Origin of the sequence: Rhodococcus koreensis (genome assembly GCF_017068375.1) — a bacterium.
Lineage (GTDB): Bacteria > Actinomycetota > Actinomycetes > Mycobacteriales > Mycobacteriaceae > Rhodococcus_F > Rhodococcus_F koreensis.
The window spans coordinates 3,523,519-3,581,189 of the sequence record NZ_CP070609.1 but is presented as its reverse complement, the minus strand read 5'-3'; the positions used below and the strand labels follow the sequence as shown (position 1 = coordinate 3,581,189).

Genomic DNA, 57,671 nt, shown 5'->3' with positions numbered 1-57,671 from the left:
TTCGAAGCGGACCGCGTCGTCGCAGTCATCGGCAAGACCGAGGGCAACGGCGGCGTCAACGACTACACGCGCATCATCGCGGACCGGGCCTTCCGTGAGGTCCTCTCCGCCAAGGGCAGCCGAAGCGCGGACGAGGTGGCCGGGGTGCCCATCGTCTGGTCCGGCGGTACCGACGGTGTGATCAGCCCGCACGCAACGATCTTCGCAACCGTGCCGGCGGAGAAGGCGGTGAAGACCGAAGAGCCGCGACTGACCGTCGGTGTCGCGATGAGTGAGCAACTTCTCCCCGAAGACATCGGTCGCACGGCGATGATCACCAAGGTGGCAGCAGCGGTGAAGATGGCGATGGACAACGCCGGAATCACCGACCCCGCCGACGTGCACTACGTGCAGACGAAGACGCCGTTGCTGACGATCCACACCATCCGGGACGCCAAGAGCCGCGGCGAGACGGTGTGGACCGAGCAGACGCACGAGTCGATGGACCTGTCGAACGGTGGTACGGCACTGGGGATTGCCGTCGCCCTCGGCGAGATCGAGATGCCGGGCGATGCCGACGTCATGCACAGCCGGGACCTCTACTCGTCGGTCGCATCCTGCTCCTCGGGTGTCGAGTTGGACCGGGCTCAGATCGTGGTGGTGGGCAACGCGCGCGGTGTCGGCGGCCGCTACCGGATCGGGCACAGCGTGATGAAGGATCCGCTCGATCAGGACGGCATCTGGTCGGCGATCCGGGATGCGGGACTCGAGCTGCCCGAGCGGCCCCACACGAGCGACCTGGGCGGCCGGCTCGTCAATGTCTTCCTCAAGTGCGAGGCGAGTCAGGACGGGACGGTGCGCGGCCGCCGCAACGCGATGCTCGACGACTCGGACGTGCACTGGCACCGTCAGATCAAGTCGTGCGTAGGCGGTGTCGCGTCGTCGGTCACCGGTGACCCGGCGGTGTTCGTGTCCGTGTCGGCCGCACATCAGGGCCCGGAGGGTGGCGGCCCCGTCGCCGCCATCGTCGACCTCGGCCAGTAGTTCCTGGTCGCACCGTGAACGAGGGTGCGTGGCCGCCACCGGGCCGCTGCGCACCCTCGATCGCCGGCATTCGCTTCCGAAACCGTGGAGAGGTTCACAAGTGTCACACGTCATCGATCCCGTCGACGCGGGCGATTCGCCCCGGACTGACGTCGAACCCTTCGGCGGTCCAGGAGGATACGACGACCTCGTCATGTGCGACGCGCTGACGCTCAGCGGCTTGATCAAGAGCCGCGAGGTGTCGTGCGTCGACGTCATGACTGCCTATCTCGACCACATCGAACGGCACAATGGCAGTGTCAACGCCATCGTTGCCCTGCGGGGCCGGGACGAGTTGCTGGCCGAGGCGCGCGAACGGGACCATCAGCTCGCCGACGGGCACTACCTCGGCTGGATGCACGGGTTCCCGCACGCCGTCAAGGATCTCTCGGCGGCCAAGGGGCTTCCGTTCACGTCCGGATCACCCATTTTCGCCGACCGGATCGCCGACGCGGACGATCTGTTCGTCGCGCGGATCAAGGCGGCGGGTGCCATCGTCATCGGCAAGACGAACACCCCCGAATTCGGACTCGGGTCCCAGACGTACAACCCGGTATGGGGTACGACGGCGACACCGTACGACACGTCACGCACCGCAGGTGGAAGCAGCGGCGGTGCCGCCGCGGCCCTGGCATTGCGGATGGTCCCGGTTGCCGACGGCAGCGACTACATGGGGTCGCTGCGAAATCCGCCGGCCTTCAACAATGTTGTGGGATTTCGTCCTTCCTGGGGACGCATCCCCGAGGCAGGCTTCATCGCTCAGGGCGCGGTGGTCGGCCCGATGGGTCGGTCGGTTGCCGACGTGGCGCAACTCCTGTCGACGATGGCAGGGCCCGACGCAGGCGCCCCGCTCGGCATCGGCGAGGATCCCGAGGTCTTCACGCGGAACCTCGAGCGGGACTTCCGCGGAACGCGGATCGCATGGGTGGGCGACTGGGACGGGTACCTGGCGACGGAACCCGGAGTTCTCGAGCTGTGCGAGTCCTCGTTCGACGCATTCCGGAACATCGGCTGCCACGTCGAGGCGGCGCTTCCCGACTACAAGCCCGAAGACATCTGGCAGCTCTTTCTGAGATGGCGCTGGTGGGCACAGCTCGGCCTGGTCGACCTCTACGACGCCCCGCAGACACGCGAGCAGATGAAGCCCGAATTCGTGTGGGAGATGGAACACGGAATCGCACTGTCCGCGCTCGACGTCACCAAGGCCGCGGCGGCCCGCAACGATTGGCAGGCCGCACTCACGAAGATGTTCGAAACGTATGACTACATCCTCGCGCCCAGTGCTCAGGTGTTCCCCTTCGACAAGTCCACACACTGGCCCACCGAGATCGCCGGCCGGCCCATGGACACCTACCACCGGTGGATGGAGACCGTCGCACCGTGGACGATGACGAGCCTCCCGGTTGCCGCGATGCCGGTCGGTTTCGATGGCCGCGGGCTCTCGATGGGAATTCAGATAATCGGCCGACACGGCGCTGACCGAGCCGTCCTCCAACTCGCCCACGCGTACGAGCAGAAGACGAAGTGGACGCAGCGCGTGCTTCCGCCGGCACTCCTCTCGAACTGAGCTGCACCCGTGGACGCAGTCGATCTGCCGTCACCTGCCGGATACGCGTTGACGATTCGGGAGGTGCTGACCCTCCCCAGCTTGGCCGGCTCCACGCTCATCGCGGGGGCGGGCGGACTGGAGCAGACCGTTCAGCGGGTCAACGTCATCGAGGTGCCGGACATCCTGCCGTGGGTTAAACCCAACGAACTGTTGATCACCACGGGGTTCCCTCTGCGACATGCAGATTCGGGCGAGCCGTTCGACCCCCTCGCGCTGGTCGAACTCGTCGAGGGCCTCGCCCGGTGCGGCGCAGCCGCACTCGGTGTCAAGGAGGGCCGGTACCTCGGCGATCTCCCTGCCGCGATGCTCGAGGCATCGGACCGTCTCGAAATCCCGCTGTTTCTCATCCCACACGACATCGGTTTCGACGAGGTGATGTCCGAGGTGTTCACACACCTCGTCGATCGGCAGGCGTTCGCCCTCGACGTTGCCGATCGCATGCACCGTGCCTTGACGAAGATCGTCCTCGAAGGTGGCGACCTGCCGCAGATTGCGGACGAGGTCGCCGCGCTGTTCGACGCTGCGGTGCTGATCTGCACACCGGACGGGCGGGTCAACGCGTCAGCGGGTACGACGGCCAATCTGCAGGTGTTGGAGGGGCTGCCGCTGTTCGACCCGTCCGGCCGGCTTCGCACCGAGCGTCTGCGCCACGGCCTGCAGCCGGCGCCGGGCACGGAGGCCGGCCAGATCGCCGTCGCACCGGTTCACGCGGGCGGGACCGAACACGGCGTCATCGTCGCCTTCGTGGGCGACGGCGGATTGGGCTCCGTCGCCGTGCAAGCGCTGGAGCGAGCCGCAACCGTTGTCGCGCTGGCGGTGACCAAGCAACTCGCCGTGTCGGCGGTCGAGTCAAGGTTTCACGGCGACTTTCTGCGCGACGTACTCAACGGGAATGCCGGTACGGTTGCACAGATTACGGAGCACTGCGCGCAGCTCGAATGGGACGTGAACCGCGCCATGGTGGTCGTTGTCGCGGAGCTCGACCCGGACCCCGCTCGCTCGACCGTCGGCCCCGCGATACGGCCGCCGGGTGCCGGACGGATGCCGCAACAAAGACTCACTGCTGCCTGGAAACAAGTGGTCCGGCGCAGGGACCGGTACGCACCGGTGGTCGGGTTCAGCCACGAGGTGGTGGTGTTGATGCCGGTCGGTGACGAGGACTCGAGAATTGTCGTCGACGATCTGATTGCGGCCGTCACCGGTGACCGTGGAGGCGGCAGGCATTCGTTCTGCACCGGCGTGAGCCGGGTCATCGGTTCGGCTGCAGACATTCCGCAGGCGTACGACCAGGCACGTAAGGCAGTGACGGTGGGGCGGCGCATGCGCGGAAACGGTTCTGTCGCACACTTCGACAGCCTGGGCGTCCACAGACTGCTCTCCCTGGTCGACGACAGCGCCGAGCTCCGATCGTTCGCCACCGAGATCCTCGGGTCGCTGGCGGGCGACGCAGACGAGGCGATCGATCTCCGCCAGACGATGCAGGCACTCCTGGACACCAACTGCAACGTCGCCGAGACTGCACGCGTCCTGCATTTCCACTACAACACGCTGCGATACCGAATCGGCAAGTTGGAGAGCATCGTCGGCCCGTTCACGACGGATCCCATTCTGCGCCTGGACGTCGCGCTCGCATTGAGGGTAGTGGAGATGGAGGGCTTGTGACCGATCACCACGATATCCGGGCCCGGCGGCGAGAGCATCGGCGATATTTGCTCAACCGGTGGGAAATCTTGGTAAATGGCTACTATCCCCGCACCCGCGCATCGGTGGAAAGCTGAGCGCAGCGTGCAGAAACAGCGCCAATGCAAAAGTCCCGCGGATGAACTCGTCCTCTCCGTCCACCGCTCTGTGATAGGACAGCAATGAACGCTCTGCTCTACCCAGGCATTGTGCTTCTCATTGTCTCCAACGTGCTGATCCCCCCGTCCCTTCTGCGTGTCCACACCGGAACCAGTCAGCTTCTGAGCTGGAATGTCACCCTGTCAGTGACAGGTGCGGCGACGATGCTGGTGAGCGCGTTGACTTCCACGGATGCATCGATGGGGCAGCGTTGGGCCACAGCGCTTGCCGGACTTCTGTGCGGCGGCGTCCTGGCTGTGACAATCGCCGTGTTGCTCAGGCCTCGATCCACCTGATCGGGCCGCGGCCCGCTATTCGGCGCGCTCCGCGACGAGTGCGGCGAGGCCGTCGAAGATCCGGGCCAGGCCGAATTCGAGCGCGTCGTCCTGCCCGGACGAGGAGCGGGCGGAGGCGAAGGCGGCCGCCGCCTCGGGATAGCGTTCGGAGTTGTCGGTGAGGATTCCCGTCATGAGCGCGTTCAGGGCCTTCTCGGGTGTGTCGGTTTCGGCGCCGGGGGCCGTCGACTGCTGAGCGAGGCTGCGGACGTGGCCGGTGATCAGGACGACCGAATCCAGTCGTTCTCCGCCGGTGAGCCCGGTGCCGCTCAGTGCCGAGAGGCCGGTTTCGAGCCAGCCCAGTTCGTTCGGTCCCATCACGCGGGGGCCGACGGCGACGTCCACGACCCACGGATGCCGTCGCAGACCCGCCCACATGCGCAGTGCCCACTCGTGGAGCGCTGCGCGCCAGCCGCCGTCGATCTCGGACAGGTCGGGTGCGGGTCCGAGAGCGGCATCGAGCATGAGGGCGGTCAGCTCGGCCTTCCCCGGGGTGTAGCGGTAGAGGGACATCTTGGTGAACCCGAGGTCCTCCGCGAGGCGCTGCATCGACAGCGTGGCGAGGCCCTCCGCATCGGCCATCGAGATGGCGGTGGCGACGATCCGCTCGAGGCTCAGCGCCGGCTTGGGGCCGCGCTTCGGTCTGTCCGGTGATCCCCAGAGCAGCTCGGCGGTACGGGGCTGGGTGACCATCTTGCGCTCCTCCGGCCGACTCTTGATCCGTGAGTCTTTCGGCGCAAACCGGGTCCTTCAGGGCCGGGATGGCCGATCTGGATCTGTCGGACTGTGGGGCTAGTGTCTGGGTCATGGCGGGGAGGGTGGTGAAGCGGGCGTTCAAGTTTCGTTTCTATCCGACTGTGGTGCAGGCGGAACAGCTTGCCCGGACGTTCGGGTGCACCCGGTATGTCTACAACCGGGCGTTGGCCGAGCGGACGCGGGCATGGTCGCAGGAGCAGCGTCGGGTGACCTACAGCGACACGTCGAAGATGCTCACCGGATGGAAGCGGGACGCTGAGACGGAGTGGTTGGCGGAGCCGTCGAAGGGGCCGTTGCAGGAATCGCTGCGGCAGTTGCAGGGCGCGTTCGAGAGGTTCTGGCGCACGCAGGCCGGCTACCCGCAATTCAAGAGGAAGGGCCAGTCGAAGGAGTCGGCGACCTACTACTCGAACTGCTTCACCTACCGCGGCGGGCAACTCCGGTTGGCCAAGCAGTCCGAACCCCTGGATATTCGGTGGTCGAGGCCGTTGCCCGAGGGGGCGACGCCGTCGCAGGTGACGGTGTCGCGTAATGCTCGTGGTCAGTACCACATCTCGATCCTCGTCGAGGACACGATCACCGAACTCGGGTCGACGGGTCGGGTGGTCGGGCTCGATGCCGGGATCACCAGCCTGTACACGCTCTCGACGGGGGAGAAGATCACCAACCCGCGCCATGAGCGCACGGATCGTGAGCGGCTGGCGAAGGCGCAACGGATGCTGGCCAAGAAGCAGAAGGGATCCCGGAACCGGGCCAAGGCCCGACTGAAGGTCGCGAAGATTCATGGTCGGATCGCCGATCGGCGGCGCGATTATCTGCACACACTCTCCACTCGGCTGGTGCGCGAAAATCAAGTGATCGCCATCGAGGATCTGAGTGTGCGGAACATGGTCAAGAATCGGTCGTTGTCTCGGGCGATCTCGGATGCGGGGTGGTCCGAGTTCCGGTCGATGCTCGAGTACAAGGCCGACTGGTACGGGCGGCGGGTGGTGGTGATCGACCGGTTCTGTCCGTCGTCGAAGACCTGCTCGGTGTGCGGGGAGATCGCGTCGACGATGCCGCTGGATGTGCGGGTGTGGACGTGCCGGTGCGGCGTCGTCCACGATCGGGACGTGAACGCGGCGAGGAATATTTTGGCCGTCGGACTGACGGTGGCAGCCTGCGGAGACGGTGTGAGACCGCCCCGCACCTAACGTGCGGGGAGGCGACTGTCGGTGAAACAGGAACCTCGAGACGCGAGTCCCGAGGGGAATCTCGGTCGTTCACGGCCGAGAGGAAGTCAACCGGAATAGTGTCTACCAATGCCAGGCCGTCGACTTCGAAGGCGAGGTGCACCGGCGGGTGCTGGAGAGGATGGGGATTCTCGACGAGGTGCGCCGCAGGCAGACCGGAAAGACGGACCTCCGGATCGTGGACGAGCGCGACAAGCACCTGGCGACGATGCCCGGTGAGTTCATCGGCGGGGACGTCGAGATCCTGCGGGGGGACCTGACCGAGATCCTCTACGAACGGACCGCGGATTCGTGCGAGTACCTCTTCGGTGATTCCGTCACCGCGGTCACCGACACGGAGTCCGGTGTCGAGGTCATGTTCGAGAAATCGCACGCACGCCGTTTCGATCTGGTGTTCGGCGCCGACGGCATCCACTCGGCGGTGCGCAAACACGGGTTCGGGCCGGAGGAGGACTTCGTCCGATTCCTCGGGTACTACTACGCCGTCGTCGGCACCACGGCCGCGGTGACTGCGGCGTCGCCCGACCGGGAACGCGCGACGGGATGGATGTACAACGAACCCGGAAGGATGGCCGTCGTCGGTGGACCGAAGGCTCCCGAATTGTTCGTCTTCGCCTCCGACCCGATCGACTACGACCGTGGCGACATCACCGAGCAGAAGCGACTGCTGGCCGCCGCGTACGCAGGTGCAGGCTGGCGCGTGCCCGGGTTGCTCGCGCGCCTGGACGACGCGCCGGACTTCTATCTCGACTCGATCGCGAGGGTCGAGACCGACACCTACACCGCCGGACGCGTCGCCCTACTCGGCGATGCCGCGTACGGAAACACGCTGGGCGGCTTCGGGACCGGACTCGCCCTCGTCGGTGCGTATGTGCTCGCGGGCGAACTCGCCGCCACCGGTGGCGACCACCGCGTGGCGTTCGGACGCTACGACGAGCAGATGCACCGGTATGCGAAGGTCGCCCGCAAGGCCGGTGCCGGACCGTTTCTCGCGCCGAAGTCGCCGACTCGCATCAGGCTGCGGAATTGGACGTTCAAGTCCAAGGCCCTGTTCGGCCTGATGATGAAGCTGACCGACTCCTTCGCCACCGACATCGACCTGCAGGACTACCCGGCGCTGCGATCAGCTGGGCGTCCCGGCAATGTTGACCATCCATGAGATACCGAATTGGTCGGTACAGGCACCGAATTCGTCTCCCCACATCTGCTTTTCGAGGGGCACCGACACGGAGCCGGCATCCGAGAGCTTGGCCCAGTAACCGCGGAGCAGGTCGCCGTCGTCGCCGCTCAGGCTCACCGCGATGTTGGTGCCCGGGTTGTGTTCCATGCCGGGCGGCGTGTCTGCCCCCATGAGGGTGAACCCGTTGTCGGATTCGAGCATGGCGTGCATGATCTTGTCGGCTCCTTCGGCGTCCGGGGCGCCGAACTCACCGAATGTGCTCACCGCCAGAGTGCCACCGAAGACGTCCTTGTAGAACTCCATTGCCTGCCGAGCGTCGCCGTTGAAGCTGATGTAGGGGTTGAGACGAGAGGTCATGGGGCATGCTCCTTCTAGGTGCCGGAACCGACAGCAACGACGGTACAACGACCGACCGACACGATGTGGGGAACGCAAAGCTCGGTACTGCACCAGGTGTTTCAGAGCACCGCGACGGTCGCGAACGCCGTCCAGAGCACCGGTGAATGCTCGATCGACCGTTCGTCCCGCCAGGCGGCGACCCGGTCGCGCTGCCACGCGCAGAGCGCGCCGACCGCGTCGGGCAGTTCGTGTGCCGCGTCGATCGAACAGATGGCGTCCTGCAGCGGGCGCGCGTGCGGTGTGGCGCCGGCGATGCGCTGGAACGCGAGGTCGGTGGGAAGTGCCCAGCGGCTGGCGGTGACGAGTTCCGCCCCGCCGGCGATCATCGCGGAGACCAGTCCGAGGGCCTCGCTGAACCGCAGGTCGCCGCCGCTCTCGCAGGCGATGAGCGCAACCCGGCTCGGGATCGGCCACAGGTCGGCGCCGCGGATCGGTTCGTCGGTGAGTGTGTGCGTTCCCAGCAGGAGGTCTTTCGCGGACAACGGCCGGTGCGCGCGCGTCGGCTCCGCGAATCCGACGGCGTCGGCGGAGCAGGCGAGGTGCAGTTCGGCGTGCTCGCTCTGACCGGATTCGGGTACCGCCGCGGTGACGTGCCCGACGTACACCAGCCGGCCCGCGCCCTCGCGCAACGCCGCACCGAGCCATGCCCGGTCGACGTCTTCGCGGCGGAACACGTCCAGTGGTCCGTCCACGGCGGGAAGCAGCCGGCCCTCGTCGGCGTACGTCGCGATCCGCTGCGACAGCGGGCTGTCCGCGGCCATCCGCCCCAGGACGGAACCGAGAACCGAATCGGCGCGGAACCCCGGAACCCGGGGGTCGAGGACCGCGACGACGGGAAGCCGGCGGCCGTCCGTCCAGGTTCGGACCGGGCGACCGGGTGAGTGCACGATGCTGAGCGGGGCCAGCAGGCTGACGTCCGCGATGTCGACGAGACGAAGCCCGGCGTCGGGGGCGATCAGTTCCCACGGCACCTGCGCGACCCGGGGTGACGGCTGGATCCGGAGATGGGGGCGCACGCCGCGGGTGAACAGCTCGTGCAACTGCCGGGCGAGGCCGAACGGGAGAAACGTGCGCGAGAGGAGTTGAGCCAGATCGTGTTCGGACTCGTAGCCGGAGAACGCGCCCGTGGTCAGCGAACGGTGCAGCCCCTGCGGGTCCGTGAGGTCGGGCAGGGCCCGGGCCAGCGCGGCGACGGCCTCGTCCACCTGCGCGGCGGGGGCGACGCCGACACCGCCGGGGTGGGAGTCGTGGGTCCACCGCCACGACGTGTACAGGTCGCCGGCGTCGGCCATCCGCACGATCGCGGTGGGCTGCTCGTGCGAGGTCGGCGGGTGGGACAGGTGAGTCGGCACCGCCCCAGCATTCCCTACCCACCCGGGCGGTGGCGTGCGTGCCACGCACCCGGGTGGGTGACCGAACTAGCCGACGGTTGCGGCGGCGGAATCCTCGGCAGGCACACCCGTTCGGATGAGCCGATCGAATGCGCTCAGCGCTGCCGTCGCGCCGGCACCGGCGGCGATCACGATCTGCTTGTACGGCACGGTGGTGCAGTCGCCGGCGGCGAACACGCCGGGGACCGACGTCTGGCCGCGGTCGTCGATCGCGATCTCGCCGCGATCGGACAGCTCGATGCTCCCGGCCAGCCACTCGGTGTTGGGCAGGAGACCGATCTGGACGAATACCCCCTCGACGTCGAGCGTGTGAGCGGTATCGGTCGTGCGGTCCTGGTACGCCAGACCGGTGACCTTGTTGCCGTCCCCGACGACCTCCGTCGTGAGCGTGCTCAGGAGGATGTCCGCGTTGGGGAGGCTGCGCAGTTTGCGCTGCAGCACCTCGTCGGCGCGGAGCACGGAGTCGAACTCGATGAGCGTGACGTGCTCGACGAGTCCGGCGAGATCGATCGCGGCCTCCACTCCGGAGTTGCCGCCACCGATCACGGCGACGCGCTTGCCCTTGAACAGCGGTCCGTCGCAGTGCGGGCAGTAGGTGACGCCCTTGTTCCGGTACTGGTCCTCGCCGGGCACGTTCATCGAGCGCCACCGTGCACCCGTCGACAGGATGACGGTCCGTGCGAGAAGGGAGGCACCGCTTTCCAGTTCGATCTCGACGAGACCGTTCTCGGTGGCAGCGGGCACGAGCTTCGCGGCCTTCTGGGTGTTCATGATGTCGACGCCGTACTGGCGGACGTGATTCTCGAGCGCAGACCCGAACTGGGGGCCCTCCGTGTAGGGAACGGAGATGAAGTTCTCGATCGCCATGGTGTCGAGCACCTGGCCGCCGAAGCGCTCGGCGGCGATACCGGTGCGAATTCCCTTGCGCGCGGCGTACACCGCGGCCGCGGCACCGGACGGGCCACCGCCGACGACGAGCACGTCGAACGGGTCCTTCTGCGCGATCGCGGTGGCGGCGCGGTCGGCGGCACCGACGTCGAGCTTGCCGATGATCTCCTCGAGGCTCATCCGGCCGGAGCCGAAGAGCTCGCCGTTGACGAAGACCGTCGGCACGGCCATGATCTGGCGGCCGTCGACCTCGTCCTGGAACAGGGCGCCGTCGATCGCGACGTGGCTGATGCGCGGATTGAGCACGGACATCAGGTTCAGGGCCTGCACCACGTCCGGGCAGTTCTGGCAGGACAGCGAGAAGTAGGTCTCGAAGTAGAAGTCGCCGTCGAGGTTGCGGACCTGCTCGAGCAGTTCGGGGGACTCCTTCGACGGGTAACCGCCGACCTGGAGCAAAGCGAGTGCGAGCGAGGTGAATTCGTGGCCGAGCGGGATCCCGGCGAAGCGGACCTCGATGTCGGTGCCACTGCGGCGGACGGCGAAGGACGGGCGTCGCGCGTCGTCGTCGCGGCGTTCGTAGGTGACCTTGTCCGACATCGCCGCGATCTCGGTGAGCAGTTCGGCGAGTTCGGTGGACTTGGGGCCGTCATCGAGTGAGGAGACGAGCTCGATCGGCAGGGTCAGCCGTTCGAGCAGGGACTTCAATTGGCCGGCGAGCGAGGCTTCGAGCATGCGGATCTACTCCATCGATCGGGGAGGAAAGGGATCGGAAACCGGAAACCAGCTCTGGGCGGTCCGGAAAGTGTTGGTGCGACACCGATTGCCCCCCACGGGAGCGGAGCACCGGGAACCGCGCGCACGGGCTCAGAAGATCTGAGCCCGTGCCTACGGTCGACTGGGCTACGTCAGATCTTGCCGACGAGGTCGAGCGACGGAGCGAGGGTCTCTTCGCCCTCTTCCCACTTGGCGGGGCAGACCTCGCCCGGGTGCGACCGGACGTACTGAGCGGCCTTGACCTTGCGGACCAGCTCGGCGGCGTTGCGGCCGATGCCTTCTGCGGTGACCTCGGTGAACTGGATGACGCCGTCGGGGTCGACGAGGAAGGTGCCGCGATCGGCCAGTCCCTCGTTCTCGCGCAGCACCTCGAAGTTCTTGCTGATCTCCTGCGTCGGGTCACCGATCATGGCGTACTTGATCTTGCCGATGGTGTCGGACGATCCGTGCCACGCCTTGTGCGTGAAGTGGGTGTCGGTGGACACCGAGAAGACCTCGACGCCGAGACGCTGCAGTTCCTCGTGGTGATCGGCGAGGTCGCCGAGCTCGGTCGGGCAGACGAAGGTGAAGTCGGCCGGGTAGAAGTAGAAGACAGCCCACTTGTCCTTGATGTCGTCCGCGGACACGGTGATGAACGCGCCGTCCTTGAAAGCGGACGCCGCGAAGGGCTTGATCTGCGTGTTGATCAGGGCCATTGGAACCTCTATTCGTAAGACTGGAAGCCGACAGCGACGAGGCTATCCAGCAGATTGGAATAGGTCCAATCTATGAGACCTATTCCATAGATTGGATGGGGCTATCAATGGCCGTCGAATCGGACACTTCGCAGGTCAGCGTGGACATTCACCCACACGTCCCGGGGCGGTCACCGGACGTGCGGTGTGACCACCGTGACACCCTTCGGCCCTGAATCACCTCGCAGGGAAGGGAAAGTGGGATCACCAGGCCGGCACCACGCGGTGGTCGCGGACCTCGCGCCCATAGCGCTTCTCGGCGGCCGCGATCGAGGAGCCCAGCACGATCCGTCCGTCCGACGTCACGGCGAGCCGCGGGGGGAGGGGCACCGGCAGGCCGGCGCCGGCCGCGACTCCCGCCAGTGCGGCGCCGAGCAGGAAGGAGCCGTCGGTGTCGGCGGCGCCGACCGGGGGAGGGTCGGGCAACTGCAGGGGCAGTCGCGCCGCGGTGCCGTGCCCTGCCCGGCCGATGTCCACCGTCGTCCCCGCGCACTGCGCCTCGACGAGATCGGCGACCAACCGGGCGTCGCCGGAGGCGTAGGCGAGACGGAACGCCAATTGCATCGCCGGGTCGGCGATCTCGCGGTTCCACTGCTCGCGCTGTCGGCCGTTCGGGAGTGTGTATCGCACGGCGTCGATGGCGATCGCCGCGGGCACGGCGAGCGCGGTGGCCCGTGTCTGCGCCGCATCGTCCGGTGTGCCGGCGGCGGTCGGCACGGATTCGAGGAGGGTCGCGTGCCAGAAGTCGACCTGCGCGCAGTGCAGTCCGAGACCCAGTTCGCGGTACGTGGCGAACGCGGCGGCGAGCAGTCTCTCGCCCTCGCCCGGTCGGCCCTCGGTGAAGGCGACGGTGGCGAGGCGCGTCTCGACGTCCGCGACGTCGAGCACCGCTCCGGACCCCCGGAAGTAGTCGAGGCTGCGGCGGTAGAGCGCCGCCGCGCGTGCGGTGTCGCCGCGGCCCTCGGCGAGAAATGCCAGCACCTTCGATCCGATTCCCGCCCGGTGGCCGATCCCGGCCCGCTCGAAATACGACTGACTCGACAGCAGCAGCGGTTCCGCATCGTCGAGGCGACCCGTGCGGACACGCATGATGCCCAGGTTCTGCTGCGTCTCGGCGACCGCGTTGACGTCGCCCGCCGTCTCGAATGCGGCGAGCGCCTGCCCGGCGAAGTCGTCGGAGAGATCGAAACGCCCGGTCTCGAAATGGATGGCAGCGAGGTTCATCAACGGATGGCCCGCGAGCCCCGGGGCGAAACGGACTGCCGCGTCGAGGGACTCGGTGGCCACGTCGGCCGCGTGCGCCCACTGCTGCCGATGCATCGCGACCGCGGTGAGCGACAATAGACACGCGACCCGCAGGTCACCCTGGTCTTCGCCGCCGGCCGCGAGCAGTTCCCGCGCCTGCTCGAGCGCGCCCTGGGCGCCGTCGAGATCACCGATGTGCTGCAGTGCCTGTGACAGGTTGACCAGCGCCGCCGGACGCATCCGGATCGCGTCGGCAGGCATCACCGCGAGGGCCTCCCGGTACAGGTCGACGGCCTTCGCGTGCTCGCCCAGTTCGTCGGACATGCTGGCCGCATTGATGATCGCGCTCGTCCGGAGATCGCCGGTGGCCGCGGCGGCGACCTGCTCGAACGTCCGGAGCGCCTCGGCGACGTCGCCCCGCGCATAGGCCGCGGCTCCCGCGGCAAGAAGGTCGCGGCCCGTCTGGTCGTCCATGTCAGAAGTCCGAATCCGAGGCGGCCGCGTCTATCTCGGCGAGCAGCGGCGCGTCGGGTGCGTTTTCCGGAGTCGGCTCCGCGGCCCGCCGCAGCCGCAGACGGGCCAGGGCCCGAACCCGCTCCCGGACGTCCGGACCGCCGACGTCCGCGACACCGTTCACGCCGAACCCGGGCAGATACACGACCACAGACACTCCCGCTTCCGCACCGGGTGGTGCGGCCGACTCGCCGAACCAGACGTCTCCCGACAGTCGCAGCGCGACGTCGACGGCGCAGGAGGCGGTGCCGATCAGGGCGCGGGGGCGGACATGATCCGGCACGGGTTCGGAGACATACGGTGCCGCAACGATACTGACGCGCACGGCGGTGTTCCCGGAGGTGCGCACCACCTCCCACGACACCGCGCCTTCGGAACAGTCGACGAGACCGGGAGGGTACCGGCGCCAGTCGGATCCCGTGATGCCTCGCGTCAGCACGAGGGTGCCCGGCCGCGTCGCGGTCGCGGCGCCTGCGGCGAGCGCGTAGTCGTCGGCCCGCCCGGGACGGTCGGAGAGCGTGGGTCCTTCCGGCGCGAGCGCGTCGTCCCCGTCGACGAGCAGATCGCAGTCCTCGACGAGTGTCGCGATCTCGCGGTTCAACAGCCCCGCGTCGAGCGCCGGGATGGCGTCGACCGTCGACGTCGGCCACCACCGCGCCGCCCAGTGCGCGAACGCGAGGCGTCGGGCGCCGACGGCCACCCGCGGCCGGGCCGGTTCGACCGTGACCTCGCTCCCGGTCTCGCCCTCGGCCACGGCGAGTGCCACCTCCTCGCCGAACACCGCCCACACCCAGTTCTGCGCCGAGTCGACGTCGTCGATCACCGCGACCGGGACGGTGTGTTCGGCGAACACACTCCACGACAGGTGCCCGCCGAGCACCTCCAGCACCGTCACGTCGATGCCCGCTGCGTCGTCGAGGACGCTCGGTGCGTTCTCTGGGGCGATGATCCAGACCCCGTCGGCGACGCGGTCGATCCGCACGGTGCCGGTGGTCAACTCGCCCTCGATTCGGGAGCATCCGCCGCATCCGCGAGCGGAATTGCGCTGAGCGCCTGCTTGACCCGCATCCGGTGGTCGAGGATGACCGACCGAGCCACACCGTCCAGGAGATCCCACAGTTCGCCTGGTTCGTGGACGGAGAACTCTCGGACGTCGCGGCCGTGCAGGCGGACCCACAGGCGGCGGAGGTAGGGCCGCCACGGCTCGCGGAGTTCGGCGGCGATGGCCGCCAGCGGATTCGTGTCGGACAGCGTCGCCGCGTCGGCGTTCACGGTGAGGCGGCGCGCCTGCAGGACGTACGCCTCGCGTTGCCAGCGACCGTTGATCACCCGGACGGCGGTCGTGTCCGTGGTCGTGGGAGCGGGTGCCGTCCCGATCGGGCGGAGACCGGTCGCGAGTGCGGCACCCGTCGTCGCCGCGACCCGCAACGATTCGTCGAGAAGTGCCCAGGGCGAGCAACTTCGGGCGATCTCGGTGGTCACCAGTTCGTGTATCGGCGGTAGCTCCGCACGGTCGGTCGACGCGCGGAGCACCGTGAAGACGCGTTCGTGGACGGAGCGGTCGAAGGGGAGCCCGAGCGCCGAGGTGGACGCCGAGGTTCCGAGGTGTGGCGGTCCGGGGACGGGATGCACCGTCAGGCCGAACCGGTGAGCCGAGACCTCGATCGTCCACAACGCAATCCCGTGGTGAGTCCCCGCGTGGCCGGCGATCAGCTCGTCGAGGGCGTGCCGTCCGTCGTCACCGTCCTCCTCGAGACGCGCGCCGGGACAGGCGTCGAGGACCGCGGCCACAGCGTCGGCGTGGTCGCCCGTCGCGGCGCCCGACAGCGGTCGCCGCCCCCACGCGAGGTCGATGAGGGCGCTCAGTTCCCGCGCCCGCGCCGGGTCGGTGACGTGGGCCTTCAACGCCTGTGTGGTGCGGCCGGCGGCGACCTCGTGCACGTCGCGCAGCGTGGCCTCGGCGACGGACCCGTCGCGGAGCGGGTCGGGTGCACCCGAACCGGTCGCGAGTTCGAAACACCGCTGGAAGTACAGGTCCTGCGGGTTGCCGTCCGTGATGCGCAGCGCCCGGCGGACCCGTTTGAGCAGCGTGAACCAGGCCGCGGTGGCCCGCAGTACGTCGGCGGAGGCGTGCACCCGGGTGGCGAGCAGCTGCGCCGCGTCGGCGGTGACGATCGGACCGGCGCACAGCGGGTTCTGTACCGGGCGGATGACCAGCGGATCGAGGATCAGTTTCACCGTGCGGCTCAGGGGTCCGCCGTCGGGCCCGCTGAGCGGTTCGACGCCTTCCAGTTCGCGCCACACCTCGTCGAGGACCATCGCCCGCGGTCGCCGAGCAGCCGCTGAGCCCCTCGGTCCCGTCCGCATTCGAGCAGGTTACCGCAGGCGCGGCCCGCCGACGCAGCGAGAAATCTGGGATCGGTAGGGCGCGAGAAGTTCTTACCTTTCTCACATCGGCTCCAGTCCGCGAGCCGAAGGAATCGACGACGGGCGCCGAGCGCCCCTCACGAAACGTGAAGGACGGATCATGAACAAGATCGTTCGGACTCAGAAGCGCGTCTACACCGCAGGCATCGTCGCGGCGGCCGCCGTCGCCCTGCTCGTCTCGGGCTGCAGCGACACCGGCGACAACTCCGGCGGCGGAAGCTCCGAGCAGGCCCCGGCGGGTGCGTCGGCGGCCGCGGTCGACGGCAAGGCGCTGGACGCGAACTTCGACGCGACCTGCGCCAAGCAGGGCGACACCCTGGCCCTGGCGCTGGCGGACACCGGCAACGCGACGTACGGCGACCTGGCGGTCTCCGCGACGATCACCGGCACCGACACCGTGCAGGCGGTCGGGATCGCCGGCAGCAAGGGCGGGTCGAACGGCCTCCCGTACGCACTCGGCTTCGGGCAGGGCATGCCGGGCGGCTCCGCGAAGGTCGTCAAGGACGGCGACACCTACACGGTCACCGGCGAGGGCGTCGGGGCGCCCGACATGAGCAACCCGACCGCGCCGAGTTCGGCGAAGTTCGACATCACGTTCGCATGCTCGACCGTCGTGGGCGGCTGAGCCCCGGCCCACCCCGGGACGCGCGCGGAGCCACCTCGAGTTCGCGCGCGTCCCACCTCCCCCCAGTTCAGGCACGGAAAGGACACCTCGTGAAGAAGATCGTGCGTACCGCCGCCCTGGTGTTTCTCGTCGGCTCGGTCGGCTACTACCTCTGGTACGGCCTCGGCGATCGGGGCCGGACGAACTACGGAATCGACGCGCTGTCGTGGGTCGGCCCGCAGATGATCTGGCCGATCGTCGCGGTCAGCGTGGTCGTGGTGTGTTTCGCCGTCACCGGCGACAGCGTGCTGGCGGCGTTCACGGGGCGCAACAGTGCCGCGTTCCGCAACGGAGCCGTCGGGATCGGAACGGTGCGGTCGGTGCAGCAGACGGGCATGACTCTCAACGACCAACCGGAAGTGCGGATCGACCTCGCCGTGGAGGGCGACGACGGCAAGATGTTCGAGTCGCACGCCAGGATGATCGTGCCGCTGACCGAGTTGGCGCTTCTCCGTCCGGGTGTCGTGCTCCCCGTCCGCTACCTTGCGGGCCGCACCGACAAGGTCGAGATCGACCGCTCGGGTGACGTGACGTCGGCGCAGGACGCGTTGAACCGATCCATGATTCGGCAGGGTGTCACCACCCCGGCCAAGCTCGACATCGCGGCTCGCGGCATTCCCGCGCAGGCGGTGGTGCAGTCGCTCAGTGTGCCCGGGGAGATCCGCAACGGGAATTCGAAGGTGGAACTCGGGCTGGCGGTCACCCGGCCCGACGGCACGACGTTCACCACCCGCGTCGAGAAGTTCATGCCGCCGCGCACCGTCGGGCACGTCCAGGTCGGCAGGGTGGTGACGGTTCACTATCTGCCGGGGAACGAGCAGGAGGTCGTCATCGCCCTGCCTGCGAATGTGTGACGGGCCCGCGGCAGGATCAGTCCTCGTCCCGGGGCGGAAGTCCCAGCGACCGGACGAGATGGAGGAGCTGTTCGCGCAGCGGCCCCACGTCGCCGACGGCGGCGGTGAGGGCCGCGTCCTCCTTCTCCAGGGTCAGCAGGTGCTGGTAGATCGCGCGTCCCGGCTCGGTGATCGCGACCCGTTTGCGGCGCTCGTCGTTCGGATCGGTCTCCCGGGTGACGTACCCGCCCCGCTCGAGGCGGTCGATGGTGCGGCTGATGGTCTGATCCGTCACCCGCGAGGCCTTCGCGATGTCGCGTTGCGAGGCCGGCCGGCCGGCGATCGTGTGCAGGCAGATCAGTCCCGCGTGGGTCATGTTCTGCGACCGGAGAATGTCCTCCCACGAGTGCTCGACCAGGCGCGCAGCCGTGGACAACAGCCGTCCGGTGGGCCACTGATCCATGCCGTCGCTCGTCATTTCTTCGCCTCCATTTGCAATTTGCTCAGCAGGCTGAACAAAATAGGATCGTCGCAATCCGGACATCCGGTCGTCGAACCGTCCAGCATTGGAGAGCACGTGACCACAACTGCCCGCCCACGCCCGGTTCGTCGCCTGCGGTGGATTCTGCCAGCCGTGCTGGTGATCGTCTGGCTCGCCGTCGGCGGGTTCGGTGGGCCGTTCGCCGGCAAATTGTCCACGGTTCAGCAGAACGACAGCACGTCGTTCCTGCCCGCGTCGGCCGAGGCCACCGAGGTGTCCGCCCTGCAGAAGGGCTTCACCGACACCCGGTTCGTGCCCGCGATCGTCGTCGCCGAACGGACGTCGGGGATCACCGCCGCCGACACCGAATTCCTCTCGGGCACCGCGGCCGCCTTCGCCGGTTCGGAGGGATTCGGTGAGGAGGTGTCGCCGCCGATCCCGTCCGCTGACGGTCGGGCGCTGGAGATGTTCGTGCCCATCGACAGCACAGGGGAGGTCGGCGACAGTGTCACCGAACTCCGGGACGCGCTCGGTGCCGCACCGGACGGTCTCACCGTCCTCGTCACCGGGCCCGCCGGTCAGGTGGCGGATCTGTCGTCGGCGTTCGCGGGAATCGACGGACTGCTGCTCCTGGTGGCGGGTGTCGTCGTGATCCTCATCCTCATCGTCGTCTACCGCAGCCCGATCCTCCCGTTCGCGGTGATCACGTCCGCCGTCTTCGCGCTGGGACTGTCGAGTCTGCTCGTCTATCTGCTCGCCGACGCCGGCGTGATCGCGCTGAACGGTCAGAGCCAGGGGATCCTGTTCATCCTGGTGTTCGGCGCCGCCACCGACTACGCCCTGCTACTCGTGTCCCGCTACCGCGAGGAACTGCGAATCGAGCAGGACAAGTACCGCGCCATGCGGACCGCCTGGCGGGCGACACTCGAACCGGTCGCCGCCTCCGCGGGCACCGTCATCGCCGGCGTGCTCTGCCTGCTGCTGTCCGATCTCAACTCCAACCGCGGTCTCGGACCGGTCGCCGCCATCGGCATCGCGGCATCGTTCGTCGCCTCCATGACGTATCTCCCCGCGGTGCTCGTGCTCCTCGGCCGCGCGGCGTACTGGCCGAGCAGGCCCGCCTTCGACGCGCATCATGCCGAGAAGGACGAGGCCGCCGACCACAAGTTCTGGGCCGCGCTCGCCGCGCGGATCGGCGCACATCCGCGCCGATTCTGGGTGGCGTCCAGCTTGGTGCTGGTGCTCTTCGCGCTCCTGCTTCCTCAGTTCAAGGCGAGCGGCGTCGCGGAGTCCGAGACGTTCCTGCTCGAGGTCGACTCCGTTGCGGGCCAGCAGATCCTCGGCGACCACTTCGACGCCGGTTCCGGTTCGCCGGCGGTGATCATCGCGAACGAGGGCGCACTCGATGCGGTACTCGACGCCGGCCGGGTCGACGGCGTCGGCGACCTCACCGTGCTGACCGCACCCGGCACGCAGGACCCACTGGTGGTGGACGGCCGCGTGGCGATCGAAGCGACCCTGACCGATCCGGCCGATTCGGCCGCAGCCGAGGACACCATCGTCCGCCTGCGTGACGCCGTCCACCCGATCGGCGGTGCCGACGCCCTCGTCGGCGGCGCCACCGCCACGGACTTCGATACCAAGACGACGTCGACCCGGGACCGCACCCTGATCATCCCCGTCGTGATCCTCGTGGTGTTCGCGATCCTGTGCCTGCTGCTGCGTTCACTGCTCGCGCCGCTGCTGCTGATGGGGACGGTCGTGCTGTCCTTCGCTGCGACACTGGGTATCTCGTCCCTCGTCTTCGAGCACGTCTTCGGATTCCCGGGCGCCGATCCCGTCGTCCCGCTGTTCGCGTTCGTGTTCCTAGTCGCCCTCGGAATCGACTACAACATCTTCCTCATGACCCGGGTCCGGGAAGAGGCCCGGCGCATCGGCACCCGGCGTGGAGCTCTGCGCGGTCTGACCGTCACCGGCGGCGTGATCACGTCGGCGGGAGTGGTTCTGGCGGCGACCTTCTCGGCGCTCGCCGTCATTCCGCTGATCTTTCTCGCGCAGATCGCTTTCATCGTCGCGTTCGGTGTGCTCCTCGACGCGCTCCTCGTGCGGTCGCTCCTGGTGCCCGCCCTCACCGTCGACATCGGGCAGAAGATCTGGTGGCCGAGCACGCTTGCGTCGGCGCCGGAGCCGGACGAGAACGTCCAGAGGCATGCCGAACGGGTCCGCCTGGGGTCATAGTGGAACGTGATGTGAACACGACGAAAGGAAGATCGTGGACCATAGCGCGCTGTTGACCGACGCCTTCGATCGCATTCAGGAGGCCGTGCATTCGACGCTGGCCGATCTGCCGGCCGACGCCCTCACGTTCCGTGTGGACTCGGACGCGAACACCATCGCCTGGCTGATCTGGCATCTCACGCGGGTGCAGGACGATCACGTCGCCGGAGTCGCGGGGACCGAGCAGGTGTGGACGTCCGGCGGGTGGGTGGAGCGCTTCGACCTCCCGTTCCGGGTCACCGACATCGGTTACGGGCAGTCTTCGGACGAGGTGGCGAAGGTGCGCACCGGGGCCGAACTGCTGCGCGAGTACCACGACGCCGTCCACGACCGCACCGTCGATTACGTCCAGACGATCGGCACGGACGACCTCGACCGGATCGTCGACGAGAATTGGGATCCGCCGGTCACTCTCGGGGTCCGCTTGGTCAGCGTCGTCTCCGACGATCTTCAGCACGCCGGGCAGGCGGCGTACGTGCGCGGTATCTACGAGCGTCGCTGAGCCGTCGACGGCGTCTCGTTCGCGGCGAGCCACGCCTCCACTCGCCGCCGGGAGCGGCGGCCGACGCGGTCCCGGATGGCCGGACTCACCCGCGCCGCACCGTGCATCGTCCCGTTCCCTGCGAGTGCCAGCGGAACGAACCAGGCAGGCACGACCGGCAGTCCGAGTTCCCGCATGCCCCTCTTGCCGGAGAACATCCGCTGGATGCTGAGCAGGCGCTGGCGGTTGAGTCGGCGTCGCAGGGCCTCCGCGTGCGGGTAGTGGAAGCCGGCCCACGACTTCTGCAGTGAGTCGGCCAGCACCCGGGAGTTGTCGTCGGGTCCGGGAGCGAACATCCCGATCTGGCATATGGTGCGGCGTCCGGTGTTCTCGTCGTCGACCAGCCACTGGTCGTCGATGCCCATCAGCCATCCGATGTACCGCCACAGGTGCATGACGTCCGCGCCCTCGTCGGCGGAGACCCACACCCCCAGCGAGCGGAGGCCGACGAGGAACGTCGTCGAGAAGAGCGCGAGCGTCCCCGCCTGATCCGACTGGTTGATCGGCATGCCCCAGTCGGACACGTCCCAGTCCTCGTCCTGCAGCAGCGTCAGATTGACGAACGCGTGCATCAACCGGACGTGGACCGACAGTTGCCAGCCGCGGCGGTCACGCTCCAGGCCACCCGGGAGGACGCACTCGTACCACCACCGCACCGTCTCGGCGACCCGCTGACCGGCGCCGTCCCCGACGAGCCTGCCGGTGGCCACGAGTTGGCGGGAGGTGGCGGCGCTGCGGTAGCCGTTCATCAGCGAACCGGTCGCGAGGAGGTCGAGTCCGGTCATCCCGCTGCGCAGGCAGACCGCGGCCCCGCGGTCGAGGCGACGGTCGTCGACCCACGACGGCCGGTGGTCCACCGCGTCGAAGAAGGCGACCAGTGCCGGCGCGGGGTCGGGCACGCTGCCGATGCCGTCGGAGAGTGCCCGGGAGAACTGGGCCATCGTCACGGTCTTGTCGACGAGCACCGCCCGCGCCAGCGCGGCACCGATCTCGTCCTGGCTGACGACCGCCCGGGCGTGGAGTTCCCGCTCCGCCGCGGTGGGCGTCGGATCGCCGTGCACGAACCGCGACAGCGTCCGCATCGAGCGGCGACCCCACTCGGAGTCCATGTCGAAGCGTCGCGGCGGCGTGACTTCGGAGAAGCCGGGGGCGGATTCCCGAGACTGGGTTTCTGTCATTTTCGAGGTACTCGATTCGGTCGTCGAGAGGGGCTTCCTGGTGCCTCAGCCCCGCTCGAGTTGCTGTGAGTTACAGTTCACTCCACCGAATCGGACGGGTACAAGTCGCATTGTGTGACAGACGGGAAGGCTGCGCGAATGGGCACTGGACAGCGGAAAGACCCCTCCCAGCAGCGTTCGCAGGCGACGGTCGCACGCATCCTGTCGGCAACTGGTCAGGTTTTGCGGGCGAAGGGGTACACCGGCTGCAGCACGAATGCGATCGCGGAAGCGGCGGGCATCTCGAAGGGATCGGTGTATCAGTACTTCGCGAACAAGGACGAGATCATCGACGTCCTGATGGACCGGATCATGGAGGAAACCACGGCAGCGTTCGGGGCGCAGCTCGAGCAGTCGGTCGCGGAGGGCACGTTCCTGAAGGACGCCGCCCTGCAGACCCAATTCCTCGCCGTCCTGGACGAGTACCGCGACGTCCTCGGTTCGCTGCTCAACGATGCCCCGCACCTGTCGCTGGCGGCTCACCGTTCGGTCCGGATCGAGGAACGATGCCGCGACCTGTTGCGTACGTATGTGACGTTGAATCCGTCCGCGATCGGCCCGGGTGTCGACCTCGACGCGCTGCTCCTGGTGCTCACCGTCAGCTATCGGGAGGTGGGCCTCGAGTACCTTCGCCGGGACCTGCGCGACCGGCGAAACCAGCTGGCCACGGCCCTCTACGACATGACGATGGGCGGCCTCGCCGGGACCGCGACACACGGGGTGTAACGCGGAGGGGGCTTCGGGAGAAATACTTGTTGAGCCCATGGTGCTGTCGGACCCCGACCCGGCAGCACCAGGGGCCTTCTCTTTCCACCCGGCCGCTCCTACCGACGCCGATGGGTCGGAGATCCCGGCACCTCCAGCGACACGACCCGCGCGAGTGCGCGCAGATCGCTCTCGATCCTTCGGAACAGCTGGTACACGGCGATGAAGGCGAAGATCCCGCCCAGGCACAGCGCGCGGACCGTCGCGTTCACGGCATCGCCAGTGCTCCCGCCGACGAAGCTGAGCCCGGCGACCCCGATCAGCGGGACGGCCGCGGCGACGGCGAGGTACCGCGGCATGCCCCGGCCGAGGGCCCGGATGTTGCGGCCGTCGCTTCCGCGCAACTCGCCGTGCGACAGCAGGATCGGGCAGAGGCACCGCACCGCGTAGAAGGTGAGGATGAAGAACGGGTAGGCGAGGGCGACCGCCCCGCACACGGCGAGGGACGCGAGGAGTTGCGTGTACGCGCGCAGCGGGATGCCGCCGGCCGTGAGTTCCAGGGCGATCGGGTAGGCGACCCCGGCGACGACCCACAGCCCGAAGCTGACCACCACCGCCCGATGTCCGAGCGCCAGCGTCGTGGCCCGTGCCTTCTCCAGCACCTCGGAACTGTAGGTTCGGCCGTTGCGGAGACCACGCGGCACCGTCAGCGACAGCCGACACCAGTAGACGATGAGAACCGCGCCCAGCGGAAACGCGATTCCGCCGATCACCAGGTGGACGAACTCCAGATCCTGCTGCGCCTCGGCGGGCAGCGTCGCGATGATGAGCACCTTGTTGTAGTAGTAGTTGTATCCCGCAGCCAGCAGATTCGGGATGCCGACCGCGGCGAGCACGATGGGCAGCGCCCACCGCCACATCCTCGACCGGACGCTTCCCGGCGCCGGGTCGACGAGATCGCGGGCGTGCGGGTCGAGGCAGAGCGCGAACTGACGCGTCAGCTTCCGGCCACTCGACCACCGGTCGTCCCGGTCGGGCGCGAGGGATTTCACCAGGATCCGCCGCATCGCGGCCGGACAGTCCTCGGGGAGCGCGGACCGCTCCGGGTCGACGCCCCGGCGACGTGACTCGAGAAGTACCTGCGGCGACGGCGGCGACGCGGTCCCGTCGTCGTCCGGGAACGGCCGCGCCCCGGTCAGCAGTTCCCACAGCATGACCCCCAGCGCGAAGATGTCGCTGCGGGTGTCGAGGTCGGAGGCGGTCCGGCGGATGTCCGGGTCGATCACCTCCAACTGTTCGGGCGACATGTAGGCGACGGAGCCGCCGATGAATCCGCCGGCGCCGCGATTCTCGACGCTGTCGCTCGAACTGACGTTGAAATCGGCCAGCTTCGGGATGCCCTCCAGGCCCAGCAGCACGTTCGCGGGTTTGATGTCGCGGTGCAGGACGCCGTGCGCCCGCGCGTAGTCGAGTGCGTCGGCGAGCCGCAGACCGATCCAGGCGACGGTTTCCGGCCACGACAGCGCGGCGATCTCGTCCCGCACACTCGAGTACTCGGGCCGGATCTCGCCCCGCGCCTCGAGGACGCGGTCCACCGAATCGAGCAGCAACTGTCCGGAGCGTTGCTCGGGTGGGGTCTTGCGGACCAGCCGCACCACGTCGAGGAGCGTGCCACCGGGGACGTACTCCATGAACAGCACCCGCAGGCGGCGATCCTCCAGCACCCGCTGGTCGTAGACGCGGACGATGTACGGGTGGTCGAGCTGCGCGAGGGTCTGCGGCTCGTTGCCGATGTTGCGGGAGATCTTCAGCGCCACCCACCGCTGCATCGACCGCTGCCGGGCGAGGAACACCCGCGCGAACGCGCCGTGGCCCAGCTCCATCATCAGATCGAAATCGTCGAGGCGCCCGCCGACGTCGAAGTCGTCGTCCGGGCCGAGTGCCGCGCTCGCCGAGCGCCGGTCCATGCGCAGGTCGTCTTCGAGCAGGGTCTCGAACCGGTCCGCCTGCTGCGGGTACTCGGCGACGTACTCCTCGGGATCGACGTCGGCGCCGCTCCGACTGCGGACCCGGTACTCCAGGTAGACGAGTTCCGGCGGCAACGGTTCGGCCAGCAACTCCGGGAATTCGAGGCAGTACTCCGGGATGCGTTTCGGGCAGCCCGACCGCAGCCACCGATACTCGAGGTCCACCTTGATCAACTCGATCAGCGCCGCCCGCCGGATCGCAGCGGTATCGGGCAGGTACTCGGTGAGTTCGGCCGGCGAACCCGACGACTCCCAATCCGCGACGAGGCGTTCGACGCCACTGTCGACGACGAACACCGGTTCGGCGCCCGACGTCGTCGACGGCGGCAGCTGAGTTTCCTCGCCCAGTTCGGTGGGCGGCCCAGTCGCGACCGTCGAATCACTCGGCGGGCGCTCGGTCATGGCAGTTCGATTCCGGGGGTGCAGAGTCCAGGCGGTGCACGGTGCGTGCACTTGCCAGGGTATTCCGGACGGTGCGTCGAGGGGCGCGGAAAGGCGGTGCCGTCACGCGCTTCGCAGCGACATCTCCGACGGTTCCGGTGCCGGCGGGTACGTCACGACCAAGGTGAGGATCGGCCGATGCCGGGTGCGCCGGGTGACCATCCGGATCGCCGAGACGAGGACCGGGACGTACACGAGCACGTAGATGTTCTGCAGCCCGAACGCGACCGGCCACGACGGTGGAAACAGGAACAGTCCGACGACGGCGAAGTCCGGGCTCCACCAGTACGGCCACGCCGCCGTCGACGCGAACAGTGCGGCGAACGCGAACCACCACCGTCCGGTGTCCGAGACCGCGCGGTGCATCAGGTAGACCATCAGCGGCACCAGCCACACCCAGTGATGGCTCCACGAAAACGGCGACACCACGGCGGCGGTGAGCCCGCCGAGCACCACCGACAGCAACCGTTCGCCGCGTTCGTACAGGCGCACCGACACGACGAGGCCGACGACGGCGACGGCTCCCGCGAGGATCAGCCACAGCCACGGCGGTGCCTGCCCGTCCGTGAGCCGGGTCAGTGTTCCCCGCAACGATTGGTTGGACGGGTGCGCGTCGTCGGCGATGCGGGTGGAGTCGAAGAACGTGCTGGTCCAGTACCGGCGGGAGTCGTCGGGCACGATCACCCAGGCGAACGCCACCGTGCCCGCGAAGACGGACGTCGCGGCCGCGGCCGCCCGCCACTGGCGCAGGGCGAGGAGCTGGACGACGAAGAAGCCGGGGGTCAGTTTGACGGCCGCGCCCAGCCCGATACCCACCCCGCGCAGCACGCTGCGCTCCGGCCGGGAGAAGTCCCAGAGCACCCACAGCATCAGCACCAGATTGACCTGGCCGTAGAACAGCGTCGTCCGCACCGGTTCGACGAAGGTGCAGGTCACCGTCGTCAGCGCGGTGACCAGCAGCAGGTGCGGGGTGATCCGGTACCCGAGGATGCGCCAGCACAGGAGGATGCAGCCCGCCAGCACACCCAGGTTGAACGCCATCCACAGGTTGTCGACGTACGCGCAGGGTATGCGTTCGAGCGGCACGAACACGATCGCGGAGAACGGCGTGTAGGTGTAGAGCAACCCCAGCGCGACGGGTCCGCTGTACAGCGGCAGGCCGTGCAGAACCCGCCAGCCACCGTCGCGGTAGACGTGCAGATCGGCGCCGCCGGTGAACAGTCCGATCTTCGGCGTCCACGGGTCGACGGTGCCGAGCACCGCGACGACGGCCAACGTCGCGCACACCGCGAGCGCCACCACGATCGCCGGGCGGCGAGGAAAGACGCGTGTTTCCATCTGCGCCCCCTGGGTGTGCGGACGTGTGCCGACGGCTCTGACGCTAACGGCGCCCGCGAGATGCCCAGGGCGGCGACAGGCGGGTCGTCCGGATTCGTTACCGATCCGTACCGGCGCCGAGATGCCGCGGGCGCCGTCGCCGGCCGGGCCTACGCCGCGGACACCGTGTCGCGCAGGGCCCGGTACGCATACTCGGCGCGGTCGCCGACCGCCCACCCAGTGTGAGCGAGGACCGGGGCCTCCACGGAGAAGACGGTGCCGGCGGGAAGGGCACCGACCAAGTCGTGCAACGGGAGTTCACCCTCGCCGGGCAGCAGCCGGTCGGTGCGCGCTTCGGTGATCAGTCCGGCGTGATCGGCCGGCGCCGCGCTCGGGGCGTCGCACAGCTGAGCGTACGACAGCCAGCGGTCGGGAACAGCCCGGACCTCGTCGACTGTGCTGCCGGTCCGAGCCAGGTGCAGCGCGTCCACGACGAGCACCGCGGCGGGACTGGCAGCGTGCGTCAGAACGGCGGTGGCGTCGCCGAGGGTCCGGATCCGGCTGAACGCCATGAACTCCAACGCCAGCGACACACCTCGTTGCTCCGCCTCACGGCACAGGTGTGCGAAGGTATCGGCCTGCCGGGTGGGCTCCGGGTCGTTGCCGTTCACCAGCACATAGCTCGCACGCAGCGTCGACGCCGCGTCGAGTACCCGCAGAGCGGCCTCCACGTCGTCTGTGCCGGTGATCCGCAGGACCTCGACGTCCAGGATCTCGATGCCCAGATCGTCGGCGCGGCGGCGCGTCTCCCGTACCATCGGGCCGTTGTCGAGCATCGGCCATTGAGTGTCGGTGGCGGCCGCTCTCGCCCGGATTCCCACACAGTCGAAGCCGGCGTCGGCGGCCGCGGCCACCAGGTCCGGTGGTGAGGCGTCGACGGCAGTGAGCGGCGAGAGTGACAGCAGTGGTCTGTCGGTCATGGCCGGATCGCGTACCCTTCTGCCGGGGCCAGCACGGCCGCGAGATGCTGGATCGCGAACTTGTACCCGGAGATCCCGGCACCGGCGATGACGGCACTCGCGATCGGCGAGACGAAGGAGCGATGACGGAACTCCTCGCGGGCGTGAATGTTGCTGATGTGCACCTCGACGATCGGGATCTCCGGGACCACCAACGCGTCGCGAAGGGCCACGGACGTATGGGTCCACGCGCCGGGGTTGATCACGATGGCGTGTGCGGATCCCCGGGCCTGATGGATGCGGTCGATCACCGCGCCTTCGTGATTCGACTGGAAGAACGTCAATTCGACGTTCAGTGGTTCGGCGGTCCGCTCGCACATTATGCGGACGTCGTCGAGGGTGTGGTGACCGTAATGTTCGGGCTGCCTCGTCCCGAGCATGTTGAGGTTCGGTCCGTTGACGACCAGGAAGGTCGGTGAATGCATCGTGTCGTCCTCGCCTGACGGAGTGAAAAAGGTTGCGGTGCAGTTACTGCAGTCCGGCGAGGGCGCCCGAGGTGAGTGAGACGGGTTGCCCGGTCCGGGAGGATTCATAGATGGCGAGGACGATCTCGAGCGCGCGACGCGCGTCGCGTCCGGAGACCGCGGGCGCGCGGTCCTCGACGATGGCGTGGACGAAGTCCTCGATCTGCATCTGATGGAACGGCGCGAGACCGACATGGATCTGCGAGAGCGGCGGATCCGATTCGATGTCCGTCGAGTGCATCTGCAGGTACTCCTCCTCGCCCTCGACTGTCCAGATGTCGTTGACCGCCGGCATCCCCTCGGGAAATTCCGTCAGGCTCACGGTGCGCCCGTTGCGTCCACCGACCACGATCTGGGTGCCCAGACCGGGTGTGAAAGTCGTGCCGGCGGTGATGGTGGCGAGTCCGCCGGACGAGAACTTCACGGTGGCTGCGACCGTGTCCTCCACCTCGATGTAGTCGCCGTGCACCAGGGTGTCGATATGTCCACTCACCTCGACGGCGTCGCCCATGAACCACTGCAGCAGGTCGATGTAGTGAATGGCCTGAGTCATCAGCACACCTCCACCGTCGGTGTCCCAGCGGCCGCGCCACGGGTCGGAGGTGTAGTACTCGCGGTCGCGGCCGAGTCGCACGGTGCAGGTGGCGACGATGGGTTCGCCGCCGAGCGCGCCGGCATCGATGGCGGCTCGGATGCGCTGAGCGGCAGGCCAGAATCGGCGCTGGAACAGTACGCCGAACTTCACCCCCGCGGTGGCCGTCGCCTCGACCATGCGGTCGGCTTCGTCGAGCGTGATTGCGATCGGCTTCTCGCACAGTACGTGCAGTCCGTGTTCGGCGGCCGCGAGGACGATCGCTTCGTGGGTCGGGTGCGGAGTGCAGATGGTGACGGCGTCGAGACCACTGCCGAGCAAAGTCTCGAGGTCGTCGTAGGCGTGGGCTATTCCGTGTGCGGCACCGAAGGATTTGGCTCTGTCCTGGTCGGTGTCACTGCAGGCGACCAGTTCCACCTCGGGCATGGCGTGCAGAGCCTTGGCGTGGTTGATGGCGATCTTGCCGCAGCCGACGATTCCGATTTTCAAGCGTGTGGTGGTCATGGGTTCTTCCTTGTCGTCGTAAACGTGTGAAGGATTGGTGGCGACGTGTCAGGCGATGGGCTTGCCGAGCTGCGCGAGCGGTGTCTTGTAGGTCTCGCGTGCGGTGGAGGCCGCCGCTGCCGAGATCAGGCATGCGACCGCCACCAGGATCGCGACCGGGATCCAGTTCGTTCGGCTGTCGCCGACGATGGTCCATGCGATGGTGGGTGCGAAACCGGCGAAGGCGAAACCGATCTGGGTGCCGAGCGCCATGCCGGAGAATCGCACCTTCGTGTTGAACATCTCCGCGTAGAACGACGGGAAGATGGCATTCGGTGCGCTGTAGCAGATTCCGGTGAAGACGATCGCGCCGGCAAAGATGAGTACCACGTTCGCGGTGGAGATCGCCCAGAAGTAGAGGAAGATCGACAGCGCGAGACCGACGACGCCGCTGATGAACACCGGCTTGCGGCCGATGCGGTCGGCGAGGACGGCGAGCGACGGCTGCATGAACAACGCGACGACGTTGGCGACGACGGCCGCCCAGAGCATGGTCGGGCGACTGATGCCTACCTCGGCGCTGGTCGCGAACGCGAGTCCGAAGACCGCGAAGATGGTGCCGCCGACCGACTGGAACGCGCAGAGAATCACTCGCAGCACATCGGTCGAGTGGGTGCGCAGAAGTGTCGCGACGGGAAAGCGTTCGAGTTCGCCGTTCTCGCGATTCTCGGTGAAGACCTCCGGCTCCTCCAGCTTGCGTCGCGCGATGTACGCGGCGAAGACGACGATGGCGCTGGCGAGGAAGGGGATCCGCCATCCCCAGCTGAGAAGCTGGTCTTCGGGCAGGGTGGCGACGGAGAGGAACACCAGGGTGGCAAGGATGAAGCCGGCCTGCGTGCCGGTGAGGGTCCAGCTGGTGAAGAAGGCCCGCCGGTGTTCCGGGGAGTGCTCGAGGGTCAGTGAATTGGCTCCGGACTGCTCGCCGGCTGCCGAGATTCCCTGACACACGCGGAGGCAGACGAGGAGGATCGGCGCCCAGATTCCGATGTGCTTGTACTCGGGCAGGCAGCCGATGAGAAATGTTGCCGTGCCCATCAATCCGAGCGTGAACAGCATGATCTTCTTACGTCCGACGCGGTCTCCGAGATGTCCCAGCAGGACCGCTCCGATGGGCCGGGCGATGTACGCGACGCCGAACGTTGCCAGCGACAACAGGGTTCCGGTGGCCGCGCTGGACGAGGGGAAGAAGACCTTGCCGAAGACCAGGGCGGCTGCGGAGGCGTAGATGTAGAACTCGTAGTACTCGAGCATGCTGCCGAGAAATGCGGCGGTGGCTGCTCGTTTGACCTTCTGCAGGTCTGTCCGAGGACCGGTGCCCGTGGCATCGATAGTCGTCGTCATTCGGTCTCTCCTCTGTGCGTGCATGACACCGCCCGACTGGCGTTCGTATGGCGAACGGAAGTTCGTCCTGCGCAGGCCCTGAATCTAGCGCACCGGATGTGACGGGCGCAATAGCTTTGTACCTCGCGGGCCAAAAAGTGTCCAGTAGGTACAAACGGCGCGACAAACCCGCTCTCAGCAGGCGCGAAGGGTGTGTGGAGGAGCTTGTGGGCCGTCAGATGCAGACGTAGCGAACCGTGACGTCACCGATGACGGTGCGCAGGTGCGACCTGAGCTCGTCGGCGGCGAGATCGCGCTGGAACAGCGCGTCGAACGTGTACTGGTTGGAGATGCGGAACAGCGACACGCTGTTGATGAGCATGTGGACGTCGATGGCCTCGACGTCCCGGCGGAACACGCCGGCCTCCTGACCGCGGCGCAGCACGTCCTCGAGTACCGCCAGCACGGGCATGCCGAGTCCGGCCACCTCGTCGGACTGCCGAATGTACTTGCCTTTCATCATGTTTTCTCCGCTGACGAGGCGGACGTAGGCGCGATGCGTGTCGTGGTGGTCGAACGTCAACTGCGCGATCAACCTCAGCGCATCGACCGGTTCGGCGTGTTCGAGGTCCACCTCGTGTTCGAGTTCGCGGATGAGTTTGTAGTTGCGCTCGAGGACGGCGGTGTACAGACCTTCCTTGCCGCCGAAGTAGTAATAGATCATGCGTTTGGTGGTCTGCGTCTTCTCGGCGATCTCGTTGACGCTGGCGCCGGACAGGCCCTTCTCGGCGAATTCCGCGGTCGCGACCTCGAGGATGTCGGCCTGAACGAGTGCCGGATTGCGCCGCGCTCTCGCGGGCGTGGCGCGACTGTGCGGGCGATCGCGGATCGCCTCTTCGTGTTCGTCGGGCGACGCTGTCATCGGTGGACCACGGCCCAAGCTTATCTGAGCGCCCGAAACGCTCGTGGGTCCCTCGGCGCCGGTCTTGACCGGGGCGGGGGTCGGTGCAACACTGAACTGGATGGTTCAGTATTCGGCTCTCGACGCTACGTTCGCCGCACTGGCAGACCCCACGCGACGTGGGATTCTCCGCCGGCTCGGTGACGGCGCCTGCTCGATCAGCGACCTCGCCGAACTCTTCGAGATGACTCTCACCGGCATCAAGAAGCACGTTCGACTGCTCGAAGAGGCCGGGATGGTCGTGACCGAGAAACGTGGCCGGGTGCGGTACTGCATGCTGGGGACCAATGCCCTCGAGCGTGAGGTGGCCTGGATCCGCGACTACCAGCTGTCGCTCGAAGGGCGCCTGGACCGTCTGGACGAATTTCTCAATCGAACGGAAGGCACGTCATGAGCACTTCGCAGACTTCCACGACCGCGACCGTCTCGACGCCGACGGACCGGGAGATCCACGTCGAACGCATCTTCAACGCTCCCCGCGAACGCGTGTGGGCCGCGTTCACGAGACCGGAACTCCTCGCCCAGTGGTGGGGTCGCGGAAACGAACTCGACGTCGAACGCTGGGAATTCGAACGCGGCGGGCACTGGCGCTTCGTCGAACACTCGGACGGCGAGACCCACGGTTTCGAGGGCAGATTCAGGGAGATCACCCCGGAGGAGCGCCTGGTGTACACGTTCGAGTGGGACGGCATGCCGGGCCACGTCATCGTCGAGAACAACACCTACACCGACCTCGGTGACGGGCGCACCAAGCTGTCTGTCGTCAGTCAGTTCCACACCCCCGAGGAGCGCGACGGCATGTTGCAGTCCGGCATGGAGGGCGGCATGAACGAGAGCTACGCGGCGCTGGATGCGGTGCTGGCGCAGACGAGCTGGTGACCGGAAGTCGTCACGAAGTGGGCGCGGAGAGGCTGCCGCCGATCGAATGACGGTGGTGGACTTCTCCTCTCAGTCTCGTCGTGATGGGGACGCCGTCCTCGGCGCCGGCCTTCATCTTGGCGAGGATCCGCACCGCCGCCTCCTGCCCCATCTCGGCCAGGGGCGGGGCGTAGGACGTGATTCCGGGCGGAAACACCTCGTACCATTCGGGGTTTCCGTGCGCGGCGACGGACAGGTGGCTGGGCACCGACAGGCCGAGGTCGGAGCAGGCGTGCAGGACGCCCAGCGCGATCCGGCTACTGGCGGCGATGACGACGTCAGGCAGGTCGCCGGCGATCGCGTGCATCGCGTTCCGCCCCCATGCCGAGGTGAAGTCGCCCTCGAGGATGCGGAAGCGGCGCCCGGCAGTTCCCTTGGGCGCCTCCGGTATTCCCGCGCGGTCGACGGCGTTGCGGAACCCGCGCATGCGGTCGGCGGTGGTGCTGTGATCGGCCCCGCCGATGACGAGTGCGAGATCGGTGTGTCCCGCCTGCAGGGCCAGGTCGGTGATCGCTTCGATGCCGAATTCGTCGTCGCTGACGACTGCGTCGGTCTGTAGCGGGACCGAGTGACGGTTGAGTTGCACGATCGGCACGCCGGTCGGCAATGTACGCCGAGTGTCGACGGGGACGTGGATGATTCCGTCGACGCGGTGATCGAGCAGGGAGCGCAGTCCGCGTTCCTCGGATTCCGGATCGTTGCCGCTCGCGCTGACCACGAGCTGGAATCCGGCCTCGAACAGAACGGACTGCAGCACGGCGGCGCTGTCGGTGTAGAACTCGTTCGAGATGTCGGGGAGTAGCAATCCGACGACGCGCGTCTTGTTCTCCCGCAGTGCTTGGGCGACCTTGTTCGGCCGGTAGCCCAATGCGTCGGCCGCCTCGAGGATTCTCTTGCGCGTATCGGGGTCCACGTAGCCGCGCCCGCTCATCGCGCGTGAGGCGGTACCCACCCCCACCTTGGCCAGCGCGGCGACGTCCTGAAGTTTGGGCACAAGCCCACCATACCCAACGTAACCGCAGGTAAAGGCGTCGAGGACGACGGCGGACGTCGGGGAAACGACCTCTCTTGACAGAACGAGTGGCTTACGCCACAGTGATGTGGAACCGATTCCACATGGCGTGAGTCACAGTCGCGGATGTGGGTGATCCACTACGTCAGGCGAAAGGCCCTTCGTGTCCATTCAGTCAAGAAACCCGTTCTCCCTCCTCACTCACCTGGCAGGGGACGAGGCGCAACTCGACATCTTTTCCGCCGACAGCTGCATCGAGAGCTGGCTGGCCACCGAGCGGGCCCTCGCCATCGCTCAGGGTGAGCACGCGGTCATCTCGGCAGACGACGCCGCGGCGATCGCGGCAGCGGCTCGCATCGACAACATCGACCGCGACTCCCTGTGGGAGACGTCGAAGAATGTCGGGTACCCGATCCTCGGGCTGGTGCGGCAGATCTCCGGGGCGCTGCCGGACGGACCGAACGGTCGCGTCCACTACGGTGCGACCACGCAGGACATCATGGATACCGGGCTCGCCCTGCAGCTCGCGCGGTCGCTGGCCGCGCTCGACTGGCAGCTCGGCGAACTCGGCGATGCGCTCGCGGTCCAGGTCGAGGCCCACGCCGGCACCGTGATGCCCGGCCGGACCCACGCCCAGCAGGCGGTGCCGACCACGTTCGGCGCCACCCTCGCGACGCTGCTGGGTCAGTTCACCCGCCACCGCGAACGGCTCCAGCAGGCGGTGCCGCGGATCGCCGTGATCTCCCTGTTCGGGGCGGGCGGCACGTCCGCGGCGCTCGGAGCGAAATCCGCGGACGTCCGGACCCGCGTCGCCGATCTGCTCGGCCTGCACGACACCGACATCCCGTGGCATGTCGACCGCGACGGTATCGCCGAATACGGCTGGCTCTGCGCCACTGTCGCGGCGACGTGCGCCAAGCTCGCCCGCAACATCGTCGACCTCTCCCGCACGGAGATCGGCGAGGTCTTCGAGCCCTACAACAGCCACCGCGGTGCGTCGTCGACGATGCCGCAGAAGGTCAACCCGATCTCGTCGGAGGCCATCATCGGACTGTCCCAGACCGCCGGGGCGCTGCTGTCGTCGCTGAGCCGCATCCAGGAGGCGGGCCACGAACGCAGCGCCGGCGAGTGGCAGATCGAATGGCAGGTGATCCCACAACTCGGGGTCCTGGCCGGCAGTGCCCTGTCCGAAGCGCTCGTCATCGTCACGGGCATGCGGGTCGACGCCGACAGGATGCGCGCGAACCTCGACCTCGACGGCGGGCTGGTCATGGCCGAGGCGCAGATGATCCAGCTCGCCGAAGCCCTGGGCCGCGAACGCGCCCACGACCTGCTCTACACGGCCGCGACCCGCGCCCGAACCTCGCATCGCGTGCTCGCCGACACCCTGCGCGAGGTCGCGGCGGAGGCCGGTGTCGCCGAACTGCTGCCCGCGCAACTCGTCACCGCCGACGATTACCTCGGTGAGGCGAAGGACATCGCCGCGAGCGCTGTCCGCGGATGGCACAGCGGTGCCGCAGTCGACGAAGACCTGCCCTCCATTCCGCAGCTGGCAAGGATCTGACATGCGCACACTCGCCCCCGCGACGGAGCAGCCACCGAAACTCGCAGGAGAGGAACGCTTCGACTTCATCCGCGGACGTCTCGGCCTGATCGCCGCGCTGCCCCTGCTCATCGGCATCCTGGTGCTGCCGATCGACATGCCGAATTCCCAGCAGGCCATGCTCGCGGTTCTGACCGTCGTGGTCCTGCTGTGGATCACCGAACCCGTCCCCATCCCGGTGACCGCGCTGATCGGCATCGCCCTACTCGTCGTCCTCGGCGTCGGCACACCCCAGGAGGTGTACGGGTCCTTCGGCTCCGCGACGGTGTTCCTGGTGATCGGCGCCTTCATCCTGGCCCGCGCAATGACGGTGCACGGGCTGGACCGGCGGTTCGCCCTCAAGGTGCTCTCGTTCCCGGGCATCGGCAACAGCACGTACCGCACCGCGGCGGCGTTCGGTGTCGTCGCCTGCATCCTCTCGATGTTCGTGTCGTCGTCCGCCACCGCCGCGATGCTGCTTCCCATCGGCATCGGCGTGGTCAAGACGATCGGCGATCTCATTCAGGAGCAGAACCCGGGCATCAGGACCAACCGCACCAAATTCTCTTGCCTGCTGATGCTGTCCATTGCCTACGGCGCGAGTATCGGTTCGGTCCTCACCCCGATCACCGGAATCGCCAACGTCATCGGCCGCGGCACCATCGAGCGGATGACCGGCTACAAGGTCGAACTGTTCGACTGGATCTCCATGTCGGCCCCGTACCTCCTCGTGATGGGCGCGGTCATGTGGGTCGCGCTGATCCTCGTCAACCGGCCCGAGGTGAAGCACATCCGCGGCGGGCAGGACTACTTCCGCGCCCACTACGCAGACCTCGGCCCGATGAACCGCGGCGAACGCAACGTCCTGGTGATCTTCCTCGTCACCGTCGTCCTCTGGGTGTTGCCGTCCCTCGTCACCACCTTCGGTGTCACGAGCCCGATCGTCACCGCCTTCACCGATCACCTCAACGAGGGATCCGTCGTCGTCCTCACCGCCGGTCTGCTGTTCTTCCTGCCCCGCGGGAACGGGAGCGGCGAATCCACCCTCACCTGGTCGGAGGCCGCCAAGATCGACTGGGGCACAGTTCTCCTCGTCGGCGCCGGCCTGACGATCGGCACCATGATGAACGCCACCGGACTCGCGGAAACCCTCGGCACCACCATCGCCCGGGCCACGGGTGTGCAGAGTTCCTGGGTTCTCGCCCTGATCGCGATCGTCATGGGTCTGGTCATCTCCGAGACCACCAGCAACACGGCCAGCGTCGGCATCGTCGTCCCGATCATCATCCCGATCGCCCTCGCCATCGGCGTCGACCCGATCATCCCGGCCATGGCCGGCGTGTTCGGCGCGAATGCCGGCGCCATGCTCCCGGTCTCGACGCCACCGAACGCCATCGTCTACGGATCGGGCTACGTGCCGATGATCAAGATGATCAGCACCGGCATCTTCATCGACATCATCTGCATCCCACTGATCTTCGGCGCCGTCGTCGGCATCGGATCCCTCCTCGCGCTCCACGTGTGAGCAGGCCGGCCGTGCCGCGAATCAGTCGACGAGCACGCAGCGTGCTCCGCTGAAGATGGTGGGCATGCACTTGTTGCAATGGATGCACAACGATTGGGTGCGCGACTCGGCGCGGATGCGGTTCACCAGATCGGGTTCGCGCAGCAACGCGCGGGCCATGGCGACGAATTCGAAGCCCTCGGCCATCGCGGTGTCCATCCCCGCCCGGTCGGTGACTCCGCCGAGCAGGACGAGCGGCAACGCCACCGCCGCGCGGATCTGGCGGGCGTGCTCGAGCATGAACAGGTCGCGGTACGGGTAGGCGTGGATCAGCGACTTGCCTGCCAGTTGCACGCCGAGGCGGACGGGCTGCGGCATGGCGGCGGCGAACTCGCGGACCGGCGCGTCACCCTTGAACAGGTACATGGGATTGAGAAGTGAACTGCCCATGGTGAGTTCGAGGGCATCGACGCTGCCGTCGTGCTCCAGAAGCCGGGCGACCTGGATGGCCTCGTCGAGCCAGAACCCGCCGGGGACGCCGTCGTCCATGTTGAGCTTGGCGAGGATCGCAACCCGGCCGCCGACGGCGTCGCGCACGGTGCGGGCGACGTCCCGCACCACCCGGGCCCGGTTCTCGAGCGATCCACCGTAGGAATCGGTGCGCCGGTTCAGTTTCGGGCTGAGGAACGCACTGGCGAAATAGTTGTGGCCGAAGTGGATCTCGACGGCGTCGAAGCCGGACTCGACGGCGAGCCGCGCCGCGGTGCCGTGGGCGGCGGTGATTCTGGTGATGTCGGCGGTGGTGGCGCTGCGGATCATCCGCATGCTCAGCGGATTGAACGACCGCGACGGTGCGAGCGCAGGCAGTCCGGTGGACTTCTCGTTGGCGACGGGTCCGGCGTGCCCGAGTTGGGCGGATGCGGCCGCACCCTCGGCGTGGATGGCATCGGTGAGTCGGCGCAGCCCGGGGACGGCGTCCGGGCGCATCCACAACTGTCCGCGTTCGGTGCGGCCCTCCGGTGCCACGGCGCAGTAGGCCACCGTCGACATCCCGACCCCACCCGCGGCGGGGCGGCGATGGAACTCGATCAATTCGTCGGTGACCAGCGCGTCGGGAGTGCGGCCCTCGAACGTGGCCGATTTGATGATCCGGTTGCGTAACGTGATGGGGCCCAGCGTGGCCGGGGCGAAAATGTCTGGAGGTGTGGTCATTCCCGCCCCTTCGTCGTGTGCAGTCGACGGTAGGCGGCGGGGATGTTCGGTGAGCGGGACATGTCCGCTGAGCGGGACACCACCGCACTCTCGCGGACGACCCCTCGACGTCCGTGAGCGTGCGGCGGTGGTCTCTCAACCGACGGTCTCGGGCAGCTTCTCCGGCGCTTCGCCGGTGATCGCGCCGCGTTGCCTGCGCCCGAGCACCCAGCAGGCGAGTGTGATCGCACACGTGAACGTGAGCGTCGCGAACAGCTGGTTGCGTGCCGCGTCGTCGAACAACGCCAGCACCGCGACCGCGGCCAGCAGCGCGAGTGCCACGTACGACAGATACGGGAAGCCCCACATCTTCAGCGGCAGATCCGTCCGGCCCGACTTCTCGGCGCGCCGCCGCAGCACGATCTGCGAGACAGTGACGAACGTCCACAGCACCAGGATTGTCGAACCGACCGCGTTGAGCAGCAGCGGGAGAACACGATCCGGTGCCAGGTAGTTGAGGACGACGGTGACGAAACCGAACGCCACCGACGCCAGCACCGCCAGGCGGGGGACGCCGTTGCCCGACACCCGGCCGAACACCTTCGCGGCCGCCCCGCGCTCGGACAGCGAGTAGATCATCCGGGAACCGCTGAACAGCATGGCGTTCAGCGACGACAGCAGCGCGATGACCACGACGACGGTCATGACGGCGCCGGCGCCCGGCACGTGTGCGGCGTTCAGGACCGCGACGAACGGACCCGTCGCGAGTTCCCCCGCCGTCCACGGCAGCACCGTCACCATGATCAGGACGGAACCGACGTAGAACACCAGGATCCGCCACACGATGGACCGCACCGCCCGGCTCACGTTGCGCCGGGGCTCCGACGTCTCGGCGGCCGCGATGGCCATCACCTCGGTGCCGCCGAACGCGAAGACCACGATCAGCAGGCCCGCGGCGATGCCGGTGACTCCGGTGGGGGCGAATCCGCCGTGGCCGGTGAGGTTCGACAGACCGGGCGCGTCGAAACTCGGGATCCAGCCGAAGATCATCGCGGAGCCGACCGCCAGGAACGCGACGATCGCCACGATCTTCAGTGCGGCGAACCAGAATTCGAACTCACCGAAGCGGGAGACACCCGCCAGGTTCACGGCGGTCAGCACACTCATGTATGCCAGGGCGGCCACCCATTGCGGCACCGCGGGCAGGGAGGCGGCGGTGATCGCCGCCGCCGCGGTCGCTTCCGCGGCGACCACGATGACGACCTGCACCCAGTAGAGCCAGCCGATGGTCCGGCCGGCGATCGGGCCCATCGCCTTCTCGGCGTGGACGGAGAACGCACCGCTGTCGGGGTCGGCGGCCACCATCTCGCCCATCATCCGCATGACGAGGACGACGAGAAACCCGGCGATGAGGAAGGAGACGAGCACGGCGGGCCCGGCGACGGCGATGCCCGCGCCGGAGCCGACGAATAGTCCGGCACCGATCGCGCCGCCCAGACTCATCATCACCAGCTGCCGCGGTTTCATCGCCTGCTGCAGGCGGGTGGTGGAGGCCGGTGGGTCGTGAACTGTGTTCATGGGGTCTCCCGTGCCGTCAGACGAGCTGATCGAGTGCGATCTCGAACGCGGTACCGGCGATTCCGGTCGGCTGCGACGAACGCGCGAAGCAGCGCTCGAGCGCCGTCGCCACGGTGGCGGAGACGTCGCCGAAGATCGCCTCGTCCGACACCTCGATGTCGCCCTCCATCAGCAGCGCGAACGCCCGGGCCATGCCGCAGTTGGCGATGAAGTCGGGGACGACGGCGACGCTCTTGTCGGCGTATTCGTAGGTGGGACCGTAGAAGATCTCGTCGTCCGCGAACGGCACGTTGGCGCCGCTCGCCACCACCTCGAGGCCGCCCGCGATCAACCGGTCCACCTGGTCGCGGGTCACGAGACGGGACGCGGCGCAGGGGAGGAAGATCTCGGCGCCGGAACTCCAGATCGTCGAGTTGATCTCCTCGAACGGCACCATGCCTGCTGCGCGCAGTTCGTTGCCCTCCTTGGCCAGGAACAGCGCGCGGATCTGCTCGAAGTCGTAGCCGTCGGTGTTCGTCAATCCACCGTTGCGGTCGAGGATTCCGACGATCCGGGCACCGGACTGCGCCAGGTAGTACGCGGCGGCGGCGCCGACGTTGCCCCAGCCCTGCATGATCACGCGCTTGCCGGCCAGTTCGCCGCCGTAGACCCGGTAGTAGTGCCGCACCGATTCGGCGACGCCCCACCCGGTGATCAGATCCGACACCGTGTACTTCGCCTGCGGGTCGGGCGTGAACCGCGCATCCTCGACGACCTTCGCGACGCCCAGGCGCAGCTGCCCGACCCGCTGCACCCGCTCACGATCGGTCGCCGCGAAGTGCCCGTTGACGACGCCCTCCTGCGGATGCCACAGCCCGTAGCTCTCGGTGATCGGCACGACCTCGGCCATCTCGTCGACGTTCAGGTCGCCGCCGGTGCCGTAGTACGACTTCAGCAGCGGGGTCACGGCCTTGAACCAGCGGCGCAGCACCTCGTCCTTGCGCGGGTCGGTCGGGTCGAAGTCGATGCCCGACTTCGCGCCGCCGATGGCCGGACCCGAGACGGTGAACTTGACCTCCATGGTCTTGGCGAGCGATTCCACCTCGCGCCGATCGAGACCGCGGCGCATCCGGGTTCCGCCGCCGGCAGCACCGCCGCGCAGCGAGTTGATCACCGTCCATCCGCGGGCGGAGGTCTCCGTGTCGTGCCACTCGAAGACGATCTCGGGGGCCTTCTCTTCGAATCGGGTGAGCAGATTCTTCATGGCTTCTCTCGGTTTCTGGACGGCCGGGGCTCGGGGCGATCCGGCCGGTGTTCCCGGCCGTGCCCGCGCTGTTACGGCGATCACTGTGGTGGGCACCACTCGTGCGCCGCAACCGGCTGCGCAGCAGATAGCCACGATGAACATCACCGAGAAAGAGGTTCGTCGATTTTCTATTCAATTTGTGCAGCAGAAGCGGGGAACGCGTTGCTAATCCGCGTCTGCGGGCGCGGTGCGGTAGGCCGGGGCCTTCGCCGGACGCGGTCGGTCGAGGGTTCGCAGCAGAGGCATCGACCGGTACGGGACGATCACCGACAGCACCATCACGCTGGTGGACCGGGCGACGACGCTCGACTTGTTCAGATCGATCAGCGTCTGCTGCAGCCCGAGGTGGGAGCCGGCGGCGATGCGGCACAGGATGTCGCCGGAACCGGTGGTCGCGAAGGCCTCGAGCACCCCGGGGATCGACTCCAGTTCCGACGTCACGGAGTCGAGTGCGCCCTGCGCCGTCTCCAGCGTGACGAACGCCTGCACGTCGAACCCCGCGGCGGCGATGTCGAGGCGCGGCTCGTACCCGGCGATCACGCCGGACTCCTCGAGTTTGCGCACCCGCGCCTGAACGGTGGCCCGCGCCACCTTGATCCGGCGCGACAGTTCCAGCACGCCGGCCTTCGGGTCGTCGTGCATGGCGTCGAGGAGGGCGAAGTCGAGCTCGTCCAACTGCACTGCGTCCTTCATGGCCAGACCTCTCCGAACGAATTCAACTAGTCCGACTGTATAAGAAAACCCTCCGCGAGGCGCCCGAAGGTGGCACCGCGGCTAGCTTCTGCTGGCTCGGTTGCCTATGTGGCCGGTCTGGGTTTTCGTAGTGACCCACACAACAGGCCAAGCCCTCCGTCCCCGAAACAGGAAGACAGCGATGACGATCGAGCAGACTCTCACCGACAAGGAACGCCTGGCAGGTCTCGACCTCAGCCAGCTCGAGCAGCTGGTCGGGCTCGTCGAATACGACGGCACCCGCGACCCGTTCCCGGTCAGCGGCTGGGACGCCGTCGTATGGGTGGTCGGCAACGCCACCCAGACCGCCCACTACTTCCAGTCCGCGTTCGGGATGACCCTCGTCGCCTACTCCGGACCGACCACCGGCAACCGCGACCACCACAGCTTCGTCCTCGAATCCGGCGCCGTCCGCTTCGTCATCAACGGCGCCGTGAACCCGGACAGCCCGCTGATCGAGCACCACCGGACCCACGGCGACGGCGTCGTCGACATCGCCCTCGCCGTCCCCGACGTCGACAAATGCATCGCCCACGCCCGCGCCCAGGGCGCCACCGTCCTCGACGAACCCCACGACGTGACCGACGAACACGGCACCGTCCGGATCGCCGCGATCGCCACCTACGGCGACACCCGCCACACCCTCGTCGACCGCAGCCACTACACCGGCCCCTACCTGCCCGGCTACCTCGCCCGGACGTCGTCGCACACCCGACGGGACGGCGCCCCCAAACGCCTGTTCCAGGCCCTCGACCACGTCGTCGGCAACGTCGAACTCGGCAGGATGGACCACTGGGTCGACTTCTACAACCGGGTCATGGGCTTCACGAACATGGCCGAATTCGTCGGCGAGGACATCGCCACCGACTACTCCGCGCTGATGTCGAAGGTCGTCTCCAACGGCAACCACCGCGTGAAGTTCCCGCTCAACGAGCCCGCCGTCGCCAAGAAACGCTCGCAGATCGACGAGTACCTCGACTTCTACGGCGGCCCCGGCGCCCAGCACCTGGCGCTGGCCACCAATGACATTCTCACCGCGGTGGACCGGCTCACCGCCGAGGGGGTGGAGTTCCTGGCCACCCCGGACTCCTACTACCAGGATCCCGAACTGCGGGCCCGGATCGGCAACGTCCGCGCCCCGATCGAGGAGTTGCAGAAACGCGGCATCCTCGTCGACCGCGACGAGGACGGCTACCTGCTGCAGATCTTCACCAAACCCCTCGTCGACCGGCCCACCGTGTTCTTCGAACTCATCGAACGCCACGGCTCCCTCGGCTTCGGTATCGGCAACTTCAAGGCCCTCTTCGAGGCCATCGAACGCGAACAGGCCGCCCGCGGAAACTTCTGAGCGAGAGCCGATGAGCGGGTGCGGCGACTTTCCCGCGGGATCGGTGCCGCCGCGAATACGATGACGCCATGAGCCCTACCGAGGCAGTGGTGGCCGGGGCCGGGCCGACCGGTCTCACGCTTGCTCTGGAACTGGCGCGGCGTGGCGTCGAAGTGCGGATCCTCGACAAGTCTCCCGAGCCGTTCGCGGGTTCGCGCGGAAAGGGATTGACCGCGCGCAGCCAGGAAGTGATGGACGATCTCGGTATCGTCGACGAGGTCGTCGAGGCCGGGTTCCGGCACCTTCCCAACCGGGTCGCGGTGCGCGGCCGGGTGGTGGGCGACAGCGACCCCCACGCAGACCTGAGCCCCACACCCGACCGGCCCTACGAGAGCGGGTTGATGATCCCGCAGTGGCGGACCGAGCAGATTCTGCGAGAGCGTCTCTCCGAGTTCGGTATCGACGTGGAGCGCGGCGTCGAGGTGGTGGGTTTCGAGCAGACCACCGACAAGGTGACCGTCCGGCTCGCCGGGGGCGGGACCGTCATGGCGCGTTACCTCGTCGGCTGCGACGGCGGACGCAGCACGGTGCGCAAGGCGCTCGGGGTGTCGTTCGAGGGGACGGGCGGCATCGAGGGCATGCTCCTCGGCGACGTGTCCGTCGACGGCCTGACCCCCGACCGCTGGCACCAGTGGTCGCACCCCGAGAAGGGATTCGTCGCGCTGTGCCCGTTCCGTGGGATCAACTCCTGGCAGTTCCAGGGAGTGCCGTTCGCGGACTTCGACGAGGAGGGGAACCTGCCCGAACCGTCGCTGGAGTACTTCCAGCGAGTGCTCGACGACATCGCCTGCGATCCCGGCGTGCGACTGTCCGCACCGACGTGGCTGTCCACGTGGCATGTGAGCGTGCGCATGGTGGACCGCTTCCGAGACGGCCGGGTGTTCCTCGCCGGCGACGCCGCGCACGTTCATCCGCCCGCAGGTGGGCTCGGGATGAACACCGGGATCCAGGACGCCTACAACCTCGGCTGGAAACTCGCGCTCGTCCTGGCCGGGTCCGCGGATCCGTCGCTCCTCGACACGTATCAGGAGGAGCGGTTGCCGCTCGCCCGCTGGACGCTCGGGGTGAGCAGCGCGGGGCTGCAGAAGGTGACCGACAACCTCGGACGCGAGGACTCATCGGGGTTCGCCGGCGCGGCGACCGAGGACGGCCAGCAACTCGGTCTGGGCTACCCGTGGAGTTCGCTGTCCCGGGACGGGGACGTGACGACGGGCGTCCGCGCGGGTGACCGCGCACCCGACGCGCCGTGCCTGAGCCCGGACGGTTCCCCACTGCGACTGTTCGACGTCTTCCGCGGGACGCACTTCACGGTTCTCGGGTTCGACGGCGGGCCCCGGCACGCCCTGCAAACCCTGGCCGAAGACGCGCCCGACGACGTGAAATACGTGGTGGTGGGTGATTCCCGCGGTCCCGGCGTGGACGTCGTCGACGACCGCGGTTTCGCGCGTAGCGCCTACGGGGCACACGGTGGCACGCTGGTGGTGGTGCGCCCCGACGGTTACGTCGCGCTCACCGCCCCGGCCACCGCGACCGACGACGTCATCGACTACCTCGGCTGCCTGGTGGGGAGATCGTGACGAAAGGCTGAACGATGCGTCACAAGGACGAGGAACTCGACTACGACGAGGCCGACCTCGAGGTCGGGCACCCGAAGGACCACGCGGCCGGGCCGACCGCTGTCGCGGTGTCGATGAAACGCGCGCTCGAGCAGATGGGTGTGGTCCGCACCGCCGAGACGTTGTTGCGGCTGAACCAGGCCGAGGGCTTCGACTGCATGAGTTGCGCCTGGCCCGACCCCGACCCGGGTCACCGCCACGCCGCGGAGTTCTGTGAGAACGGCGCCAAGGCGGTGGCGGAGGAGGCGACGCGGGTCCGGGCGACCCCCGAATTCTTCGCCCGCCACAGTATCGCCGAACTCGACTGCCACAGCGAGCACTGGCTGGGGCAGCAGGGCCGGATCACGCATCCGATGGTGAAGCGGCCCGGCGGAACGCACTACGAGCCCATCGAATGGGACGAGGCCTTCACGCTGATCGGCGAGCAGCTGAACGCCTTGGACAGTCCGGACGAGGCGATCTTCTACACGTCCGGCCGGGCGTCGAACGAGGCCGCGTTCGCGTACCAGCTGTTCGTCCGCGCGTTCGGGACGAACAATCTGCCCGACTGTTCCAACATGTGCCACGAATCGACCAGCATCGCGCTGCAGGAGTCGATCGGCATCGGCAAGGCCAGCGTCACGATGGACGACGTGTATCAGGCGAAACTCATTGTCTTGCAGGGGCAGAACCCGGGAACCAACCATCCGCGGATGCTGTCGGCACTGGAGAAGGCCAAGCAGAACGGCGCGAAGATCCTGTCGATCAACCCGCTCCGCGAGGCCGGTCTGGTCAACTTCAAGAATCCGCAGACCCCGCGAGGGATGGTGGGGCACGGTACCGACCTGTCCGACCTGCACCTGCCCATCGCGCTGAACGGCGACCTGGCCCTGCTCCAGGCGTTCGGCTCACTGCTCGTCGAATGGGATGCCCTCGACCACGAATTCATCGACCGGTACACGATCGGATTCGAGTTGTGGAAGCAGCACGTCGCCGACCTCGACTGGGACGTCGTCACCCGGAACACCGGGCTGTCGCGGGAACAGATCACCGACGCGGCCCGGATGCTGCGGGATTCCGATGCCACCGTGTTCTGCTGGGCGATGGGGCTCACTCAGCACCACAACTCGGTGGCGATCATCAAGGAAGTCACCAATATCGCGCTCGCGCAGGGGAACATCGGGAAGCCCGGCGCTGGGCTGCTGCCGGTGCGCGGGCACTCGAACGTGCAGGGCGACCGCACGATGGGGATCTGGGAGCGCCCGCCGCGGCATTTCCTGGACGCGCTCGCGAAGGAGTTCGACTTCGACCCGCCCCGCGAGAACGGCTACGACACCGTCGATTCGATCCGGGCCATGCGCGACGGCAAGGCCCACTTTTTCCTCGGGCTCGGCGGCAACTTCGTCCAGGCCGCCCCGGACACCGACGTCACCGCGGCCGCGCTGCGCAAGACCCGGATGACGGTCCACGTCTCGACGAAGATCAACCGGTCGCATCTCGTGTGCGGCGACACGGCCCTGATCCTGCCGACGCGGGGGCGCACCGAGCAGGACGTCCAGGCCGGTGGGCCGCAGTTCATTTCCGTCGAGGACTCGGTGTGCTCGGTTCATGCCTCCCGGGGTCCGTTGAAACCGGCCAGCCCGCACCTCGATTCGGAGGTGGGGATCGTCACCCGCATCGCCGAGGCCACGATCGGCGACCGCTACGGTCTCGAGTGGAAGAAGATGCGGGACGACTACGCGAACATCCGCCTGCACATCTCGCGGGTGGTGCCCGGATGCGAAGGGTACGAGGTGAACGTCCGCAAGCCGGGCGGCTTCGTTCTGCCGCACCCGCCGCGCGACTCCCGGACGTTCCCCACCCACTCGGGGCGCGCCGAATTCGCGGTGTCCCCGATCGACGTGCTGCAGGTGCCCCCGCGGCACGTGATCCTGCAGACGATCCGCAGCCACGACCAGTTCAACACCACGATCTACGGGCTCAGCGATCGGTACCGCGGCATCGAGGGCGGGCGCCGCGTGATCTTCCTGCACCGCGACGACATCGCGGCCCTCGGGTTCGACGACGGCGACATGGTGGACCTCTTCACGCATTGGGACGGTGACGACCGCGTCCGCTGCGCCCACGACTTCCGGATCGTCGAGTACGACACGCCCCGGGGGTCGGCCGCCGCCTACTATCCGGAGACCAATCCGCTGGTGCCGCTCGATTCCACGGCGACCGGCAGCAACTGTCCCACGTCGAAGTCCGTCGTCGTCTCCCTGGAACACGCCGGCAAGTACAGCGCCGAATGCCCACCGGAGGCGAGCCAGGACGCGGTCGGATCGGACCAGGTCCACAAGTCGCAGCCCCAGCCCGAGCACCTCTCCTGACGTGAGTGGCAAAGTGTGCCCCGGCACGCTTTCCCACTCACCTGCGCAGGTGAGTGGCAAAGTGTGTCCCGGCACGCATCGGCACTCACGTAGGCAGGGACCCGCGACAGATCCGGCTCAGCCCCTGTCTCGGTCACGCAGGTAGACGGCCAACGGCGCGTGGCGTTGTATGCGTGACAGGGCGATTCGACGCGCCACCGCCCACATCAGCGCCGAGATGACGACGGCGAGGACGACGCACAGCGCGAAGTCCGCGGTACCCATCCGCGAGTGCACGTCGGCCGGACGCACGAGGCGCCACAGCACGACCGGGACGACGGCGATCGCCGCCGAGAACGCAGGGAACACCCCGTACGGCACCACCAGCAGGATCAGCCACCGGACGACGACGGTGCGCCACCGGGCACGTTGTTCCCATCGCCAGCGCAGCGGCCGCTGGTGATACGGGAAGTACACCCCGACCAGACTCGACCCGGCGAGCGCACCGAACGGGCACAGCGCCACCGCGACCACCACCACCGCAGTGAACAGCCAGTCCTGCTCGGCGAAGCCCACGACGATCGCGATGGTCGCGCAGATCGGGGCGATCAGCATCCACAGCGCCACCGCCTTGGCGCCGAGCATCGCACCCAGCGCGTCTCGGTCGTCGAGTGCGGCGAGAACCCGCTCACTGTCCGGCGCCAGCACGTTGGTGGCGGTGACGTCGGCGTACATCCAGCCCGCCAGGGCGAGCGCGAAACCCGACGGCCCGGTCCACTCGAACAACCAACTCCGGGGCAGCAGGAACCAGGCCCCGATCATCAGGACGGCATTGAACGCAACGGTCGCGAGCGTGTCTGCCGGGTTGCGCCAGATTCTGATCCACTCCGCACGAAGAGCGGCCATGACATTCAGCGTAAAGCGTCGGGCCGGCCGTCGGAGCCGTGTCTCAGGATCCCGGACGATCGGGACGCCGGTCCCTTCCACCTGGGACATCGGGTCGGCGACAGTGGTGCGATCCGAGAGAAAGGCCTGTCGTGACCATCGACGACGAGGAGGCAGCCGGGGCCGCGATCCTGATGGATTCCCTCCCCGACCACCACCGGACCGTGCTGCGACTCCGGCTCGCGGACCGCCTCCCGGCCGTCGAGGTGGCGCGCGTCCTCGGGACGAACGTCGAGGCCGTACTCCTCCTCCAGCACGCGGCGCTCAACCTCCTCCGGCGGCAACTCGCGGCGAGGGTGGTGGTCGACGGCGACAATCCGGCGAACGGGCGGTACTGATCGACGCTGCGAGATCCCGCGGTGCTGCCGCGGGAAGAGGTCCGGCTGCCGCCACGGCGTCGAGTCGGCGGGTTACCGGACTTGCCGAGCCTGGGACGTGTTTCGCTGCCAGTTCCCCATCGCGCGGTCACTGTGCCGACGCCGTTTCGACCGCCCGGAGTTCGAGGAGGCACGCTTCGGGTTGTTCGGTGGCGCCGGGAATCGAGGTCACGAACCAGAAGTCACCGTCCCGGTCGACGCGAAACAGGTCGCCGGTAGCCATCCACTCGTCATCCCGGTCGAACACACCGCGCAGCGCGATGTCGTTGCCGGCGAAGATCTTCCCCGAGGCGTCGACGAGCAGTTGGCCGACCTGTCCCGGCCGAGCAGGCACCGCGTAGCCGTCCTCGCCGGTGCGGATCCGGCCGTCCTCCATCTCGACGACGCACACCCGTGGCGTTCCCGGCAGCGGCTTGCCCACCGAACCGATCTTGCGACCGCTGACATTGCCGAGGATTGCGTCCGAACGCGTCGAGGCGTACATCTCCAGGACACCGACCGATCCGAACCGGTCGCTGACCCGCCGCCACAGGTCGGCCGGCATCGCCGAGCCGACGAAGAGCCGAATGGGATGGTTCTTCCGGATTCGCTCCGGCGCGTCGGCCAGCGGTTCGAGCATGTCGCGGGTGTAGGTCACCACTGTGGCCCGGTTGCGGCGTACCTGGGACCAGAACGTGTCGGGGTCGAACTCGTCGATCAGTGCCACGCGGGCACCGGATGCGGTTGCGGCGGCCGTCGCCAGCAGCAGACCGGTCGGGTGGTGCAGTGGGCTGCTGGAGTAGATCGTGTCGCCCGGGGTCAACGCGCACGCGGTCGAGGCCGCCAACGCGGAGGTCGCCCACCGGCCGTTGGTGATCAGATCGGCGCGGGTCTGCTCCTCAGCGCCGCCGAAGAGGACGAACGCGACGTCGCCGGCGCACCCCGGGTTCGCCCGGTACCAGGCAGGCAGGCGCACGCGGTCGGGATCGACCTGCTCGAGGTCGACTGCGCCGGACGGAATGTCGCGGTCTTCGTGGACTGCGCCGAGAACGAACACCGGCAGCGCGGTCGTTGCCGCGGTCGCCGCGTGCTCGGGGTCGGCGAGGATCTTCGTCACGTGCCCGAGCCGTATCTCTTCGGCAAGGTCGTGCCCCGGGCGGTGCAGCACGGTGACCGCACCGATGCGGTTGAGGGCCGCGATCGCGACGAGGGAGCTCGGGCGGGTGTGCATGAGCACTCCGACGCGCTCGCCCTTGCGGACACCCGCCGACACCAGCCCGCAGACGACGCTGTCGATGCGTTGTTTGGTTTCCGCGTGGGTGTGCACGCGATCGGCGAACAGGAAGGCCACCTTGTCCGGGCGCGAGCGGGCCAGGTCGTCGAGCAGCGCACCGTAGGAGATCGTGGTGCGCGGACCCATCGATTCGAGCCGCACCAGGCGGGGCGCCGCAGCGGCCGCTTCCCTCGACAGCTCGACGACCGTGGTGGCCAGGTGCTTCCCGGCGCGCGACAGGGCGGCGGGGAGGTTGAACCCGGTTCCGGCGACGAGACCGGCGCCGTAGGTCAGTCCGGCGATGCTTCCGCGTGGGGCCGGTGCCTCGACGTCGGAGGACGACTCGAGTTCCTGTATGAAGTCCGGCAGGTCACCCTCGCCGTTCGTCCAGCGCACCCACGCACCGATGCCGGGCCAGGTTTTCTGCTTGGCATGCGAGCTGACCGGCAGCCCGAAGTGTCCGACCGGCAGGGTGCATTCGTGGATGTCGGCGTTGGGTGCCGCCCGCCGGACCGCGCGCACCGTCGTCGGCGGTGCCAGGAAGTCGGCCTCCCCGACGAAGGTGAGGATCGGGCAGGTGATGTCTGCGAATCCGACGGTGCGGTCACCGATCACGACGCCGCCCTCGACCAGGCGGTTGTCCGCGAGCAATTCGAGCAGTTCGACGAGTGCGGGACCGGACCAGCTGATCCACGCACCGGTTTTGAGGAATTTGCGTTGCGGTTCGCGTGGCAGCAGCGACTCGCGGTCGTGCAGGGCGAGCAGGAACTCGATGTCGTTGCGGATGTTGCGGTGTGGGCTCGACCAGTTGAACAGCTGTGTGACGAACCATCGGGGAAGGCCGGTCTTGCCGATGATCTTGCTCTCGAGCCCGACGATGCCCCAGAACAGGTCCTGTGGAACGACGCGGTCGATGTCGAGGGTCGTGAGCGGGCTGCCCAGCGCGATCACGCTCGCCACACCGGCATTGCCGAGATACGCGGTCGCCGTGTAGCAGAAGATGCCGCCCTGGCAGTACCCGACGAGATGCACGTCCCGACCGGTGGCCTGCCGGACCCGTTGCACCGCGTCGGCGACGGCGAGTACGTGGTCACCGAACGTGCGCTCGTTGCCGCCCGGCTCGACCGCCGGATCTCCGAAGTCGACCACCCACGGGTCGAGGCCCTGCTCGCGCAGCATCGCGACCGCACTGGTCTGCGGCGAAATGTCCCACACGACGGCAACCTGCGACAGCGGTGGCACGAGGACGACCGGCGGAAGCCCGGCCGGCGAGTCCGGGTAGTAGTGCCGCAGGCGGTACACCGGTTCGTGTGCCACGACGTCGTGCGGTGCGGGCTCCTCCTCGGTCTTGAGGCCGCCGTACCTGGCGACCTCGATGCCGTTGACGATGGTGGCGATGACGCGATCGATGTTGCTCGCGGTCGGGGTCGAGCCCATTAGCTGTCTGCTTTCGGTGTCGGTTGGTTGCAGGGGGTGGACAGGATCAGGTCGGCGATGCGGCCCGGTTCCTCGAGTTGCGGGCAGTGGCCGCAGTTGTCGAGAGTCTCGAGTGTTGCCGTGGGCACCGTGGCCAGGAAGGCCGGCGCGCTGTTCGGATCGGCCAGCTTGTCTTCGCGGCCCCAGATCAGTAGGACCGGTAGGCGGATCCGGTCGGTTCGCAGGGGGTCGTGATCGCTCTCCCGACTCAGCGCGAGCAGATCGCTGCGCAATCTGCCCACATCACGCATGCCGTGGACGTGCTCCGCGTACCGCAGCGCGAGCCCGGACTCGGCGCGGCCTGCGGCGAGGCCGCGCGCATAGAACCGCGCTGCCCCGCGGCGGATCAGCGCCGCGGGCACGGGTGCTCGGTCGACGAACTGCAGCATCGGATCCAGGCAACGCAGGACCGTCGTGAGATACCGCAGTCGCCAGCCGTAGGCCAGGCCTGCCGGCCCGATGCCGACCACGGCGCCGAGGGGCACCTCGCTGCGGGCGGCCGCGCGCAGCGCGAGCAGGCCGCCGAGCGAGTTTCCCACCACAACCACATCGCCGCGTTCGGCGTAGGCACGTACGAACCCGTCGACGAACGCGTCGTGGTGGGGCAACGCCGGGCGGGCCAGCCGATCGGCGCGACCGCTGCCGGGCAGATCGACCGCCACTGCGCGGCGGCCCCGGCTCGCGAACTCCTGCAGGAGCGGGCGCCACGAGTCCGCCGAGTCGGTGAAGCCGTGCAGCAGCAGGATCGGCGGCCCGTCTCCGTCGACTTCGAGCACTCGGGTGGATACGCCGGCGACGACGATCGGCCGCTCGTTGATCGGGGAACTCATGAGAGCAGTAACCCGCCGTCCACCACGAGCTGGCTTCCGGTCATGTAGCTGCTGGCGTCGGAGGCGAGGAAGACCATCGCCGCGGCGAGTTCGGCGGGGTCACCGAGGCGGCCCATGACGAGTCGGGGACCGATGAGTTCGGTGGGCATGCCGTCGGTCATCTCCGAGGGGAAGAACCCCGGGAGCAGTGCGTTGACTCGAATTCCCTTGCGCCCCGACCACTGTCGCGCGAGTGACCGGGTGAGACCGAGAAGCCCTGCCTTCGACGCCGAGTACGCCGTCGTGGGGGCGTCGAGTGTGGTGTGCGCCATGACGCTGGCCACGTTCACGATCGACGAGCCAGGCGCCATCGCCGGGGCGACGGCCTGAGCCATCGAGAAGCATGCCGTGAGGTTCACCGCGACGACCCGTTCGAACTCGGCCAACGACAGCCGCGACGCGGGGGCGTGGTCTTCGATGCCGGCATTGTTGACCAGCACGTCGACGCGCCCGAACCGCTCCACGGCCGCACCGACCACCTTGTGACAGTCGTCGGCGTCCGTGACGTCCGCGGCCACGGCGAGGCCGCTGCGACCGGTGCCGGTCACCGTGGCGAGGGTGTCCTCCAGAAGGGGTGCGCGCCGTGCGGCGACCACCACGTCCGCACCGGCCTCGGCACATGCCGCGGCGAACGCGACCCCGAGCCCCGACGACGCCCCGGTGATCACGACAACCTTGTCCCGAAGGCCGAACTTGTCGGCCAGGACGGGCCGAGGACCTGCTGTGCGGGCATAGCTCATGACTGATTCCTAAGTTGTGATGATTGTGGTCTGGCGCAACGAAGTTCGCTGAACGGCGATGATCACGACACTTCATTATCCTATACGACTGTATAGAAAAACATTCAGATGTAAAGCCTGAGGCACGGCGCACCCCGAGCTCCCGCGACGAGGGCGCGATGCGATACCGCTGACCAGTTCTATTTACAAACAGATATTTTCCGATACAGTTGTATAGCAACGAAGGGAATGTTGATGCTCGAATCCAAATCGCTCGAGGGCGTACGGGTCCTCACACTTGCCGTGAATCTGCCGGGACCACTCGCCGTCGCCCGCCTGCAGGTGATGGGAGCGGCGGTCACCAAGATCGAACCGCCCGAGGGTGATCCGCTCCGCAGCGCGTCCCCGCAGTGGTATCGCGAACTCACACAGGGCCAGCAGGTTCTCACAGTGGATCTGAAGGATCCGGCGGGGCGCGAACGGCTGGATACCGAGTTGGCCGGCTCCGACCTACTGGTGACCGCCATGCGGCCCTCCGCGCTGCGCCGACTCGGGCTCACCGAACTGCAGTCGGTGCACCCACGGCTCGCGCACGTGGAGATCGTCGGCCACGACGGCGCACTCGAGGACCTGCCCGGTCACGACCTGACCTACCAGGCGGTGAACGGCACACTGCAGCCGCCGCTCATGCCCACCGTTCCCGTCGCCGACCTGCTCGGCGCCGAACGTGCCGTGTCGGCAGCGCTCCTCGCTCTCGGTGCATCGTCGAAACCCCGTCGGGGCGAGAGCTACCGTGTGATCCTCGCGGATGCGGCAGCCGATGCCGGCGCCGCGGTGCGCCACGGCCTGATGGGGCATTCGTCGACACCGCTCGGTGGCGCCGTTCCCGGATACGGCATCTACGCCACCTCCGACGGGCACATCGCCCTCGCGGCGCTCGAACCGCATTTCTGGTCCCGCACCCTCGGCGCCCTGGGCGTCGCGGGGGAACGCGACGAACTCGAGCGCATCTTCGCCACCCGGACCAGCAAGGACTGGGAAGAACTCGCCGAGCGGGTCGACATACCGCTCATCGGAATTCAGAAACCTGGACAAGGAGTACCAGCATGACCGTTCGTGAAGCCGTGATCGTCGGCGCCGTCCGCACCCCGGTCGGGCGGCGAGGCGGCGCGTTGAGCGCCTGGCACCCGGTCGACCTGCTCGGACAGACGCTGCGGGCGCTGGTCGAGCGCACCGGCATCGATCCCGCCCAGATCGACGACGTGATCACCGGTTGTGTTCTGCAGCAGGAACAACAGGCGGGCAACATCGGCCGGCACGCCGTGCTCGCCGCCGGATTTCCGGAGTCGGTGCCCGCGGTGACCGTCGACCGGCAGTGCGGCTCGGGTCAGCAGGCGGTCAGCTTCGCCGCGCAGGGCGTGCTCGCGGGCTCCTACGATCTCGCGATCGCCTGCGGTGTCGAGTCGATGTCGCAGGTGCCGATGCCGGCCGCGATGGTGCCCGGGGCACCGCTCGGACCGCATTACAGCCCGCGCGAACTCGCCCGTTACGGCGGCGCCCTCGTGGCGCAGGGCCCGTCGTCGGAGCTGATGAACGAAAAATTCGACCTGAGCCGGGCTGCCCTGGACGCCTTCAGCGCCCGCAGCCATGGGCGCGCTCTCGCCGCGACCCGGGCGGGGAAGTTCCGCGAGCAGTTGGTACCGATGCGGGTAAATCCCGACGATGCGGCCAGCACGCTCGTCGAGAGTGACGAGGGCATCCGCGAGCACCTCGACCGCGACAAGATGGCATCGTTGAAGACGGTGTTCGCCGCCGACGGGCGCACCACCGCCGCGAACTCGTCGCAGCTCAGTGATGGTGCCGCCGCCCTGCTGATCGCCGACCGCGCGTTCGCCGAACGCCACGGACTGACGCCCAGGGCACGGTTCCGCGCGCTGTCGGTGGCAGGCGCCGATCCGGTCATCCAGTTCACCGCGGTCCTCGACGCCACCCGCAAGGCTCTGGAGTTCTCCGGTCTCGGGGTCGACGACATCGACCTTTTCGAGGTCAACGAGGCCTTCGCCGGAGTCCCGATGATGTTCGCACAGGAATTCGGGGTCCCCGACGACAAGCTCAACGTCAACGGCGGATCGGTCGCCATCGGCCATCCCCTCGGATCAACCGGCGCCCGGATGCTCACCGACCTGCTGTGCGAGCTCGAGCGCTCCGGCGCATCGGTTGGGCTGCAGAGCATCTGCGAGGCGAACGGCACCGCCAACACCACCATCATCGAACGGATCTGAGGAGCAGTGATGACGAGCGCGATCATCCAAGGTCTACCGTCCACGCACGGCGACCACTACCAGTTGAACACCACCACCCTGATCCGGCACTCGGCCCGCACGTACCCCGAACAGCAGATCGTGTTCCGCACCGCGGACGGCGGCTGGGACCGCTACACCTACGCCGACGCCTACCGGCGGGTCCAGCGGGCGGCGAACGTCCTGACGTGGCTCGGGATCGGGCCGGCCGACATGGTCGGCATCCTGGACTGGAACAGTAAGCGGCACTACGAGCTGTACTGGGCGATCCCGGGTATCGCCGCGGCAATGCTGCAGATGAACCTGCGGCTGTCACCCGAAGACCTCGCCTACGTGGTGGGTCACAGTGACGCACGGTTCATCTTCGTCGACGAGTCACTGCTCCCTGTTGCCGAAGCCCTCGCCCCACACGCACCGAACGTCAAGGGCTGGGTGCTGATGTCGGACAAGCCGATGTCGCAGATCAGCACCACGCTCGAGAACGTCCACCACTTCGAGGACCTCATGGCCGACGCGAGCGAGGTGTACGACTGGCCCATGATCGACGAACACGCCACCTACAGTGCGTGTTACACCACCGGAACCACCGGGCGGCCCAAGGGGATCTACTACTCGCACCGCGGCATCTACCTGCACACCATGAGTCAGGCGGCAGCGCTGAGTATGAGCGCGGACGACGCCGTCATGCTCATCACCCCGATGTTCCACGGACAGTCCTGGGGGCTGCCGCAGACCGGAACCTACAGCGCCGCGAAGATCGTGCTTCCCGGCCGGTACATGGCCGAGGACACCTCGGTGCTGGTCGACGAGATGATCGCCGAAGAGGTCACCGTCGCCAACGGCGCGCCGGCGATCTTCGAGCCGATGCTCGACTACATCAGGACCCTGGACGTCAAACCCGATTTCCGGCGGACGAAACTGCTCTCCGGTGCCACCGAGCCGCCACTGTCGATGATGCGCGGTTTCCACGACCTGACCGGCGCCGACATCCTGCACGGCTACGGCGCCACCGAGACCACGCCGTTCGTCACCGCAAACGGTGCGATCAAGCCGTCGCTGCGCACCACGCTGACCGACGAGCAGAAGTGGGATCTCAAACGCTCGCAGGGTCTTCCGGTCAACGGTGTGGACATCCGGATCGTCGACGCCGACGGCAACGACCTGCCGCACGACGGACAGGCGCAGGGTGAGATCCTGCTCCGCGGACCCTGGATCATCGAGCGCTACCACAAACTCGACGACGACGGCGACCGCTTCCAGGACGGGTACTGGCGCAGCGGAGACGTCGGCAAGATCGATGCGCACGGCTACCTGAAACTGACCGACCGCATCAAAGACGTCATCAAGAGCGGCGGCGAATGGATCTCGTCCATCGACATGGAGAACGCGATCACCGCCCACCCGAAAGTCGCCGAAGCCGCCGTGGTCGGCGTCCACCACCCGCGCTGGCAGGAACGCCCCGTGGCGCTGGTCGTCACCACAGACGGCGACGACCTGCCGATCGAGGAGATCCACGCCCTCCTCACGGGGTCGTTCGCCAAGTGGCAGCTGCCGGACACGGTCGTCTTCTGCGACCGACTGCCCCGAACCAGCGTTGGCAAGCTCGACAAGAAGGTGATGCGCGCCGCGCACGCCGACATCTACAAGGACACCCTGTGACTGAAACACCGGCAATTCTCGTCACCACCCGGCAGGGCGGCATCGCCATCCTCGAGATCAACCGCCCCGGCTCGAAGAACAGCATGAGCAACGATCTGCTCGCCGCGATGGCCGCAGAATTGCGCGCCCTCCGGCACGACGACGACATTCGCGCGGTGATCATCACCGGGGCAGGCGGAACGTTCTGCGCCGGAGCCGACATCACCGGCTTCGACACTCTTCGTGACGCCGCGCTGCTCGGCGCGCGGGAGGAGTTCGGGGGCACGTTCTGGTCCGACCTGGCGACCTTCCCCAAACCCGTCATCGCCGCCATCGAGGGGTTGGCGCTGGGCGGCGGGTGCGAACTGGCCCTCGCCTGCGACATCGCCATCGCGGGTGAATCCGCGAAATTCGCAGTGCCCGAGGTCAAGCTGGGAGTGATCCCCGGCGCCGGGGGCACCCAGCGTCTGGTCGGTGCGGTCGGAAAGTCAAAGGCCATGGCGATGTTGCTGTCCGGTGACTTCCGCACCGCAGACCAAGCCTGCGCCGCGGGCCTGATCGCCGAGACGGTCCCGGACGGTGAGGCACGGGCGCACGCCGTTGCTCTCGCACAGCGGATCGCGAAGAATTCCCCGCTGGCGGTGGCGCTGGCCAAGGACGCCGCTCTGCGCGCACTCGAGACGTCACTGAGCCAGGGCCTCGAACACGAAAAACGCAACTTCCACATCGCCGTACGGTCTGCGGATTGTCACGAGGGGCAGTCCGCGTTCCTCGCCAAACGCGCCCCCGCCTTCACCGGAAAGTAGAAGCCCGTCATGTCTGAACTATTTCCCGACTACCGCTCCCCGTGGGAGAACGACGACCAGCAGGTGCTGCGGAAGCACGCCGCCGAGTTCTTCCACAAGGAATGCACACCCCACCAGGAACGGTGGGCCGCGCAACACCAGGTCGACCGTGACTTCTGGAACAAGGCCGGTGCCGCGGGACTGCTGTGCCTCGACCTTCCGGAGGAATTCGGTGGTGGCGGCGGCAACTTCGGCCATGAGGCCGTCGTCCAGCAGGAGTTGACGTTCGCCCACGATTCCGCGTTCGGGTTCGGGGTGCACTCCACGATCGCCGCCCACTACATCTCCGCGTTCGGCACCGACGAGCAGCGGGCGCGGTGGCTGCCGAA

At 67.8% G+C, this 57,671-nt stretch carries 50 protein-coding genes (2 of these 50 only partly in view); 24 read left to right on the top strand and 26 right to left on the bottom strand.

All coding sequences use genetic code 11. The annotated features are described in order from the left end of the window. The 4 genes from bar to JWS14_RS16500 all read left to right on the top strand — a co-directional run. Positions 1-1,023: the 3' portion of a barbiturase gene (gene bar, locus JWS14_RS16515; protein ID WP_095861746.1), read on the top strand. Its footprint begins 87 nt before the window's first position; the window shows 1,023 of its 1,110 coding nt (coding positions 88-1,110); its start codon lies off the left edge, out of view; its stop codon occupies positions 1,021-1,023. Positions 1,024-1,123: 100 nt separating this feature from the next. Then, entirely contained in the window at positions 1,124-2,629 is a 1,506-nt protein-coding gene (locus JWS14_RS16510; protein WP_072944376.1) for an amidase, read from the top strand. Between the two features lie 9 nt (positions 2,630-2,638). Continuing rightward, the gene (locus tag JWS14_RS16505) at positions 2,639-4,333 is read left to right on the top strand and encodes a PucR family transcriptional regulator (RefSeq protein ID WP_206013818.1); all 1,695 of its coding nucleotides are present in this window, start codon (positions 2,639-2,641) and stop codon (positions 4,331-4,333) included. 200 nt (positions 4,334-4,533) lie between these two features. Continuing rightward, positions 4,534-4,806 carry a hypothetical protein gene (locus tag JWS14_RS16500; RefSeq protein ID WP_095861748.1) on the top strand — a complete coding sequence of 91 codons (273 nt, stop codon included), beginning with the start codon at positions 4,534-4,536 and terminating at the stop codon, positions 4,804-4,806. Between the two features lie 15 nt (positions 4,807-4,821). Here JWS14_RS16500 and JWS14_RS16495 read toward each other — a convergent pair whose 3' ends face one another. Beyond that, on the bottom strand, positions 4,822-5,538 hold the full coding sequence (locus tag JWS14_RS16495) for a TetR/AcrR family transcriptional regulator (RefSeq protein ID WP_095861749.1): 717 nt from the start codon (positions 5,536-5,538) through the stop codon (positions 4,822-4,824). 113 nt (positions 5,539-5,651) lie between these two features. On the opposite strand from JWS14_RS16495, the gene JWS14_RS16490 reads away from it, so the two are divergent. Beyond that, on the top strand, positions 5,652-6,794 hold the full coding sequence (locus tag JWS14_RS16490) for an RNA-guided endonuclease TnpB family protein (RefSeq protein WP_206013817.1): 1,143 nt from the start codon (positions 5,652-5,654) through the stop codon (positions 6,792-6,794). Between the two features lie 148 nt (positions 6,795-6,942). Continuing rightward, positions 6,943-7,992 carry an FAD-dependent monooxygenase gene (locus tag JWS14_RS16485; RefSeq protein WP_241031368.1) on the top strand — a complete coding sequence of 350 codons (1,050 nt, stop codon included), beginning with the start codon at positions 6,943-6,945 and terminating at the stop codon, positions 7,990-7,992. Here the strand turns inward: JWS14_RS16485 and JWS14_RS16480 are convergent. From JWS14_RS16480 to JWS14_RS16450, 7 genes are all read right to left on the bottom strand, one after another. Then, on the bottom strand, positions 7,957-8,370 hold the full coding sequence (locus JWS14_RS16480; RefSeq protein WP_206013816.1) for a VOC family protein: 414 nt from the start codon (positions 8,368-8,370) through the stop codon (positions 7,957-7,959). The genes JWS14_RS16485 and JWS14_RS16480 overlap by 36 nt on opposite strands. Positions 8,371-8,471: 101 nt before the next feature. Beyond that, positions 8,472-9,764 (bottom strand): CHAT domain-containing protein, encoded by a 1,293-nt coding sequence (locus JWS14_RS16475; RefSeq protein WP_420855114.1) that lies wholly within the window; start codon positions 9,762-9,764, stop codon positions 8,472-8,474. Between the two features lie 66 nt (positions 9,765-9,830). Further along, entirely contained in the window at positions 9,831-11,423 is a 1,593-nt protein-coding gene (gene ahpF, locus JWS14_RS16470) for an alkyl hydroperoxide reductase subunit F (protein ID WP_206013815.1), read from the bottom strand. Positions 11,424-11,596: 173 nt separating this feature from the next. Beyond that, positions 11,597-12,160 (bottom strand): alkyl hydroperoxide reductase subunit C, encoded by a 564-nt coding sequence (gene ahpC, locus JWS14_RS16465; protein ID WP_072944388.1) that lies wholly within the window; start codon positions 12,158-12,160, stop codon positions 11,597-11,599. Between the two features lie 243 nt (positions 12,161-12,403). Next, positions 12,404-13,918, bottom strand: coding sequence for a tetratricopeptide repeat protein (locus JWS14_RS16460; protein WP_206013814.1), 1,515 nt, complete (start codon positions 13,916-13,918; stop codon positions 12,404-12,406). A gap of 1 nt (position 13,919) precedes the next feature. Continuing rightward, a complete protein-coding gene (locus tag JWS14_RS16455; RefSeq protein ID WP_206013813.1) occupies positions 13,920-14,954 on the bottom strand; it encodes a hypothetical protein in 1,035 nt (344 codons plus the stop codon). Continuing rightward, positions 14,951-16,276, bottom strand: a complete 1,326-nt coding sequence (locus tag JWS14_RS16450) for a hypothetical protein (RefSeq protein ID WP_072944394.1) — start codon at positions 16,274-16,276, stop codon at positions 14,951-14,953. Before JWS14_RS16450 ends, JWS14_RS16455 begins: the two co-directional genes overlap by 4 nt. 208 nt (positions 16,277-16,484) lie before the next feature. Between JWS14_RS16450 and JWS14_RS16445 the strand changes: the two genes are divergently transcribed. Then, the gene (locus JWS14_RS16445; protein ID WP_206013812.1) at positions 16,485-17,009 is read left to right on the top strand and encodes a lipoprotein LpqH; all 525 of its coding nucleotides are present in this window, start codon (positions 16,485-16,487) and stop codon (positions 17,007-17,009) included. Positions 17,010-17,098: 89 nt separating this feature from the next. After that, positions 17,099-17,902: a hypothetical protein gene (locus JWS14_RS16440; RefSeq protein WP_072944397.1), complete on the top strand. Its 804-nt coding sequence runs from the start codon at positions 17,099-17,101 to the stop codon at positions 17,900-17,902. 16 nt (positions 17,903-17,918) lie between these two features. On the opposite strand, the gene JWS14_RS16435 is transcribed toward JWS14_RS16440, so the two are convergent. Then, positions 17,919-18,359: a MarR family winged helix-turn-helix transcriptional regulator gene (locus tag JWS14_RS16435; protein ID WP_072944399.1), complete on the bottom strand. Its 441-nt coding sequence runs from the start codon at positions 18,357-18,359 to the stop codon at positions 17,919-17,921. 99 nt (positions 18,360-18,458) lie between these two features. On the opposite strand from JWS14_RS16435, the gene JWS14_RS16430 reads away from it, so the two are divergent. Next, entirely contained in the window at positions 18,459-20,600 is a 2,142-nt protein-coding gene (locus tag JWS14_RS16430) for an MMPL family transporter (protein WP_206013811.1), read from the top strand. A 34-nt stretch (positions 20,601-20,634) separates the two neighbouring features. Beyond that, entirely contained in the window at positions 20,635-21,141 is a 507-nt protein-coding gene (locus JWS14_RS16425) for a mycothiol transferase (protein WP_206013810.1), read from the top strand. On the opposite strand, the gene JWS14_RS16420 is transcribed toward JWS14_RS16425, so the two are convergent. After that, a complete protein-coding gene (locus JWS14_RS16420; protein WP_206013809.1) occupies positions 21,126-22,358 on the bottom strand; it encodes an oxygenase MpaB family protein in 1,233 nt (410 codons plus the stop codon). The genes JWS14_RS16425 and JWS14_RS16420 overlap by 16 nt on opposite strands. Positions 22,359-22,496: 138 nt before the next feature. On the opposite strand from JWS14_RS16420, the gene JWS14_RS16415 reads away from it, so the two are divergent. Beyond that, a complete protein-coding gene (locus JWS14_RS16415) occupies positions 22,497-23,123 on the top strand; it encodes a TetR/AcrR family transcriptional regulator (protein ID WP_072944405.1) in 627 nt (208 codons plus the stop codon). 98 nt (positions 23,124-23,221) lie between these two features. Here the strand turns inward: JWS14_RS16415 and JWS14_RS16410 are convergent, their stop codons facing one another. The 7 genes from JWS14_RS16410 to JWS14_RS16380 form a co-directional block, all read right to left on the bottom strand. Then, positions 23,222-25,531: a serine/threonine-protein kinase gene (locus JWS14_RS16410; protein WP_206013808.1), complete on the bottom strand. Its 2,310-nt coding sequence runs from the start codon at positions 25,529-25,531 to the stop codon at positions 23,222-23,224. A gap of 102 nt (positions 25,532-25,633) precedes the next feature. After that, entirely contained in the window at positions 25,634-26,908 is a 1,275-nt protein-coding gene (locus tag JWS14_RS16405; RefSeq protein ID WP_206013807.1) for a glycosyltransferase 87 family protein, read from the bottom strand. 149 nt (positions 26,909-27,057) lie between these two features. Beyond that, positions 27,058-27,867: a sugar phosphate isomerase/epimerase family protein gene (locus JWS14_RS16400; protein ID WP_206013806.1), complete on the bottom strand. Its 810-nt coding sequence runs from the start codon at positions 27,865-27,867 to the stop codon at positions 27,058-27,060. Further along, entirely contained in the window at positions 27,864-28,331 is a 468-nt protein-coding gene (aroQ, locus tag JWS14_RS16395; RefSeq protein ID WP_206013805.1) for a type II 3-dehydroquinate dehydratase, read from the bottom strand. Before aroQ ends, JWS14_RS16400 begins: the two co-directional genes overlap by 4 nt. A 43-nt stretch (positions 28,332-28,374) precedes the next feature. Continuing rightward, entirely contained in the window at positions 28,375-29,466 is a 1,092-nt protein-coding gene (locus JWS14_RS16390; RefSeq protein WP_206013804.1) for a Gfo/Idh/MocA family protein, read from the bottom strand. 48 nt (positions 29,467-29,514) lie between these two features. Next, positions 29,515-30,846 (bottom strand): MFS transporter, encoded by a 1,332-nt coding sequence (locus tag JWS14_RS16385; RefSeq protein WP_072944416.1) that lies wholly within the window; start codon positions 30,844-30,846, stop codon positions 29,515-29,517. A gap of 214 nt (positions 30,847-31,060) precedes the next feature. Next, positions 31,061-31,747, bottom strand: coding sequence for a TetR/AcrR family transcriptional regulator (locus JWS14_RS16380; RefSeq protein ID WP_072944418.1), 687 nt, complete (start codon positions 31,745-31,747; stop codon positions 31,061-31,063). 100 nt (positions 31,748-31,847) lie between these two features. On the opposite strand from JWS14_RS16380, the gene JWS14_RS16375 reads away from it, so the two are divergent. Both JWS14_RS16375 and JWS14_RS16370 read left to right on the top strand, forming a co-directional pair. Beyond that, positions 31,848-32,180 carry an ArsR/SmtB family transcription factor gene (locus tag JWS14_RS16375; RefSeq protein WP_072944441.1) on the top strand — a complete coding sequence of 111 codons (333 nt, stop codon included), beginning with the start codon at positions 31,848-31,850 and terminating at the stop codon, positions 32,178-32,180. Beyond that, complete coding sequence (locus JWS14_RS16370) at positions 32,177-32,665, top strand: SRPBCC family protein (RefSeq protein ID WP_072944419.1); 489 nt, start codon at positions 32,177-32,179, stop codon at positions 32,663-32,665. Before JWS14_RS16375 ends, JWS14_RS16370 begins: the two co-directional genes overlap by 4 nt. Positions 32,666-32,675: 10 nt before the next feature. Here the strand turns inward: JWS14_RS16370 and JWS14_RS16365 are convergent, their stop codons facing one another. Continuing rightward, entirely contained in the window at positions 32,676-33,698 is a 1,023-nt protein-coding gene (locus JWS14_RS16365; RefSeq protein ID WP_206013803.1) for a LacI family DNA-binding transcriptional regulator, read from the bottom strand. A 181-nt stretch (positions 33,699-33,879) separates the two neighbouring features. Between JWS14_RS16365 and JWS14_RS16360 the strand changes: the two genes are divergently transcribed. Beyond that, complete coding sequence (locus JWS14_RS16360) at positions 33,880-35,280, top strand: class-II fumarase/aspartase family protein (RefSeq protein ID WP_241031367.1); 1,401 nt, start codon at positions 33,880-33,882, stop codon at positions 35,278-35,280. A 1-nt stretch (position 35,281) separates the two neighbouring features. Further along, positions 35,282-36,823 (top strand): SLC13 family permease, encoded by a 1,542-nt coding sequence (locus JWS14_RS16355; RefSeq protein ID WP_072944423.1) that lies wholly within the window; start codon positions 35,282-35,284, stop codon positions 36,821-36,823. Positions 36,824-36,844: 21 nt separating this feature from the next. On the opposite strand, the gene JWS14_RS16350 is transcribed toward JWS14_RS16355, so the two are convergent. From JWS14_RS16350 to JWS14_RS16335, 4 genes are all read right to left on the bottom strand, one after another. Next, positions 36,845-38,014: an NADH:flavin oxidoreductase gene (locus JWS14_RS16350; protein WP_206013802.1), complete on the bottom strand. Its 1,170-nt coding sequence runs from the start codon at positions 38,012-38,014 to the stop codon at positions 36,845-36,847. Between the two features lie 135 nt (positions 38,015-38,149). After that, complete coding sequence (locus JWS14_RS16345; protein WP_206013801.1) at positions 38,150-39,571, bottom strand: amino acid permease; 1,422 nt, start codon at positions 39,569-39,571, stop codon at positions 38,150-38,152. Positions 39,572-39,587: 16 nt separating this feature from the next. Then, the gene (locus tag JWS14_RS16340) at positions 39,588-40,814 is read right to left on the bottom strand and encodes a Glu/Leu/Phe/Val dehydrogenase dimerization domain-containing protein (protein WP_072944429.1); all 1,227 of its coding nucleotides are present in this window, start codon (positions 40,812-40,814) and stop codon (positions 39,588-39,590) included. Between the two features lie 207 nt (positions 40,815-41,021). Next, the gene (locus JWS14_RS16335) at positions 41,022-41,549 is read right to left on the bottom strand and encodes an Lrp/AsnC family transcriptional regulator (RefSeq protein ID WP_072944431.1); all 528 of its coding nucleotides are present in this window, start codon (positions 41,547-41,549) and stop codon (positions 41,022-41,024) included. Between the two features lie 181 nt (positions 41,550-41,730). On the opposite strand from JWS14_RS16335, the gene hppD reads away from it, so the two are divergent. From hppD to JWS14_RS16320, 3 genes are all read left to right on the top strand, one after another. Next, positions 41,731-42,936: a 4-hydroxyphenylpyruvate dioxygenase gene (gene hppD / locus JWS14_RS16330; RefSeq protein ID WP_206013800.1), complete on the top strand. Its 1,206-nt coding sequence runs from the start codon at positions 41,731-41,733 to the stop codon at positions 42,934-42,936. Positions 42,937-43,004: 68 nt separating this feature from the next. Then, positions 43,005-44,552, top strand: coding sequence for an FAD-dependent oxidoreductase (locus JWS14_RS16325; protein ID WP_206013799.1), 1,548 nt, complete (start codon positions 43,005-43,007; stop codon positions 44,550-44,552). Between the two features lie 14 nt (positions 44,553-44,566). After that, positions 44,567-46,942, top strand: coding sequence for an FdhF/YdeP family oxidoreductase (locus tag JWS14_RS16320; protein WP_206013798.1), 2,376 nt, complete (start codon positions 44,567-44,569; stop codon positions 46,940-46,942). Positions 46,943-47,059: 117 nt separating this feature from the next. Here the strand turns inward: JWS14_RS16320 and JWS14_RS16315 are convergent, their stop codons facing one another. Continuing rightward, positions 47,060-47,827, bottom strand: a complete 768-nt coding sequence (locus tag JWS14_RS16315) for a hypothetical protein (protein ID WP_206013797.1) — start codon at positions 47,825-47,827, stop codon at positions 47,060-47,062. A 131-nt stretch (positions 47,828-47,958) separates the two neighbouring features. On the opposite strand from JWS14_RS16315, the gene JWS14_RS16310 reads away from it, so the two are divergent. Then, on the top strand, positions 47,959-48,204 hold the full coding sequence (locus JWS14_RS16310; RefSeq protein WP_206013796.1) for a sigma factor-like helix-turn-helix DNA-binding protein: 246 nt from the start codon (positions 47,959-47,961) through the stop codon (positions 48,202-48,204). A 127-nt stretch (positions 48,205-48,331) separates the two neighbouring features. Here JWS14_RS16310 and JWS14_RS16305 read toward each other — a convergent pair whose 3' ends face one another. The 3 genes from JWS14_RS16305 to JWS14_RS16295 are packed head-to-tail and all read right to left on the bottom strand — an operon-like array spanning position 48,332 to position 52,580. Continuing rightward, entirely contained in the window at positions 48,332-50,932 is a 2,601-nt protein-coding gene (locus tag JWS14_RS16305; protein ID WP_206013795.1) for an AMP-binding protein, read from the bottom strand. Then, positions 50,932-51,801 (bottom strand): alpha/beta fold hydrolase, encoded by an 870-nt coding sequence (locus JWS14_RS16300; RefSeq protein ID WP_206013794.1) that lies wholly within the window; start codon positions 51,799-51,801, stop codon positions 50,932-50,934. Before JWS14_RS16300 ends, JWS14_RS16305 begins: the two co-directional genes overlap by 1 nt. Further along, on the bottom strand, positions 51,798-52,580 hold the full coding sequence (locus JWS14_RS16295; protein WP_095861775.1) for an SDR family NAD(P)-dependent oxidoreductase: 783 nt from the start codon (positions 52,578-52,580) through the stop codon (positions 51,798-51,800). The genes JWS14_RS16300 and JWS14_RS16295 overlap by 4 nt, the downstream gene beginning before the upstream one ends. Before the next feature lie 234 nt (positions 52,581-52,814). Here JWS14_RS16295 and JWS14_RS16290 point away from each other — a divergent pair, with 234 nt between their 5' ends. The 5 genes in view from JWS14_RS16290 to JWS14_RS16270 are tightly spaced (at most 9 nt apart) and all read left to right on the top strand, a layout consistent with a single transcriptional unit that may run on beyond the window. Next, a complete protein-coding gene (locus JWS14_RS16290; protein ID WP_206013793.1) occupies positions 52,815-53,669 on the top strand; it encodes a CoA transferase in 855 nt (284 codons plus the stop codon). After that, positions 53,666-54,841, top strand: a complete 1,176-nt coding sequence (locus JWS14_RS16285) for a thiolase family protein (protein WP_206013792.1) — start codon at positions 53,666-53,668, stop codon at positions 54,839-54,841. The genes JWS14_RS16290 and JWS14_RS16285 overlap by 4 nt, the downstream gene beginning before the upstream one ends. Before the next feature lie 9 nt (positions 54,842-54,850). Further along, the gene (locus JWS14_RS16280) at positions 54,851-56,518 is read left to right on the top strand and encodes a long-chain-fatty-acid--CoA ligase (RefSeq protein ID WP_206013791.1); all 1,668 of its coding nucleotides are present in this window, start codon (positions 54,851-54,853) and stop codon (positions 56,516-56,518) included. Then, positions 56,515-57,303: an enoyl-CoA hydratase/isomerase family protein gene (locus JWS14_RS16275; protein ID WP_072944463.1), complete on the top strand. Its 789-nt coding sequence runs from the start codon at positions 56,515-56,517 to the stop codon at positions 57,301-57,303. Before JWS14_RS16280 ends, JWS14_RS16275 begins: the two co-directional genes overlap by 4 nt. Positions 57,304-57,312: 9 nt before the next feature. Then, on the top strand, positions 57,313-57,671 hold the start of the coding sequence (locus JWS14_RS16270) for an acyl-CoA dehydrogenase family protein (RefSeq protein ID WP_206013790.1). 802 nt of this gene lie beyond the right edge of the window; 359 of the gene's 1,161 nt are visible here — the first part of the coding sequence; it begins with the start codon at positions 57,313-57,315; the stop codon falls past the right edge of the window.

What these genes read in the sequence shown, in the direction of transcription:
- JWS14_RS16500 (WP_095861748.1), top strand. Translation starts at nt 4,534, where the DNA reads ATGAACGCTCTGCTCTACCCAGGCATTGTGCTTCTCATTGTCTCCAAC.
- JWS14_RS16495 (WP_095861749.1), bottom strand. Translation starts at nt 5,538, where the DNA reads ATGGTCACCCAGCCCCGTACCGCCGAGCTGCTCTGGGGATCACCGGAC.
- JWS14_RS16490 (WP_206013817.1), top strand. Translation starts at nt 5,652, where the DNA reads ATGGCGGGGAGGGTGGTGAAGCGGGCGTTCAAGTTTCGTTTCTATCCG.
- JWS14_RS16480 (WP_206013816.1), bottom strand. Translation starts at nt 8,370, where the DNA reads ATGACCTCTCGTCTCAACCCCTACATCAGCTTCAACGGCGACGCTCGG.
- ahpF (WP_206013815.1), bottom strand. Translation starts at nt 11,423, where the DNA reads ATGCTCGAAGCCTCGCTCGCCGGCCAATTGAAGTCCCTGCTCGAACGG.
- ahpC (WP_072944388.1), bottom strand. Translation starts at nt 12,160, where the DNA reads ATGGCCCTGATCAACACGCAGATCAAGCCCTTCGCGGCGTCCGCTTTC.
- JWS14_RS16460 (WP_206013814.1), bottom strand. Translation starts at nt 13,918, where the DNA reads ATGGACGACCAGACGGGCCGCGACCTTCTTGCCGCGGGAGCCGCGGCC.
- JWS14_RS16450 (WP_072944394.1), bottom strand. Translation starts at nt 16,276, where the DNA reads ATGGTCCTCGACGAGGTGTGGCGCGAACTGGAAGGCGTCGAACCGCTC.
- JWS14_RS16445 (WP_206013812.1), top strand. Translation starts at nt 16,485, where the DNA reads ATGAACAAGATCGTTCGGACTCAGAAGCGCGTCTACACCGCAGGCATC.
- JWS14_RS16435 (WP_072944399.1), bottom strand. Translation starts at nt 18,359, where the DNA reads ATGACGAGCGACGGCATGGATCAGTGGCCCACCGGACGGCTGTTGTCC.
- JWS14_RS16420 (WP_206013809.1), bottom strand. Translation starts at nt 22,358, where the DNA reads ATGACAGAAACCCAGTCTCGGGAATCCGCCCCCGGCTTCTCCGAAGTC.
- JWS14_RS16415 (WP_072944405.1), top strand. Translation starts at nt 22,497, where the DNA reads ATGGGCACTGGACAGCGGAAAGACCCCTCCCAGCAGCGTTCGCAGGCG.
- JWS14_RS16410 (WP_206013808.1), bottom strand. Translation starts at nt 25,531, where the DNA reads ATGACCGAGCGCCCGCCGAGTGATTCGACGGTCGCGACTGGGCCGCCC.
- JWS14_RS16405 (WP_206013807.1), bottom strand. Translation starts at nt 26,908, where the DNA reads ATGGAAACACGCGTCTTTCCTCGCCGCCCGGCGATCGTGGTGGCGCTC.
- JWS14_RS16400 (WP_206013806.1), bottom strand. Translation starts at nt 27,867, where the DNA reads ATGACCGACAGACCACTGCTGTCACTCTCGCCGCTCACTGCCGTCGAC.
- aroQ (WP_206013805.1), bottom strand. Translation starts at nt 28,331, where the DNA reads ATGCATTCACCGACCTTCCTGGTCGTCAACGGACCGAACCTCAACATG.
- JWS14_RS16390 (WP_206013804.1), bottom strand. Translation starts at nt 29,466, where the DNA reads ATGACCACCACACGCTTGAAAATCGGAATCGTCGGCTGCGGCAAGATC.
- JWS14_RS16385 (WP_072944416.1), bottom strand. Translation starts at nt 30,846, where the DNA reads ATGACGACGACTATCGATGCCACGGGCACCGGTCCTCGGACAGACCTG.
- JWS14_RS16380 (WP_072944418.1), bottom strand. Translation starts at nt 31,747, where the DNA reads ATGACAGCGTCGCCCGACGAACACGAAGAGGCGATCCGCGATCGCCCG.
- JWS14_RS16375 (WP_072944441.1), top strand. Translation starts at nt 31,848, where the DNA reads ATGGTTCAGTATTCGGCTCTCGACGCTACGTTCGCCGCACTGGCAGAC.
- JWS14_RS16370 (WP_072944419.1), top strand. Translation starts at nt 32,177, where the DNA reads ATGAGCACTTCGCAGACTTCCACGACCGCGACCGTCTCGACGCCGACG.
- JWS14_RS16355 (WP_072944423.1), top strand. Translation starts at nt 35,282, where the DNA reads ATGCGCACACTCGCCCCCGCGACGGAGCAGCCACCGAAACTCGCAGGA.
- JWS14_RS16350 (WP_206013802.1), bottom strand. Translation starts at nt 38,014, where the DNA reads ATGACCACACCTCCAGACATTTTCGCCCCGGCCACGCTGGGCCCCATC.
- JWS14_RS16345 (WP_206013801.1), bottom strand. Translation starts at nt 39,571, where the DNA reads ATGAACACAGTTCACGACCCACCGGCCTCCACCACCCGCCTGCAGCAG.
- JWS14_RS16340 (WP_072944429.1), bottom strand. Translation starts at nt 40,814, where the DNA reads ATGAAGAATCTGCTCACCCGATTCGAAGAGAAGGCCCCCGAGATCGTC.
- JWS14_RS16335 (WP_072944431.1), bottom strand. Translation starts at nt 41,549, where the DNA reads ATGAAGGACGCAGTGCAGTTGGACGAGCTCGACTTCGCCCTCCTCGAC.
- hppD (WP_206013800.1), top strand. Translation starts at nt 41,731, where the DNA reads ATGACGATCGAGCAGACTCTCACCGACAAGGAACGCCTGGCAGGTCTC.
- JWS14_RS16325 (WP_206013799.1), top strand. Translation starts at nt 43,005, where the DNA reads ATGAGCCCTACCGAGGCAGTGGTGGCCGGGGCCGGGCCGACCGGTCTC.
- JWS14_RS16320 (WP_206013798.1), top strand. Translation starts at nt 44,567, where the DNA reads ATGCGTCACAAGGACGAGGAACTCGACTACGACGAGGCCGACCTCGAG.
- JWS14_RS16315 (WP_206013797.1), bottom strand. Translation starts at nt 47,827, where the DNA reads ATGGCCGCTCTTCGTGCGGAGTGGATCAGAATCTGGCGCAACCCGGCA.
- JWS14_RS16305 (WP_206013795.1), bottom strand. Translation starts at nt 50,932, where the DNA reads ATGGGCTCGACCCCGACCGCGAGCAACATCGATCGCGTCATCGCCACC.
- JWS14_RS16300 (WP_206013794.1), bottom strand. Translation starts at nt 51,801, where the DNA reads ATGAGTTCCCCGATCAACGAGCGGCCGATCGTCGTCGCCGGCGTATCC.
- JWS14_RS16295 (WP_095861775.1), bottom strand. Translation starts at nt 52,580, where the DNA reads ATGAGCTATGCCCGCACAGCAGGTCCTCGGCCCGTCCTGGCCGACAAG.
- JWS14_RS16290 (WP_206013793.1), top strand. Translation starts at nt 52,815, where the DNA reads ATGCTCGAATCCAAATCGCTCGAGGGCGTACGGGTCCTCACACTTGCC.
- JWS14_RS16285 (WP_206013792.1), top strand. Translation starts at nt 53,666, where the DNA reads ATGACCGTTCGTGAAGCCGTGATCGTCGGCGCCGTCCGCACCCCGGTC.
- JWS14_RS16280 (WP_206013791.1), top strand. Translation starts at nt 54,851, where the DNA reads ATGACGAGCGCGATCATCCAAGGTCTACCGTCCACGCACGGCGACCAC.